Here is a 56,566-nt window from a genome sequence, read left to right on the forward strand (position 1 = left end):
ACTGGGTTGATAGGCCGGATGTGGAAGCGAGGACTAAAGACTCGTGAAGCTGACCGGTACTAATAGGCCGATAACTTACACCACACACCACCCCCACGGGGGTGGGTATGAAGAACAAGACTGCTTGCGTCCACTATGTGGTTCCCAACCAACAAACCCACCACCGGGTTGTGTTGCACGGAACCAACAATAATTGAATACAACACCACCACCTGCCCCAGGGCAGGAGTTGTAACCACAGACTTCCCACCCCAGGAAAGCAGCCCCACACAGGGCAGGTCACCAGGGGAGCGGGTAACAGGGTTACGGCGGTCATAGCGTGGGGGAAACGCCCGGTCCCATTCCGAACCCGGAAGCTAAGACCCACAGCGCCGATGGTACTGCACCCGGGAGGGTGTGGGAGAGTAGGTCACCGCCGGAACATCATTTAGGTCGAGAGCCTCCAACCACACGGTTGGAGGCTCTCCCACTTTAACCACCACCCCGGCTGCCTAACCTGCCAGCCAGGATCGGACGCCCACTCACCACCGGATCCCCTCTCGGGACTGCCTTCCACACATTCGGGTGCTCCCGGAACTCCCTCCCTCACATCCAGCGGGTATCCGCAGACCAACCACCCAGGCAGCGCACCAGTAGCGCCCTGAGCTGAGGGAGCGTCCGGTGGAAACCAGCAGCAGCTGAGGGACCGTCTGGGAAACCGGGGTCGGTCGGCGGGCCGATGACAGCACTGGTGCGCCCTTCCCGCACGCCGTCCCGCCGGTTCCTCAGTCCTCCAGGGGACCGACTCTTGGTGCGCCGGCTGGGGGTGATGATGCTGATGCGTCCGCTGAGGGCTGAAATGGGCCGTCCAAACCCCTCCGAAGTCGTGATTTTGACCAAAAAAGCGCGAAAACACGCGGAATTTTGTCTCCTCGCGGGCGCCTAGCTGGTAAGTTTTCGAAGAGTGGCTTGCTCGCGCACTGCGGGCAGGCTTCAGAAATTAGATCAGTCCAGGAGGACATACATGGCTAAGAACCGTAGTGAACTTGTTTCAGAGGTAGCTGGCAAGGCCGGCACCAGCCAGGCAGCCGTCAACTCCGTGCTCGATGCACTGTTCGAGGTTTTCGAGACCTCTGTCGCCGCGGGCGAAAAGATCACCATTCCGGGCTGGCTCGCCGTCGAGCGCACCGACCGCGCTGCCCGCACCGGCCGCAACCCGCAGACCGGCGAGACCATTCAGATCGCCGCCGGCCACAGCGTCAAGCTGACCGCAGGCTCCAAGCTGAAGGCCGCCGTCGCCAAGAAGAAGTAGTCTTCTTCCACGCTTGAAGGAGCGGCAACCCTCACGGGTTGCCGCTCCTTTGCGTTTAAGCCGCGCGCCAGCGGCCGCCGGCCCGTGACGCCGGATTCGGCCCGGCGGCGGCAGTAGCGGACAATGGAACTGTGCCTTTTGCTACGAGAACCCAGAGCCCGGCAGCGTCCTCCCGGCAGGGCGGACCGGCTGGCTCCGGCGCCGGCACCCCCGGCATCACGCAGCCGTGGCTATGGACCGGGCTGGCGGTACTCTTCGCCGCCCTGATCACCGGGCTACTGTTCTCGGGCGCGGCGGGTGCCCGCGCGGTCTCCGACCCCGGTGCCCTGGTCCGCTGGGGCCTGCCGGTCACCAAGGCGCTGCACAACATCTCCATCGCCACCGTCATCGGCGGCCTCATCTTCGCCGTTGGCATCCTGCCGTGGAACTCCACCCGCAAGGCCTCCCGGGACAAAAACGCCCCGGAACACCCGGCCTTCACCCGGGCGCTGTCCGTCACGGCGATCGCCGGCGTCGTCTGGACGCTGTCTGCCGTCGCGGTCCTGGTTCTCAGCTACGCCGACATCGCCGGCCAGACCCTCGCTGGCGACCCGCAGTTCACCAAGTCGCTGGTCTACTACATGACGGACATCGACACCGGCCGTGCCTGGCTCGCCGTCGTGATCATCGCCGCCGTCGTGACCACCGCACTCTTCGGCATCCGCTCCCGGGGCGCGCTGGCCATCACGCTGGTGATCGCCGCGGGCGGCCTGATCCCGCAGGCGCTGATCGGCCACTCGGCCAGTTCGAACGACCACGAGGGCGCGATCAACTCCCTGGCCCTGCACCTGGCCGGCGTGTCCGCCTGGGTGGGCGGCATCATCATGCTCGCCCTCCTCTCCCAAATTCTCACCAGCTCTGGCGGCAAGGCCGACATCACCGAGCCCACCCTGCGGCGGTTCTCCGCCCTGGCCGGGTTCGCCTTCGCCCTGGTCTTCGGCTCGGGCATCATCAACGCCAGCATCCGGGTCTCCAGCTGGGCCGACCTCTTCGGCTCCCCTTACGGGCAGCTCATCATGGCCAAGGCCGCGGCCACCCTGGTCCTCGGGGGCGTGGGCTTCATGCACCGGCAGTGGGTGATCCCGCAACTGGGCGCGACGGGCCACGGCAAGACGGCCCGCCGGGTGCTCTGGCAGCTGATCGCCGTCGAACTGTTGATCATGGGCGCCACCTCCGGCCTGGCGGTGGCCCTCGGCCGCTCGGCCCCGCCGCAGCCCACCACGTTCGCCCCCGACGCCTCCCCGGCGTTCATCCTCTCCGGCTACGAGCTGCCGCCCGAGCTGACCCCGCAGCGCTGGCTCACCGAATGGCGCTTCGACTGGCTCTGGGTGGCCGTGGCCGCCGCGGGCCTGGTCTCTTACCTGCTGGGCGTCCGGAAGGTCACCAAGCGGGGAGACTCATGGTCCTGGTTCCGGACGGCGAACTGGATCATCGGCCTGATCGTCCTGACCTACATCACCTCCGGGCCGCCGTCGGTCTACGGCCGCGTGCTGTTCTCCGCGCACATGGTGGACCACATGGCCCTGACCATGGTGGCGCCCATCTTCCTGGTCCTCGGCGCCCCGGTGACCCTCGCGCTGCGCGCCCTCACCCCGCGTCGGGACAGCTCGCGCGGCCCGCGGGAATGGCTGCTGATCTTTGTGCACTCGAAGTTCTCCCAGCTGGTCACGCACCCGCTCTTCGCCGCCGCGAACTTCGCCGGGTCCATCATCCTGTTCTACTTCTCGGATGCGTTCGGCTACGCCATGCGCGACCATGTGGGCCACGAGCTGATGAACCTGCACTTCCTCCTGACCGGCTACATCTTCGTGCTCACCATGATTGGCATTGATCCGCTGCCGCGGCGGGCCGCGTACCCGATGCGCTTGGTGCTGCTGCTGGCCACGATGGGCTTCCACGCCTTCTTCGGCGTCTCCATCATGGGCGGCACCGGGTTGCTGGCCGCGGACTACTTCGGCAACCTCGGCCGGGCCTGGGGACAGTCGGCGCTGCTGGACCAGCAGACCGGCGGTGCCGTGGCCTGGGGCATCGGCGAGGTACCCACCCTGCTGGTGGCGATCGGCGTCGCCGTCCAGTGGTCCCGCTCCGACGCACGCGAGTCCAAACGCACCGACCGCGCGGCGGACAGGAATAACGACGCCGATCTCACCGCTTACAACGATATGTTTGCCAAGCTCGCCGAACGCGACGCGAAGCTGGCCGATCGCAACTCCAAGCTGGAAGGACGCTGATGAGCGAAACAGTACGCACCCACCACCGGGTCCGGGCCTCCGAACTCGTGGGACGCGGCTGGTTGAACACCGGCGGCAAGTCCCTGGACCTTGAATCCCTGCGCGGCAAGATCGTGCTGCTGGATTTCTGGACCTTCTGCTGCATCAACTGCCTGCACGTCCTGGACGAGCTGCGCCCCCTCGAGCAGGAGTACTCGGACGTCCTGGTGACCGTGGGCGTGCACTCGCCCAAGTTCGAGCACGAGGCGGACCCGGTGGCCCTCGCCGCCGCCGTCGAACGCTACGAGATCCGCCACCCGGTCCTGGACGACCCGGAGCTGGAGACCTGGAAGGCGTACACCGCCCGTGCCTGGCCCACCCTGGTGGTGGTCGACCCCGAGGGCTACATCGTGGCGCACCTCTCCGGTGAGGGGCACGCCGACGGCCTGGCCGTGCTGATCCCGGAACTCATCGCCGAACACGAGGCCAAGGGCACCCTGCACCGCGGCGACGGCCCGTACGTGGCGCCGGAACCGACGTCGGGCACCCTCCGCTTCCCCGGCAAGGCCCTCTACCTGCCCGCGGGCCGCGGCTCCGAGGCAGCCGGTGACGCCGGGTCCTGGCTGGTCACCGACACCGGCCACCACCGCCTGGTGGAACTCTCCACCGACTTCGAGACGGTGCTGGGCACGTACGGCTCGGGCGAGAAGGGGTACGCCGACGGCGGCGCCGCCGACGCCCGCTTCAACGAACCCCAGGGCCTGGTGCTGCTGCCCCAGGACGTGGCCGACCAGGCCGGCTACGACGTCGTGATCGCCGACTCGGTCAACCACCGGCTCCGCGGGCTCTCGCTCCGCACCGGTGAGGCCACCACCCTGGCCGGCAACGGCATCCAGCGGCTCCTCGAGACCGGGCCCGCCCGCGTGGACGAGGAGGGTGCCGCCTACGGTGCCGCGCTGGAAGCCGATCCGCTGAAGGTGGCGCTCAGCTCGCCGTGGGATGTCGTCTGGTCCGCGAAGCTCAACGCCGTGGTCGTGGCCATGGCCGGTGTGCACCAGATCTTCGGCTTCGACCCAGTGACCGGGGCCGTCACCATCGTCGCCGGCAATGGCCTCGAAGGGCTCCTTGACGGACCGGCCGCCGAGGCCTGGTTCGCCCAGTCCTCCGGCCTCGCCGAGGACGCCGACGGCAACATCTGGGTGGCCGACTCCGAGACCTCCGCGCTCCGGAAGCTGGTGATCGGCGAGGACCGCAGCGTCACCGTCGAGTCCGCCGTGGGCAAGGGCCTGTTCGACTTCGGTTTCCGGGACGGTCCGGCCGCCGAGGCGCGGCTGCAGCACCCGCTGGGCGTCACCGTGCTGCCCGACGGCTCCGTGGCGATCGCGGACACCTACAACGGCGCGGTCCGCCGCTACGACCCGGCCACCGGTACCGTGTCCACCCTGGCCCGCGGCCTGTCCGAGCCTTCCGACGTGATTGTGGACCACACCCACGTGGCCGGCGAGGAACCGCTGCTGGTGGTGGTCGAGGCCAACAAGCACCAGCTGGTGTACGTGCCGATCCCCAAGGAAGCCCAGCAGGTGGACGAGGGAGCCGCCCAGACGCAGCGGCCCAAGAGCCCGGTGGCGCCCGGACTGCTGTCCCTGACGGTCCGCTTCACCGCCCCGACCGGGCAGAAACTGGACGACCGCTGGGGCGACCCGACGCAGCTGAAGATCTCCTCCACCCCGCCGGAGCTGCTGGTGGCCGGTGGCGGGACCTCCGTGGGACTGCTCCGCACCCTGGAGCTGGCCTCTGACGTCCCCGAGGGCGTCCTGCACATCACGGCCCGCGCGGCCGCCTGTGACGGCCCCGAGGACGCCGACGGCGAGATCCCGGACCACGCGGCCTGCCACCTGTACCAGCAGGACTGGGGCATCCCGGTGACCCTGCAGCCCGACGGTGACACCGAGCTGGTGCTGGATCTGCGCGGAATGGACTAAGGCGATTGGGCCGGTCCGGGTCTGACCCGGACCGGCCCTTTTATGCCTCCGCGCGCTGCCGGGCGGGCTGGCCTATAGGGAACTAACCGGTCAGCTGCGGGGTGAGCTTCACCGAGTCCCCGTCGACGTCCAGGCGGGCCGTGAAGCTGAAGTCGTGGACGGCGTTCAGTTCGGTGACGGCGCCCGTGAACAGGTCTACCTGGCGGGCCTTGATCCGGGCCTTGCCGTCCAGCGGAGCCACCACCCAGCGACCGCCGAAGGGTTCGATGCTGACCACCGGGTAGTCGGTGATGCTCCAGTCGATGGTGCCGTCCACCACCCGGTTGTTGGTGGCGTGGTAGAACGGGCAGTCCGGCTGGAGCTGCTGCTTCTTGTCCGCCTGATCCGCGCAGGTGTCCAGGAATTCCTTGACCTTGGCCGCGACGGCGCTCTTGAGCCCGTCGGTGGCGCGGGTCAGCAGGTTCAGCGGCGCGGCCGGGGCGTCCTTGCCGGTCAGCGTGGTCCGGGACGGGGGCGCCGCGAAGTACTGGCTGTTCAGGGACGCCTCGTACTGGCCGGGGTAGAACACGGCGAAGCTGTTGCGGCCGTTGGGCATGTTGACCGGAACCCCGTTGAGCGCGGCGTGGTTGGAGTTGACCACGGTGACGTCCAGGACCGGAAGCGTGGTGGGTACGAAGGACCAGTCCCGGAAGAACAGCCACTGCGGGTCCGAGCCCTGGAGCAGGAACTCCGTGCGCTGGCGGCTGCCGTCGATGCTGTAATCGATCGGCACCATCACCCGGTTACCGCCCCGGTCCTCCGCACGGCCCACCGAGACGTCGGAGAGGCGCGCCGCGGCCGCCTTCAACCCGGCGCCGTCCAGCATGGCGGCGTTGCTCTTGGGGACGGACGCGTGCAGCAGGCCCAAGGCTTTGGCGCCCTCACCCTGGCGCAACGCGTCCAGATATTCGCGCACCGGCTGCTGCGGGCTGGCCAGGGAATTATTCACGACGTTGATGGCGACGACGGCGCCTGCCACTGCCAGCATCAGGCCCAGCAGCCACAGGGCTGCGGTTTTGACGACGGCCTGACTCATCTGCACGATTCTTACGTTACCTGCCGCCCCGCCAAATCCCGGTGTCACGACGTCCGCGCATGACGGCCGGACGCCCCCAACTAGACCCCAGAGAAGCCGCAGTCAGGCCACGGCTAAGCCACCGCCAGACCCCTTGGGCGTCAGCGGCGCCGGCTCCGGGAGGACGTGCCGAAGACGCCGCGCAGCAGTTCGCGGCCCAGCTGGGTGCCCAGGGACCGGGCCATGCTCTTCAGCCCGCCGCCGAGCGCACCGCCCAGGGCGCCGGCCAGGTCGCCAGCCATGCCGCCGCCCTGCTGCGGGGCGGGCGGGGCCTGCGGGGCGCGGCGGGCTTCGGGGGCGGGGGCCGGGCGGCTGCTCGGGCGGCCGAGGATCTCCTCCTCGATCCGCCGCGCGTCGGCGTCGACGTCGGTGGGCGTGCCGGCCGGGGCAGCCCCGGTCTCCGGCGCCGAGGCGGGTCCGGCGGCCGGACCGGTGGGCGCGGCGGCCTTGCCGGAGAGCTTCTCGTAGGCCGAGACGTTGTCGACGGCGGTACCATACGCGGCCAGCAGCGACGAGGCCGCCACGGTGCTGGCCACCAGGGCGGGCTCGCTGGGACCCATCACGGATTCCGGGGCGCGCAGCCGGGTCAGCGCCACCGGGGTGGGTGCGCCCTTCTCGTTCATGACGGTGATGACGGCCTCGCCGATGCCCGCCGTCGTCAGGGTCTCCTCCAGGTCGTAGTCGCTGACCGGGAAGGTCGAGACGGTGGCCTTGAGGGCCTTCGCGTCCTCCGGGGTGAAGGCCCGCAGGGCGTGCTGGACCCGGTTGGCGAGCTGGCCCAGGACGTCGGCGGGGACATCCTTCGGGGTCTGGGTGACGAAGAAGATGCCGACGCCCTTGGAGCGGATCAGCCGCACGGTGGTGGTGATGGCGTCGAGGAAGGCCTTGGAGGCGCCGTTGAAGAGCAGGTGCGCCTCGTCGAGGAAGAAGACCAGCTTCGGCTTGTCCAGGTCCCCGGCCTCGGGCAGGTCCTCGAACAGGTCCGCCAGCAGCCACATCAGGAAGGTGGAGAACAGCATCGGCTTGGTCTGCAGGGTGGGGAGCTCCAGGCAGGAGACCACGCCGCGGCCGTCGGGGGCGGTGCGGAGCAGTTCGGCAGTGTTGAACTCGGGCTCGCCGAAGAATTTCTCCATGCCCTGGGCCTCGAGGGTGATCAGTTCGCGGAGGATGACGCCGGCCGTGGCCTTGGAGAGCCCGCCGAGGTCCTGGAGGGCTTCCTTGCCCTCGTCAGAGGTGAGGAACTGGATGACCGCGCGGAGGTCCTTGAGGTCGATGAGTTCGAGGTTGTTCTTGTCCGCGAAATGGAACACCAGCTGCAGGCTGGATTCCTGGGTCTCGTTCAAATCCATGATCCGGGAGAGCAGGATCGGGCCGAAGGAGGTGACCGTGGCGCGGACCGGGACGCCGGCGCCGTCGCCGCCGAGGGCGAGAAATTCCACCGGGAAGGTCTTACCGGACCAGGGCTGGCCGATGCTGTCGGTGCGGGCCTTGAGTTTCTCGGAGCCGGCGGCGGCGGTGGCGAGGCCGGAGAGGTCGCCCTTGATGTCCGCGAGGAACACCGGGACCCCGGCTGTGGAGAGCTGTTCGGCCATCATGTGCAACGTCACGGTCTTGCCGGTGCCGGTGGCGCCAGCCACCAGGCCGTGCCGGTTCATCATGGCCAGCGGCAAGCGGACCGGTGCTTCCTTGTGCAGCTCGCCGTCGACGATCGCTGCTCCCAGCTCAATCGTGGGACCCTCCAGGGTGTATCCCTTTTGGAGTGTGGCTACTTTATCTGCGGTGGATTTGATCGCCATGCGGCTAGCTTAGCCGGGTCCGGTTGCCCGGACCCGGCGTCGGCCGGAATTACTTTGCGTCGGTGAGAGCCTTGATGACTTCCTGGGCCACGTCCGCGCTGGACTGCGGGTTCTGGCCGCTGATCAGGTTGCCGTCCCGGATCACGTGGGAGGTCCAGGCTCCGCCGTTGTCCACGACGGCGCCCTTGTTCTTGAGCTCGTCCTCGACGAACCACGGGGTGTTCTCGCCGGTGCCGCCGCCGAGCTCCTCCTCATTGGTGAAGACCGTGACGCGGCGGCCGGCGAAGGCGAAGGTGCCGTCGCCGTCGACCGCGCTGAGCAGGCCGGCGGGGCCGTGGCAGAACGGGGCGATGATCTTGCCGTCGTTGTTGGCCTGGGTCAGGAGCTTGCCGAGGGCGGCGTCCTGGTACAGGTCGGCCATCGGGCCGTGGCCGCCGGGCATGACCACGGCGTCGTAGCCGGAGAGGTCGACGTCGGCGAGCACCAGCGGGGAGGAGAGCTCGCCGTCGATCTGGTCCAGGTAGGAGCGGAAGCCGTCCGCGCGCTCCTGGCCGCCGGCCTGGTCCGCCTGCAGGCTGACCTGGTCCACGGTGGGCTTGGCGCCGCCGGGGGTGGCGATGTGGACGGTGTGGCCGGCCTTGATCAGCTCCTGGTGGGAGACGACGAGCTCCTCGGCCCAGAAACCGGTGGGGTGCTGGCTGCCGTCACGCATGGTGAGGGAATCGGCGGCGGATACGACCATCAGGATGTTGGCCATGGTGTGCTCCTGTTCTGCCGGGCGGACCCGGCGGTGGGGTTATGAGGGGGGAGAGTGGTCTCTAGCGGGCGTCGTTGAGCTCGGCGAAGGTGGCGTCATCGAGGACGACTCCGGCGGCCGCGAGGTTTTCCTCGAGGTGCTTGACGGAACCGGTGCCGGGGATGGGCATCATCACGGGGGAGCGGCGCAGCAGCCAGGCCAGGGCCACCTGCGAGGTGGTGGCGCCGAGGCGCTTGGCGGCCTCGTCCAGCGGTCCGCCCGGTCGGGCGAGTTCGCCGGCGGAGATGGGGGCCCAGGGAATGAAGCCGATGCCCTTCTCCTCGGCGTAGTCGAGGACATCCTCGGAGCTGCGGTCGGTGAGGTTGTAACGGTTCTGCACGGTGGAGACGGTGAAGTGCTTGCCGGCCTGTTCCAGCTCGGCCACGCTGACCTGGGACAGGCCCAGGGCCTTCACCTTGCCCTCGTCCAGCAGCTCGCGGAGCACGCCGAACTGCTCCTCGGCGTCGACCTTGGGGTCGATCCGGTGCAGCTGCAGCAGGTCCAGGGCGTCGACCTTGAGCTTGCGCAGGCTCAGTTCGGTCTGCTGGCGCAGGTACTCCGGACGGCCGACGGGGATCCACTGATCCGGCCCGGTGCGCGTGAAGCCCACTTTCGTGGCGATCTTCAGGCCCGCCGGGTACGGGTGCAGCGCCTCGGCCAGGATTTCCTCGCTGATGTTGGGGCCGTAGGAGTCGGCGGTGTCGATGAAGTCGACGCCGAGCTCGACGGCGCGGCGGACGACGGCGACGGCGGCGGCACGGTCGGCCGGCTCGCCCCACACGCCGTCGCCGACGATCCGCATGGCACCGAAGCCGAGCCGGTGCACGGTTCCGACGCCCGGCAGGTCGATCGTGGCGGATACTTCCTGGTGCTCTGTTGTCTCGTGGCTCATGGCAAGACCAACACAGTAAGGGTGCTGAGTATTCCGCCGGTGTGGCGGCCGCAACGGAGATTGGCAGAAATAAGACGGGCACCGCCGTCGTTGCCACCTGTAGGCGCCGGGCCGCAGGACGGCCCGGCATTCCTCACACTGCACTTCCCACACTTTCCGCTACGAAAGGCCGGCTTTTCCGTGACTGTTCCGCTTTCCATCCTTGACCTGGCAATCATCGGCAAGGGCCAGAGCGCGGCAGAAAGCTTCGCCGGCAGCGTTGCCATGGCGCAGCGGGCCGAGGAGCTGGGCTACCGCCGCATCTGGTACGCCGAGCACCACAACATGTCCACGATCGCCTCCTCCGCGACCAGCGTCCTGATCGCCCATGTCGCGTCGCAGACCAAGAGCATCCGGCTTGGCGCGGGCGGCGTCATGCTGCCGAACCACTCCCCGCTGACCATCGCCGAGCAGTTCGGCACCCTGGAGACGCTGCACCCGGGCCGGATCGACCTGGGCCTGGGCCGTGCCCCCGGCAGCGACCAGAACACCATGCGGGCGCTGCGCCGCGACCCGATGAGCGCCGACAGCTTCCCGCAGGACGTGCTGGAGCTGCAGGGCTACCTCACCGGCAACAGCCGGATCCAGGGCGTGGAGGCCATCCCGGGCAAGGGCACCAACGTGCCGCTGTACATCCTGGGCTCGTCCCTCTTCGGCGCCCGCCTGGCCGCGCAGCTGGGCCTGCCCTACGCGTTCGCTTCGCACTTCGCGCCGAACGCGCTGCAGGACGCCGTCGCGATCTACCGCCGCGAGTTCCGGCCCTCCGAGCAGCTCGACGCACCGCACGTGATCGCCGCCGTGAACGTGATTGCCGCGGACTCCGCCTCCGACGCGCAGGAGATGTTCCAGGCCACCAAGCGCGCCCGGGTGTCCCTGTTCTTCGGCAACGGCCGGGTCTTCAGCGACGATGAGGCGGACATGATCCTGGACTCCCCGCAGGGCCAGCACATGGCGCAGATGATGAAGTACTCCGCCGTCGGTACCTCCGACGCCGTCATGGAGTACCTGGACGGCTTCACGAAGCACGCCGACGCCGACGAGCTGATCGTGGCGCACCAGAGCCCCCGGGTCGAGGACCGGCTGCGGTCCGTGGAACTGCTCGCCGAGGTCGCCGGGCTGGCCCGGGTCTAGCCCTAGGCCTCCTCGAACGCCGGCTCGCGCCGGGCGCCCTCGGCCGCGGTGACCGGGAAGATGTGCGGGGCGGTGAAGCCCGCCTTGTCGAAGGCCTCGAGCACGCCGCGGGCGACGGTCTCGGCGTCGGCATCCCGGACCAGGGCGATGGCCGCCCCGCCGAACCCGCCGCCGGTCATCCGCGCGCCGATCGCACCGAGGGACTGGGCGGTGGAGACCGCGAGGTCCAGTTCCGGGGTGGAGATCTCGAAGTCGTCCCGCATGGAGACGTGCGAGGCGTTCAGGAACGGGCCGATGGCGGCGGCGCCGAGGCTGCGCAGGGTGGCCACCGTGTCCAGGACCCGCTGGTTCTCGGTGATGATGTGCCGGACCCGGCGGAACGTCACCGGCTCCAGGGTGGCCTCGGCGCGGGGCAGGTCTTCCGGACCCAGGCCGCGCAGGCTGCGTACGCCCATCGCCTCCGCGCCCTCCTCGCAGGAGCGGCGGCGGCTGGCGTAGCCGCCGTCGGAGTGTGAGTGGCTGGTGCGGGTGTCGATGACTAGCAGGCCCACGCCGGCGGACTCGAACCCGAGCGGGACGATCTCGGTCACCAGGCTCTGGCAGTCCAGCAGGATGCCGTGGTCCGGCTCGCCCAGCAGCGAGGCGGACTGGTCCATGATGCCGGTGGGTGCCCCGACCACGCGGTTCTCCGCGAGCTGGCCGATCCGGGCGAGCTCCTGCCGGTCCAGGCCCGCGTCCCAGAGCTCGTTCAGGGCCAGTGCCACGGAACATTCGACCGCGGCGGAGGAGGAGAGGCCGGCGCCGGCGGGAACGTCCGAGGTCAGCGCAAGGTCCACCCCGGGCAGCTGCGAAACGTCGCGGCCGGCGCTCCGCAGCGCCTCCGCCATGGCCCAGGCGACGCCAAGGGGGTAGCCGGACCAGCCCTGCAGCGCGTCCGGGTCCAGGCCGTCGAGTCCGACGTCGACGACGCCGGGGAAGGAGTCGCTGGCCACCCGCAGCCGCCGGTCCTCACGGCGGGACGCGGCGACGGCCGCGCGCTTCTCGATCGCGATGGGGAAGGCGAAGCCGTCGTTGTAGTCGGTGTGCTCGCCGATGAGGTTCACGCGGCCCGGGGCGGACCAGACCCCCTCGGGTTGGTGGCCGAACTGGCCGGCGAAGTAGTCGCGTCCCTGCTGGGAGAGTTCAGTCATGGCGGGTGGTTCTTCCTGCTACGTGGTGGGGATGCCGGTGGCGGCGTCGGCGGTGGCGATGGCCTCGCGCAGCCGGGCCGCGGCGGTTTCCGGGGGGATGTCGGCGATGAACGCGCCCATGGCGGCCTCCGACCCGGCCAGGTACTTCAGCTTGTTCTTCTCCCGCCGGGGCGAGGTCAGCTGCAGCATCAGCCGGATGTCGTCCCGGTGGGCGTTGACCGGGGCCTGGTGCCACGCCGAAATGTACGGGGTTGGCGTGTCGTACAGGGCGTCGACGCCGCGCAGCAGCCGCCCGTAGAGGCCGGCGAATTCGTCGCGTTCGGCATCGGTGGTGGCGGCGAGGTCCGGGACGTGCCGGTGCGGGAGGATGTGGACCTCCAAGGGCCAGCGCGCCGCGAACGGCACGAACGCCGTCCAGTGCTCACCCTGCAGCACCACCCGCTCGGAGTTCCGTTCGAAGGCGAGGATGTCCTCGAAGAGGGAGCCCTCGTAGTCCGCCAGGGTGCGGATCAGCTGGGAGGTGCGGGGGGTGATGTACGGGTAGGCGTAGATCTGGCCGTGCGGGTGGTGCAGGGTCACGCCGATCGCCTCGCCGCGGTTTTCGAACGGGAAGACCTGTTCGACGCCGGGGAGCGCGGAGAGCGCGGCGGTGCGGTCCGCCCAAGCCTCCACCACGGTCCGCATCCGGGACCGGGACAGGCCGGCGAGGGACCCGGTGTGCTCGGGGGAGAAGCAGACCACCTCGCAGCGGCCCACCGCCTGCCGGCTGCGGCCCAGGCCGATCCGGGCCAGGTCCTCCAGCCCTTCGGGGGCGTCCGGACCGGTGAGGGCCGGGCCGAAGGAGGGGGACTTGTTCTCGAAGACGGCGACATCGTAGCGGCTGGGGATCTCGGAGGGGTTGTCCCGCGACGCCGGGGCCAGCGGGTCCCGGTGGGTGGGCGGCAGGACCACTCGGTTCTGCCGGGCCGCCGCGATGGAGATCCACTCGCCGGTCAGCACGTCCTGGCGCATGGTGGCGGTTTCCGGCCTATCCATGGGCTCGCGCAGGTCCGGGCCGCGGTCCGGTGGCAGCGTGGTGTCCGCGTCGTCGAAGTAGATCAGGTCCCGCCCGTCGGAGAGCTTGTAGGCGCGTTTGGTGATCTGTTCCATGCTAGGAGTTCCTTACCGGGGTGCCGCTGTGGGGTGCGCCGCCGCCGGCCCGGCGGACGGACAGGAGCACGCCGTGCTCCGGGTTCAGGACCGGCATCGGCAGGCCCGATCCGGCCAGGAAACGTCCGGTGGCCTCCACGCCGCCGGCCAGCCAGCCCGGCGGTGCGGTCTGGAGGTAGGCGCCGCGGTCAGTCGCGGCGGGGTAGACCGCCTCGACCCGGTACCGGGTGTCCGGGTCCAGGCCCGGCAGGCACACCCGGCCGGGGGTCTCGGCGAACGAGGTGGCCACGGACACCAAGGCGAACAGGGCCTCCCCGCCGTCGTGCGCCACCACCCCGTGCAGCCGCAGCGCCGGGTCCGGTTCGTCCGCCCGGACCATCCGGCCGCTGTGCAGCAGCCCCCGGTACTCCTTGAACAGGGCGATCGCCCCGGCCAGTTCGTCCCGCTCGGCGGGTTCGAGGTGCCGGATGTCCCATTCCAGGCCGAAGTGGCCGAACAGGGCGGTGACCGCCCGGAAGGACAGGTCGTGGGTGCGGGCCGTGGTGTGGCTGCGGGTGGGGCCGATGTGGGAGCCCACCAGCTCGGGCGGGACCACCATCCCGGTCCAGCGCTGGATGGTCTGGCGTTCCAGGGCGTCGTTGCAGTCCGAGCCCCAGACCCGGTCGGTGCGTTCCAGGATGCCCAGGTCCACGCGGGCTCCGCCGGAGGAGCAGCTTTCGATCTCCACGTCCGGGTGGGCCTCGCGCAGGGCGTCCAGGAGCCGGTAGACCGCGCGGGTCTGGGCGTGGACGGAGGGCCGGCCGTCGTGGCCCATCTCGGTCAGGTCCCGGTTCTGGTCCCACTTGAGGTAACTGATCCGGTTCCCGCTCAGCAGGGCGTCGAGCCGGTCGTAGATGTACTGCCAGGCCTCGGGGTTCACCAGGTCCAGGACCTGCTGGTGCCGCCAGCGCTCGGGCAGCCGGCCGGCCGGACCGTTTCCGGAACCGCCGGTGGCGGGTCCGGCGATCCAGTCCGGGTGCGCGCGGGCCAGGTCAGAGTCCTCGTTGACCATTTCCGGTTCCACCCAGAGACCAAATTCCATGCCGTGGCCGGTGACGGCGTCGATCAGCGGGGTCAGCCCGTCCGGCCAGAGGTCCTCGTCCACGTACCAGTCGCCCAGGCCCGCGGTGTCGTTCCGGCGGCCGCGGAACCAGCCGTCGTCGAGGACGTAGCGTTCCACGCCGAGCGCGGCGGCGGAGGCGGCGAGGTCCAGCAGGGCCGGCAGCCGGTGGTCGAAGTAGACGGCCTCCCAGACGTTGAGCACCACGGGCCGGGGCTTGCCGGCGGTGGGGTGGTGCGGGCGGGCGCGGAACCAGGCGTAGAACGCGGCGGTGATGCCGTCCAGGCCTTCGTCCGAGTAGGCGGCGAACAGCCACGGGGTCTCGTAGCTTTCGCCGGGGGCGAGGGTGACCTCGGAGGATCCGAGGAGCTCGGAGGCGCCGATCACGGTGCGGCCGTCGCCGGTGGTGTCCACGAAGCTCTCGTGGTTGCCGCTCCAGCCCAGGTGCACGGCCCAGACCTGCCCGTGCCGGTAGCCGAAGCCGGGGGTGCCGGCGGCCAGGAGCAGCGAGGCGTCGTGGCCGGTGCGGCCGTGCCGGCCGGAGCGGACCCAGGTGCCCTGGTGCAGGGGGAGCCGCTGCGGGTGGGATTCCCGGCACCAGCGGCCGGTGAGGTCCAGGACCTCCGCGGCCGCGCGGCCCATGGGCAGCACCGCGGCAAGTTCCTCCACGGTGTAGGGGGAGCCGCCGTCGTTGACCAGGGTGTGGCGCAGCTGCAGCAGCCCGCCGTCGTTGAGCCGGAGTTCGGTGCGCACGGTGATTCCTGCGTCCGGGTCGGCCTGGGTGAGGACCGCCGAGGCGTCGTCGCCGGGGCCGGCGTCCACGGAGACCAGCCGCAGCCGGGGCGAGAACGCGGTGCCCCCGCGGTGGCCGCGCAGGCCGGGCCGGCCGCGCCAGCCGGAGGAGGCCTGCGGGACCAGGCCCAGGGTCACCGGGACGTCCAGGGCCGAGTGCGGCACCGGGTCCGTCAGGAGCGTCAGGTCAGGCAGCTCAGGGCCGAGGTCCGCGCCGAAGTGCAGCAGGGCAGGCTCGCCGGTGCGGAAGTCCAGCAGCAGGGCGGTGCCGGAGCGGCGCAGGTACAGCGGCGCGGGCGCCGCCGGAGTGGCCGGGGTCCGGCTCTCCGGGGCAAGGTTCAGGTCCGGGTTGTTCACTGCAGCTCCAGGCGTCGTCAGGTTCGGGGATTTAGGGGGAGTGCGTCGGGTAGGGGATGGGGGGAGCGGCTCAGCCGGTGGCCGCGCCGGCGGTGTGCGTGGGGGCCAGCCGCAACCGGCCCACGCGCTCGCCGAGGATGCGCCGGGCCTCGATGCCCAGGAGGTCGTCGCTGATCAATTCGTCGGCGTCCTCAAGGGCGGCGATGGTGCTGATGCCCAGGGTGCCCCACTTGGTGTGGTCGGCCAGGACCACCACCCGCCGGGCCGCGGCCACGAAGGCCCGGTCCGTCTCGGCTTCCAGCACATTCGGCGTGGTGAACCCGGCATCCGGGTCCACCCCGTGGACGCCCAGGAAGAGCACGTCCAGGTGCAGCTGCCGGAGCGAGGAAGTGGCCAGCGGCCCCACCAGGGCGTCCGAGGGGGTGCGCTGGCCGCCGGTAAGGATCACCGTGGACGGGGAGGAACTCTGGTGGAACGTGTCCGCGATCCGCACCGAATTGGTCACCAGGGTGATCTGCGGCCCGGCCGTGAGCAGCTGCGCCAGCGCCCAGGTGGTGGTGCCGGCGCTGAGGCCCACCGCCATCCCCTCCCGGACCTGGGCCGCCGCCTCCTGGGCGATGGCCATCTTTTCGTCCTTGAGCTGGGTCATTTTCAGCTCGAAGCCCGGCTCGTGGGTGCTGGCCCCGCCGGGGAGCTTCGCGCCGCCGTGGATCTTCTCCACCGCGCCGGCCGCGTCGAGGGCCTCGATGTCCCGCCGCACCGTCATCAGCGAGACGCCCAGCATCTTGGCGAGGTCCGCGACGCGGACGATCCGCTCGCGCTGAACCTCGGCGAGGATGGCTGAGTGACGGGCTGCGGCGAGCATCGGGAGTCCTTCTATGCGTTGTCGGGTGAAGTGGCCGGCGGGTGCGGCTACTGCCGGGAGGTGGAACGGACGACGGCGACGCCCCCGGCCGGGAGCCCCAGGCCGCCGTCGAGCCCGGCGTCGGCCAGGACGTCGTAGCCTTCCAGCGGCAGGTGCACGTCCCGGTCCGAGTGGTTGATGCAGAACGTCCAGTGCGTGCCGTCCTTGGCCCGGCGGACCACCTCGACGTCGGCCGGGAGGTCCGGGACCAGGGGAGCGACGCCGGCGTCGGGGCAGACGACGGCGAGCAGTTCCCGCAGCCCCTCGGGGGAGAGGGTGGTGGCGGCGTAGTAGGCCCGTCCCTTGCCGGCGACGTTTCGGGTCACCGCGGGGGATCCGGCCGCCGGGCCGTGGGCGACGGCGGAGAGTACGTCGGCGGTGGTGGCGTGGCCCAGTTCGTTCCAGTACGTGCCGGCGCCGAAGCGGCTGAGCGGGACGCTCTCGCCGGCGCGGAGCGGGAAGAACTCCTCCATCTGCACGCCGAGCAGTTCGCGGAACGCGCCGGGGTAGCCGCCAAGCCTGATGTGGTCATTTTCGTCCACGATACCGGAGAAGTAGGACACCACCAGGTGGCCGCCGGTGCGGACGAAGCCGTCCAGGTTGGCGGCGCCCTCGTCGGTGATCAGGTACTGCATCGGGGCGATGACCAGCCGGTAGCCGGAGAGGTCGTCGGTGCTGCGGACGAAGTCGGTGGGGATCCCGGCCCGGTAGAAGGCGTCGTGCCAGCGGCGGGTCTCGGCGATGTTGGAGGCGTCCACGCTGGGGTGCGAGTCGAGTTCCGAGGCCCAGCGGGCGTCGGTGTCGTGCACGATCGCGACGTCCACCCGGCCCGAGGCTCCGGTGACGGTGGAGCCGGCGATCTCGGCCAGGCTGCGCAGGGCCTGGCCCAGCCGGACCACCTCGCGCCAGACCTTGGTCTCCGTCCCGGCGTGCGGCAGCAGGCCGGAGTGGAACTTTTCGGCCCCGGCGCGGGAGGCGCGCCACTGGAAGAACAGGGCGCCGTCGGAGCCGCGGGCCACGTGCTGCATCGAGTTGCGCAGCATTTCTCCGGGCGCCTTGGCGATGTTGCGTGGCTGCCAGTTGACCGCCGACGTCGAGTGTTCCATCAGCAGCCACGGCTTGCCCTGCGCCCAGCCGCGGGTGAGGTCCGCCGTCGCCGCGAGCTCCTGGTAATTCCGCAGGTCTTCGGCGATCAGGTAGTGGTCGTTGGAGACCACGTCCATCTGCTCGGACCAGCGCCAGTAGTCCACCGGCTGGTGCAGGCCCATGTTGAAGCCCATGAAGTTGGTGGTGACCGGGTGCTCCGAGTGGGAGCGGATGATCTCCGCCTCCGCCTTGTAGCACTCGAGCAGTTCGTCGGAGGAGTACCGGGCGAAGTCCAGCTGCTGGGTGGGGTTGACCCAGGTGCCGGAGGTGCGCGGCGGCAGGATCTCCTCCCAGTCGTAGTAGCGCTGGGACCAGAACGCGGTGCCCCAGGCGGCGTTGAGCCCGTCAAGAGTGCCGTAGCGGTTCTTCAGCCAGACCCGGAAGCCGGCGGCGGCGCCGTCTGAGTAGTCGGGCTGGTTGTGGCAGCCGTACTCGTTATGCACGTGCCACATGACGACGGCGGGGTGGTCCTTGTAGCGGGTGGCGATCTGCTCGGTCAGGGCGGCGGCGGCCCGGCGGTAGTCCGGGCTGGAGGCGGCGAACGCCTGCCGGGAACCGTAGCTGTGCCGCACGCCGTCGGCCGTCACGGGCAGGGACTCCGGGTATTTGTGGCTGAACCACGGCGGCGGGGAGGCAGTGGCGTTGGCCAGGTCCACCCGGATGCCGTTCTCGTGCAGCAGGTCCAGGACCCGGTCCAGCCAGCCGAACTCGTACTCGCCCTCGGAGGGCTCCAGCAGGGACCAGCTGAAGATGCCGACGCTGACCAGGTTCACGCCGGCCTCGCGCATCAGGGCGACGTCCTCGGCCCAGGTCTCCTCCGGCCACTGCTCCGGGTTGTAGTCGCCGCCGAAGGCCAGCTGCGGGGCGCCCTCGGAGCCGAGGCGGGCGGTGATGTAGTCCATCGAGGCCCTGGGGGGCTTGGTGCTGTTGTCCACAATTATCCTTTGCTGGAGCCGAGGGTCAGGCCGGCCACGAAGTGCCGCTGGAGCAGGAGGTAGATCACCAGGGCGGGTATGGCGGTGATCATGGCGCCGGCGGCGATGAGGTTGTAGTTGGAGAGGAACTGGCCCTGCAGGTTGTTCACAGCGGTGGTCAGGGGCAGCCGGTCACCGCTCTGCAGGAATAGCAGCGGCCAGAAGAAGTCGTTGTAGATGAAGATGACTTCCAGGGTGCCCATGGCGGCCAGGGCCGGCCGGCACAGCGGGAGGATGATTTCCCAGTACTGGCGCCAGATGCCGGCGCCGTCCACCAGGGCGGCCTCGGTCAGTTCCGGGGACAGGGCCTTCATGTAGTTCGAGAGCACGAAGGTCACGAAGCCGATCTGGAAGGCGGTGTCCACGGCGATCACGCTGATGTAGGTGTTGAGCAGGCTGCCGGAGTCGCTGACGCTGTAGGGCAGCGGGAGGAGCTTGAACATCTCGAACAGCGGGGCGGCGAGGACCTGCGGGGGGAGCAGGTTGCCGGCGGTGAACATGATCAGCAGGGTGACGTTGAACTTCCAGCTGACCCGGCTGACCGCGAACGCCATCATGGAGGCGAAGAAGAGCACCAGGATGACGGAGGGGATGGTGATCAGGGCCGAGTTCCAGGCGTACTGGGCGAAGCCGCCCTGGGTCCAGGCCTGGACGAAGTTGTCGAAGTTGAAGGATCCGCCGAAGCTGAAGTAGCCGTACTTGTCCGTGTCCGCCTTCGGCCGGAGTGCGGTGAAGACGGTCCAGGCCAGGGGGATCAGCCACATCACCGCGAGCACGCTCAGGAAGATGTGGAGGCCGAAGCGGGGCTTGTTGCGCTTGCCGGCGCTCTGGCTCCCGGTTCCGGCGGCGGCGCCGCGCCGTGACGGTGCCCGGCCCGCCGGGCGTGCGTCCGTAGGCTGTGCGATGCTCATGCCTCTTTGTCCTTTCCAAAGGCCCGGGACAGGTAGAACGTGATGGGTACCAGCGAGATGACCAGCAGGATGACGGCCAGGGCCGAGCCGACGCCGATCACCTGGCCCTCGCCGACGAGGTTCTGGATCACCAGGGCGCTGATCAGTTCCAGGCCGTTGGTACCGCGGTTGATGACGTAGACGATGTCGAAGGCCCGGAGGGATTCGATCACGGTGATGACGATGATGATGACGTTGACCGGACGCATCGCCGGGAAGATCACCCGGAAGAAGGTCTGCACGGCGTTGGCGCCGTCGATCTGGGCCGCCTCGCGGAGCGTGGGGTCCACGCCCTTGAGGCCGGCCAGGTAGAGGATCATGACGTAGCCGGCGTGGCGCCAGGTCGCGGCGATCAGGGCGGCCCAGATGTTCACGCCGGAGTCACCGAACCAGTCGACGGCCTGGGGCGTGCCGGCGGTGCCGAGCAGGAAGTTCAACAGGCCGTTGTCCCGGTTGTAGAACAGCTGCCAGATGACGCCGATCAGGGCCAGGGAGAGCATCACCGGGGTGAAGAAGATGCTCTGGTAGATCCTGGTGCCGCGGATGTTCTGGTCCAGCAGGATGGCCAGCAGAAGCCCCAGCGGGGTGGCGATCACGGCCAGGAACACCAGCCACAGCACGTTGTGCTGCACCGCCGGCCAGAACGGCGGGTAGTTCTGGGCGATGAAGTCGTAGTTGCTGACGCCCGCGGGCTTGATGTCGTCCAGGCTCAGGCCGTTCCACCGGGTGAAGGACAGGGCCGCCGAAAGCAGCGTGGGGATCCAGACCAGAACCAGCTGGATCAGGGTGGGAAGTCCCACCATGAAGGCCAGGATCCACTTGTCGCGGCCGGAAAGGCGGCGGACCCGCCCCGCCCGGGCAGCGGCTGGACGCCGTGCCCCGGCGGGGCTCGTTTTGGATGGTGTACTCACAAGAACATTTCCTTAGTGCCGATGAAAGGGCCCTGGCAGCGCTACTGCGCGGCGTAGAGGGACTTGGCCTGGGCTTCCAGGTTCTTGACGTCCACGTTGCCGTCCTTAATGAAGGACTGCAGCGCGGGGATCATGACGTTGTTCGCCATGGCCGGGAGCGCGTCACGGTCGAAGAACTGGCTGATGCTCTTGGCGTTGGTGATCACGTCCGCCATCTTCTTGGTCAGCGGCGTGAACTTCGAGGTGTCCGAGCCCTTGGCCGTGGCGATGTTGGAGCTGTCCACGGAGGCGTAGACGTCCTGGCCCTCGGGGGTGCCGAGGTAGGCGAGGAAGTCCTTGGCCGACTGGTTCTGGCCGCCCTTCTTGGAGAGCAGGAGGCCGTCGATGGGGGCTTCGACGGCGTCGCGGCCTTCCATCGCCAGTTCCGGGAAGGGGAAGAAGTCGATGTCCGCGGCCACGGTCTTGTCCGTGTACTGCTGGGTAAGGAAGGAGCCGAGCAGGTACATGCCGGACTTCTTGTCGCCCAGGTTCTTGGCGGAGTCCTGCCAGGTCATGCCAAGGGCGTTCGGGTTCTGGAACGGCAGCATGGCCTTCCAGGTGTCGAAGACGTCACTGACCTTCTTCTGGTCCCAGGATTCCTTGTGCGCGGTCAGGTCCATGTGGAACTGGTAGCCGTTCAGGCGCATGTTCAGGTAGTCGAAGGTGCCCATGGCCGGCCAGCCGTCCTTGTCGGCGAATTCGATCGGGATGAGCCCGTCCGCCTGCATCTTCTTGCACAGGGCCAGGAGGGCGTCGTACGTGGTGGGGACCTCGTAGCCCTTCTCGGCCCAGAGGCTCTTCCGGTAGAAGAAGCCCCAGGGGTAGTTGTAGTTCGGGACGAAGTACATCTTGCCGTCGGCGCCAGTGGAGGCCTTCTTCATGGCGTCCGAGTAGTTGCCGCCGATCTTCTCCCAGACGTCGTCGATCGGGGCGAGCAGGCCCTTGCCGGCGTAGTACTGCATGCGGTAGCCGGCGAACCAGGTGAAGGTGTCGTCCGGGCTGCCCTGCAGGTAGGTGTTGATCTTGTTCTGGAAGTCGTTGTGCGGAACCGTGTTTGTGGTGACGGCGATGCCGGACTTCTTGGTGAACGCGTCGGTGACGGCCTTGTACGCGGCCTTGGGCACCTCGTCGGACGAACCGGAACCGAAGGTGACCGTCTTGTTGCCGCTGGCGGCGGGTCCGCTGCCGCCGGTGCAGGCGCTGAGCAGGGGCGCCCCGGCGAAGGCGACGGCGCCGGCACCGAACGTCTTCAGCAGCGTCCGGCGGTCCCACCCGCCCTGGCTGGAGGCCCGGCGCAGAGCGTCTTCGTGCATGGTCATGATTTCTCCTTTGAAACAGTGCGGGTGGTGTGAAGCAGCTCACATGATTATTCATCATAATCGCACAATAAGGAACGTCAACAGGCAAAAAAGCACATTTTGTTACGCGCTGGGAACATGCTCACGGTCCGCCCGGAGTAAGCACGGAACGGTGAAGGGTGCGCTACCGGGTTAGCGGCCGAGGTGCCGGACCGACGCGACGGCGCCGAGCTTGTCCGGATTGCGCACCAAATACAGCCCGGTGACGTGCCCGCCGTCGGCCTCGATCACGACGGCGAGGTCCGCGCGGCCGCCGCTGGAGATGACGATCGCGGGCATCGCATTCAGGAAAGCGGGCTCCACCCGCATGTCCGGGAGCGGTTTGCCGGCGAGGCCGAGCAGGAAGCGGGCAATGTTTTCCGCGCCCACCACCGGGCGGCGGGCGGCCGAGACCTTGCCCCCGCCGTCGGAGAGCAGGACGGCGCCGGGGGCCAGGACATCCATCAGGGCCTGCACGTCACCGCCCATCGCGGCGGCGATGAAGCGGTCCGTGACGTCCTTCCGGTCCCGGGCATCGACGTCGTAGCGCGGGGTGCGCCGGGCCACGTGTTCCTTGGCGCGGTGGACCAATTGGCGGACCGCGGCCGGCGTCTTGCCCGTCGCCCCGGCGATCTCCTCGTAAGGAAAGTCGAAGACCTCCCGGAGGATGAAGGCGGCCCGCTGGTCCGGGGAGAGGCTTTCAAGCACCACGAGCATGGCGAAGGAGAGCGAGTCGGCGAGGACGGCGTCGTCCGCGACATCCGGGAGGGTGGCCACCGGCTCCGGCAGCCAGGGGCCGACGTAGTCCTCGCGCCGCCGCCGCGCGCTCCGCAGGGCGTTCAGCGACTGGCGGGTCACGATGGTGGCCAGGTACGCCCGGGGGTTGTCGATGCCGTCCGGATCCACCGCGGACCACTTCAGGTAGCTCTCCTGGAGTACGTCCTCGGCGTCCGCGGCCGTACCGGTGATCTCGTAGGCGATGGTGAACAACAGCGGGCGGTGTTCGGCGAAGGTCCGGTGGCTGTCCATGGCGTTACCGCACCCCGGCGGTGTGTTCGGGCAGCGCCGCCTTCGGCCCGCGGGGCCAGCTGAAGGAGCCGGGCCGGCGGGACTCGGCCCGGAGCCAGGACACCGTCATCCGGCACACCTGTTCCTTGGCCAGCGCGGCCAGCGGGCCGCGGAGCACCGGACCGCGGGGGTGGTCCCCGGCGGTGACGGGCTGGATGAGGCCGGCGCCGCGGCCCAGGCTGATGCAGCGGAGCAGGTAGCCGGCGGACGCCGGGGAGGGCCCGCCGCCGTCGAGGTGGGCGGCGATGCCGTCGGCGGCCTGGGCGCCCAGCGGCAGCGCCGACGCGCAGCTCATCCGTAGGTGCAGGCCCTCCGGACCGGCGACCTTGGCGGCGTCGCCGGCGCCGAAGATGCCCGGGTGGTCCGGGCAGGCGAGGGAGGAATCAACCAGGAGCCGGCCGTGCGGGTCGGTGGGCAGGCCGCTGTCCCTCGCCAGGGGCGGCACCGCGAAGCCGGCCGCCCGGACGGTGCAGGCCGAGGGCAGGACCGCGCCGGCGGAGGTGGTGAGGGTGGACTCGTCGCAGGACCGCAAGTCGGTATTCTCCACCACCTCGACGCCGAGCCGGGCCAGCCGGGCCCGGACCGCACGCGCGCCGGAGGGCGTCAGGTCCCCGCCCACCACCCCGCGGGTCACCAGGCGCAGGCGCAGGTGCCGGTGGCTTTCGGCGATTTCGGTCACCAGCTCGAGCCCGGTCAGCCCGGCACCCACCACGCTGACGGTGCTGCTGGGGGCCAGGCTGCGCAGCCGGGACCGGAGCCGTGCGGCCGAAGGGGCGTCCTGGACGCCGCAGCCGTAGACGGCGTCGTCCCCGGTGCCGGGTGCGGCCGGGGCGTGGCCGCTGCCGACGGCGTACAGCAGGGCGTCGTAGGCCAGGGGAGCCGGGCTGCCGGCCAGGAGCACCAGCCGCCGGGCCGGATCGATCCGCACGGCGCTGTCCCGGACCAGTTCGACCGCCGGGTTCAGGAGGGATCCGAGCGGAACGGCGGCCGAGGCCCTGGTCCCGGCGGCCACCTGGTGGAGCCGGATCCGCTCGATGAAGTCCGCCGCCGGGTTGACCACGGTGACCCGGACCGCCGGGGAGCGGCCGGCGAGCCGGTTGGCGGCCATGACGCCGGCGTAGCCGGCCCCGAGGATGAGAACGCGCTGTGCTGCCATGTCTAACTCCTGTCCGAAGAACCGTTGTTACACACCAGACACCGCCGGCGCCCCGGGTGTGACAGCCGGGCGGTTATTCGCAGGCGATGCCGTCGCCGTCGCGGTCCAGCTTGCTGCTGTACCCCGGCTGGCCGCGGCGGAGGGGAGCGGCGCCGGCGGCCCGCGCGGCCGCGCAGTTGGCGTAGTACGCGGCGGCGGGGGCCGCGGGGACGACGGCGGCGGGGGCCGGTGCGGGGGCGGGCTGGACGGGAGCGGCCTGGACCGGAGCGGGCTGCGCCGGAGCTGCCGGAGCTGCTGCCTGGGCGGGCGGTGCCGCGGCGGCGGCGGGCGCCTGTTCGTTCGTCGGGGCCAGGGCCCCGGGGCAGTCGCCCAGCACCCGGGCCATGGCGTCGTGCTCGGCCTGGGTGACCCAGAGCGAGTAGGTGGCCTTGACCGAGATCTGCCGGGCCACGTACTCGCAGCGGTAGGCCTTGTTCGGCGGCAGCCAGGTGGCGGCGTCGCCGTCGCTCTTCTTCGTGTTGGTGGGGCCGTCGACGGCGAGGAGGTTCAGCGGGTCGTTCGCGAGGGCGAGGCGCTGGGCGGCACTGAGCTGCTGGGCGCCCTTCTGCCAGGCGTCACTGAGCGCCACAACGTGGTCGATCTGCACCGCCGAGCTGGTGCTGCTGCCGCGCACGAAGGCGATGGCAGCCGCGGTGTAGGGGTCGTTCAGGGTGCCGGAGAGGACCACGCAGTCGTGGGTGCCCGGCTTGAGGGCGGTCCCGGTCAGGTCCCGGCGGAGGATGTCGTTGCGGGTGTCGCAGCCGTTGCGGTCGATGTCGGCCCAGGCCTGGCCGAACTGGTCGCGGGAGTACCCGGTCTTGGGTGCGCGGCCCTTGACGGGCAGGGTGGCGAGGACGTCCAGGGCCTTGCTGGCGAAGGCGGGCTGTCCGTGCGGTGCCGTGGCCCCTGAGGCGCCGACGGCCGGGACGGTGTCCGGGTCCAGTGGGTTTTCCGGGTCCGCCGACGGCGACGGCGTGGCGGTCGGGGAGGGGGCAGCGCTGGTGGCGGCTGTCGTGTGGACCGCTGCCGGGACGGCGTCGGCGGCCGCCGGGGCGGGCCCGCCGCACGCGGTGGTGGAGACCAGCACCAGGCCCGCGACACCGCAGGCGATCCAGTCGATGACGCCGCGGCGTCCCTTGGCTGCGGCGCGTGCGCCGTCGTCGTTCCTGCCCATGATCCTGCTTCCCCCGGTGTGCTGCCTGATGCGTGGCCGCAAACGGCCGTCACCAGCCTAGTGGCGGCGGGTCCGGCGTCCGGGGTGCCACGCCGCTCAGGCCAGCAGCAGGGCCACCCCGATCATGGCGGGGACGGCCACCACGGTGGTGATCAGCACGGTGTCCTTGGCCACGGTGAGGCCGGTCCGGTAGCGGGTGGCGACGACGAAGACGTTCTGCGCGGTGGGCAGCGCGGAGGTGACGACGACGGCGAACAGGGCCTGGCCGTCCAGCCCGAGGGCGAAGCGGGCGAACAGAAACGCCAGCGCCGGGTGCACCACGAGCTTGAAGCAGCTGGCCAGCACCGTGTCCACGCGGCGGCCCGCGGCGGCGTGCAGGGGCCGCGAGCCGTTAAGGCTCATCCCGAAGGCCAGCAGCATGGCGGGGATCGCGGCGCCGCCAATCAGATGGATGGGCTGCAGCACCAGCTCCGGGATCTGCACGCCGGTACCCGCCACCACCAACCCGAGCGCGGACCCGACGATCATCGGGTTGCGCAGGATCATCAGCAGAAAGCTCAGCGGCGTGGTCCGGTGGCCGCTGGTGGTGGCGTCCAGCAGGATCAGGAACAGCGGCGTGAAGAACGCGAGCTGGAAGATCAGCAGCGGGGCGACGTAGCCGGCGTTGCCGAGGACGAAGACGGCGATGGGGATGCCGAGGTTGGCCGAATTGGCCAGGGAAGCGCTCATCGAGGAGACCAGGGCCTCCGGCAGCGGCCGTTTGAGCACAAAGCGGACCAGCGCGAAATACAGTGCCGCGGTGGCGACGGCCCCGACGGCGGTGACCAGCAGCGGGGCGGCGAAGACCTCGTTGAGCCTGGCCTTGCTGAGGGTCTCGAACAGCAGGGCGGGGCTGGCGACGAAGAACGTCAGGGCGCTCAGGACCGAGCGGGCGTTCTCGCCGAGGATGCCGCGGCGGCCGACGACCATGCCGACCAGGATGATCGACCAGACGACGAAGAAGCCGGCCAGGACGCCTAGCATCCGGCCGGTTCCGGGGTCAGGAGGCGGGGCGGTTTCAGCTCAGGGCGGCGTTGTTCAGCGCATGCGGCGGCCGGAGCATCCCGGCGGTGTGGCCTTCTGCGGGGTCGTTGCCGATCTGCACCACACGGTTGTCCCGGTCCACGTGGACCACGGTGGGCGTGAAGGCCTTGGCCTCCTCGGTGGTCATCTGGGCGTAGGTGATGAGGATGACGATGTCGTTCTCGTGCATCAGGTGCGCGGCGGCCCCGTTGATGCCGATGACGCCCGAACCGCGCTCGCCGGCGATGGTGTAGGTCTCCAGCCGCGCGCCGTTGGTGACGTCGACGATGGACACCAGCTCGCCCGGGAGGATGTCCGCCGCTTCCAGCAGGTCCAGGTCCACGGTGACCGAGCCGACGTAGTGAAGGTCCGCGTGGGTGACCGTGGCGCGGTGGATTTTGGACTTGAACATTGTGCGATTCATAACAGCTTCAGTCTAGCGCCGGGGCGCTTGACCCGCTGTGAGCCAGGGAACACCCCCGCGGCCGCCCGGTTCGTATCCGCCGCCGCTCACTCCGCCGGCGAGATCGAGGCCGCCGTCTGCGCCAGCACCTCGCGGGCGGCCAGGATCGCCGGCCGCTTCGCGCTGGAGCGCCGGACCGAGGTGAAGACCGTCCGGTAGGGCCGGCCCGGCAGTTCGATCAGCCGGGCCGTGGTGCCCCGCCCGGTCCAGACCAGGTCCGGCATCAGTGCCACCGCGTTGCCCGACTCGATCAGCCGGATCTGTGCCTGCAGGTCGGCGGTCTCGAAGCGGACGTCGGGTTCGAAGCCGGCGCTGCGGCAGGCCTGCTCCGCCCAGTGCCGGGACGCCGCGCCGCGCGGCTCCATCACCCACGGCATGCCGGCGGTGTCCGCGAGCGAGGCCGCCGTGGGCCGCCCGGGCGCGGCCGGCGGAACGGCCAGCCGGATGGCGTCCCGGGTCAGGCTGACCCGGTCCAGTTCGGCGTAGTGGGGCGCGGCGTGGCCGGGGTACTGCTCGGCGATGACCAGGTCGAAGTCCCGCGCCCAGGTCTCGTGCAGCGCCGTCTCCGGTTCCCGCTGGGTCATCTCGATCCGCACCTCGGGATAGCTCTCGGTCATCCGGGTCAGGGCGTCCGGCATCAGCGCGAGGGCGGCGGACTGGAAAACGGCGATCCGCACGGTGCCGGTCACGGTGGTCAGCGAGGCGGCAAGGTCCGCCTCGGCCTGTTCCAGCGTCTCCAGCAGCTGCGCCGTGTGGGCCACGAGGACCTCCGCCTGCGGCGTCAGCTGGACCCGGCGGCCGGTTTTGCGGAGCAGTTCGACGCCGGCTTCCTTCTCCAGCTGGGCCAGCTGCTGGGAGACCGACGACGGGCTGTACTGAAGCGCTTCGGCCACCTCGGCCAGGGTGCCGCGGATCTGGAGTTCGCGCAGCAGCCGTAGCCGCCGGACATCGAGCATGATAATTCCTTGTGAATTCTAATGTTTATCGGTTAGGAGAAGTCACTTTATCTAATGGGATCCGGCTTGCATACTGAATCAATCATGTGACCCCCACCACGGGCGCCCGCCGCCGGCTGGGGCGGGGTCCACCCGACGCAGGAGACCGGAATGAGCACCAGCGACCTGACCAGATCGATCATGCGGCGTAAGCCGATCGACGACATCGAGGAAGAAAGCAAGCACAGCGGCCTGTTCAAGAGCCTGGGCCTCTGGCAACTGACGGCCATCGGCGTCGGCGGCATCATCGGCGTCGGCATCTTCTCCCTGGCCGGCCTCGTGGCGCACGGCAGCGAGAGCGAGCCCGGGGTGGGGCCGGCGGTGCTGTTCTCCTTCCTGATCGCGGGCCTTGCCTCCGCCGCGGCCGCCTTGTCCTACGCCGAATTCGCCGGAATGATCCCGCGCGCGGGCTCCGCCTACACCTACGGCTACGTGGCGCTCGGCGAGGTCATTGGCTGGTTCATCGGCTGGGACCTGCTGCTGGAATACATCGCGATCGTGGCCGTGGTGGCGATCGGCATCTCCGGCTACTTCGACGCCTTCCTCTCCGGCATCGGGATCCACATGCCGGTCTGGATGACCTCCACCGTGGACGAGGGCAAGGGCGGCGTGGTGAACATCCCCGCCATCCTGGTCTGCCTGCTGGTGACCTGGATCCTGTCCCGCGGCACCCGAGCCTTCGGACGCTTCGAGCTGATCGCCGTCGCCATCAAGGTGGTCCTGATCCTGTTCATCATCGGACTGGGCATCTTCTACATCAACACCAATAACTACAACCCGTTCATGCCCAGCGGCTTCAGCCCCGTGCTGGCCGGGTCCGCCACCGTGTTCTTCGCGGTGTTCGGCTACGACGCAATGAGCACCGCGGCGGAGGAAGCCACCGACGGCAAGAAGCACATGCCCAAGGCGATCGTGCTGTCCCTGATCGTGGCCATGCTGCTCTACGTCGCCGCCACCCTGGTCCTCACCGGCATGCAGAACTATAAGGACATCGATCCGAAGGCCGGCTTCGCCTCCGCGTTCAACGGTGTGGGCCTGCCGGTGATCGCCACCATCATCTCCGTTTTTGCCGTGCTCTCGATCCTGACCGTGATGCTCACGTTCCTCCTCGGCGTCACCCGCGTGTGGTTCTCCATGAGCCGCGACGGCCTGCTCCCGGGCTGGTTCGCCAAGACGGACCGGCACGGCACCCCGCAGCGGGTCACCTGGATCGCCGGCGTCGCCTCCGCCCTGCTGGCCGGGGTGTTCCCGATCAAGGCCGTGGCGGACCTGACCAACATCGGCATCCTGGCCGCATTCGTCGTCGTCTGCCTCTCGGTGATCATCTTCCGCTACAAGCGTCCGGACGCCCCGCGCACCTTCCGCCTGCCGTTCATGCCCGTGGTGCCGCTCTTCGGCATGCTGGCCTCGGCCTTCCTGATGGCCCAGCTGCACTGGGAGACCTGGCTGCGCTTCGGCGTCTGGCTGGTGGTGGGCCTGTGCATCTACTTCGGCTACGGCCGGAAGCACTCGCTGATGAACCCGGCGAGCCCGCGGCACCAGGAGGCGGTGGAACAGCACCGGCACGTCGGCTGACCCGCGGCGCCTTCACCTCGCCGCCACACCCGACCCTCCCTCAGATCCGGCGGGCTTCCGGCGAACCCTCCCGCAGTTTCTGCGCGTTGCTGGCTGACGCTTTCTCAGTTCTGGCGAACCCTCCCGCAGTTTCTGCGGGAGGGTTCCGTCGTTTTCCCGGGACGTGAGGGAGCGACGGAACGAGGAGTGCAGGAGGTGAGGGAAGGTCTTAGGAAGGTGTGGTTTTTCTAACCAGTAATGCTCAGAAAACGTCGCTTTATCTTACGTGATACGAATCGCATACTGATGGGAAGAAACGTCCACATCTTGAGAAAGCCCGAGTGCCACCATGACCAACACCTCTACGGAAACCGGCGCCGTCACTGCCGCCTCGGCCACGACCGTCGCCGAGGCGGCGGCCCTGGCCGATGACTGCATCGCGCTGGTGCGCCGCTGGCTCACCGCCGCCTCCGAGGTTCCCGTCGACGCATCCGCCCAGCAGCTCGCCGGCGTGCTGAAGGACCCGAACGGCCTCGGCTTCACGGTCGGGTTCGTCGACGGCGTCGTCCGCCCCGAGGACCTCCACGTCGCCGCCCGCAACCTCGCCGCCCTGGCCCCCAAGGTCCCCGCCTTCCTGCCCTGGTACATGCGCGCCGCCGTCCGCCTCGGCGGCACCATGGCGCCGGCCCTGCCGCAGGTAGTCATCCCGGTGGCCCGCCGCGTGCTCCGCGAGATGGTCGGCCACCTGATCGTGGACGCCACCGACGCCAAGCTGGGCCCCGCCATAGCCAAGATCCGCAAGGACGGCATCAAGCTCAACGTCAACCTCCTCGGCGAGGCCGTGCTCGGCGAGCACGAGGCCTCCCGCCGGCTCAAGGGCACGCACGCGCTGCTGGCCCGCCCCGACGTCGACTACGTCTCGATCAAGGTCTCCTCCACAGTCGCCCCGCACTCCGCCTGGGCCTTCGACGAGGCCGTCGAGCACGTCGTCGAGAAGCTCACCCCGCTCTTCACCCGCGCCGCGTCCTTCGCGGCCAACGGCGGCAAGGCCAAGTTCATCAACCTGGACATGGAAGAGTACAAGGACCTTGACATGACCATCGCGGTGTTCACCCGGATCCTGGACAAGCCCGAGTTTAAGAACCTCGATGCCGGCATCGTGCTCCAGGCCTACTTGCCTGACGCTCTCTCCGCCATGATCCGCCTCCAGGACTGGGCCGCCGGGCGCCGCGCCACCGGCGGCGCCCCGATCAAGGTCCGCGTGGTCAAGGGCGCCAACCTGCCGATGGAACAGGTCGAGGCCTCCCTGCACGACTGGCCGCTGGCCACCTGGAACACCAAGCAGGACTCGGACACCAACTACAAGCGGGTCATCAACTACTCCCTGCACCCGGACCGGATCCGCAACGTCCGGATCGGCGTCGCCGGACACAACCTCTTCGACATCGCCTTCGCGTGGCTGCTGGCCAAGAAGCGCGGCCTCGCGGACGCCGGGCACCAGGGCATCGAATTCGAGATGCTGCTCGGCATGGCGCAGGGCCAGGCCGAGGCGGTCAAGAAGGATGTCGGCTCGCTCCTGCTCTACACCCCGGTGGTCCACCCGGCCGAGTTCGACGTCGCAATCGCCTACCTGATCCGCCGGCTCGAGGAGGGCGCCAGCCAGGACAACTTCATGTCCGCCGTGTTCGAACTTTCCGAGAACGAGCAGCTCTTCGAGCGGGAGAAGCAGCGCTTCCTGGCCTCCCTGGCCGCGCTCGACGAGGAGGTCCCGGCCCCGAACCGCCGCCAGAACCGAGCCCGGCCGGCCGAGCCGATGCCGCGCGAGGGTTTCCGGAACACCCCGGACACGGACCCGTCGCTGCCGGCCAACCGCGACTGGGGCCGGGCCATCCTGGGCCGCGTGCCGGGCTCCACCCTGGGCAACGCCGCCGTCGAGGCCGCCACCATCACGGACGAGGCCACGCTCAACGCCGTCATCGACACCGCTGTCGCCAAGGGCAAGGCCTGGGGCGCCCTCTCCGGCGCCGAGCGGGCCGAGATCCTGCACCGCGCCGGCGACGCGCTGGAAGCCCGCCGGGCCGAACTGCTCGAGGTCATGGCCAGCGAGACCGGCAAGACCATCGACCAGGGCGACCCCGAGGTCAGCGAGGCCGTCGACTTCGCCCACTACTACGCCGAATCGGCGCGGAAGCTCGACGACGTCGACGGCGCCACGTTCGTTCCCGCGAAGCTCACCGTCGTGACGCCGCCGTGGAACTTCCCGGTCGCCATCCCCGCCGGCTCCACGCTCGCCGCCCTCGCCGCCGGTTCCGCCGTCGTGATCAAGCCCGCCAAGCAGGCCGCCCGCAGCGGCGCCGTCATGGTCGAGGCACTCTGGGAGGCCGGCGTCCCGCGCGACGTGCTGACCATGGTCCAGCTGGGCGAACGGGAACTCGGAACGCAGCTGATCTCCCACCCGGCCGTGGACCGCGTCATCCTCACCGGCGGCTACGAGACGGCCGAACTGTTCCGCTCGTTCCGCAAGGACCTGCCGCTGCTGGCCGAAACCAGCGGCAAGAACGCCATCATCGTCACCCCCAGCGCCGACCTGGATTTGGCCGCCAAGGACGTGGCCTACTCCGCGTTCGGCCACGCCGGCCAGAAGTGTTCGGCCGCGTCGCTGGTGATCCTGGTGGGCTCCGTCGCGACCTCCAAGCGCTTCCACAACCAGCTGATCGACGCCGTCACCTCCCTTAAGGTCGGCTACCCGGAGGACCCCGCCAGCCAGATGGGCCCGATCATCGAGCCCGCCGGCGGCAAGCTCTTGAAGGCCCTGACCACGCTCGGCGAGGGTGAGACCTGGGCCGTGGAACCGCGGCAGCTCGACGACTCCGGGAAGCTCTGGAGCCCCGGCGTCCGTTCCGGCGTGCGGCGCGGTTCCTACTTCCACCTCACCGAGTTCTTCGGGCCGGTACTGGGTGTGATGACCGCCGCCACCCTGGAGGAGGCCATCGCCATCCAAAACCAGATCGAGTACGGCCTGACCGCCGGGCTGCACTCGCTCAACTCGGATGAACTGGCCCTGTGGCTGGACACCATCGAGGCGGGCAACCTCTACGTCAACCGCGGCATCACCGGCGCGATCGTGCAGCGCCAGCCCTTCGGCGGCTGGAAGAAGTCGGCCGTCGGTGCAGGCACCAAGGCCGGCGGCCCCAACTACCTCGCCGGGCTGGGCGACTGGACCAGTACGGAGGCCACCGCGGCCCCGGGCCCGCTGAGCCCCGAGGTGGCGCGGATCGAGGACGCCGCCAAGGGCTTCCTCGCCGCCGCCGACGTCGCCCCGTTGCAGCGTGCCCTTGCCTCGGACGCGCAGGCCTGGGCCGACGAGTTCGGCACCGCCAAGGACGTCTCCGGGCTGAGCGCGGAGCGCAACGTCTTCCGCTACCGGCCGCTGCCGGTCCTGGTCCGGCTCTCCGCGGGCAGCCCGCTCGCCGAGCTGGTCCGTGTGGTGGCCGCCGGCGTCCGTGCCGGGTCCACCCTCACGGTGTCCAGCGCCGCGGCGCTGCCCGCCCAGCTGCAGGCCGTGCTCGCCGGGCTGGGAATCGCGGCGACGGTGGAGGACGACGCCGCGTGGCTGGCTTCGGCGGGGCGCCTCGCCGCGGCGCCGAAGCTCGCCGTGCCGCGGATCCGCCTGATCGGCGGCGACCCGGTGGCCCTCGCCGAGGCCACCGGTGGACGCCCGGACCTGGCCGTCTACACCCACCCGGTGACCGAGGCCGGCCGCGTTGAACTGCTGCCGTTCCTGCATGAGCAGGCGGTCAGCATCACCGCGCACCGCTTCGGCACCGCGAACCACCTTTCCGACGGGCTGATCTAGGACGATCCAGCGCCTCCCGGGCGGGCCGGGCGGCGCGCCCGGGAGCGCAACACTGGGGCGGCGCAGGGACCTTTCGGTTCCCGCGCCGCCCCTTTGTGGTTTAGCCCGGGCTTAGCCGAGGTACCAGCCGGGCGGTGCCCAGGACGCGGGAACGGCATGGGCGGAGAAGTCCTCGCAGCCGGAGCAGAAGTAGGTCACCTCGCCGAGCTGGCTGACGGAGCCGTCGCGGTGGTGCCGGGGCGGAACGAACGACTCCAGGTAGACGAACTCGTCGGTGCCGCAGCGTTCGCAGAACGGAATGCCCACATAGTCGCCGTCTGCACGTGCCGGTGCGGGGTGCGGATCGAGCCGCCCCAGGGCGGGGTGGGTGATTCCCTCCAGCCGTGCCGCTGCCGCAGCGGCGGGGCGGGCCGGGGTGCGGGGGCCGAGCCGGCGCGGGGCCGGCCGCATCGAGGCGTGGGGAGTATTCATGGCTGGCGTCATTGCTGGCCTATCCCGAACGCTGGGTGCCACGGAGGGCCGGGAATACCGGCAGCGACGGCAGGAAGCGTCCGTAGTCTGTGCTCTCTTGACTGAGCGGGGTGGCTGGCCTCTGCTTGACCTGCAAGTAGTGTCAGGATAGGGCAAGTATCCGGCGGGTTCAATGGTTGCGTATCCCCGCCCGGGCGTCCCCCGCGCCGGCAGGTAGTGCGCGCCGGAAGGGCAGGTAAGGCCGGGTATTCCCTACGCCGGACGGTGCAGCGCACGGCCCGTGATGGTCTGGGTCAACGCCTCGATGACCTCCGTGTTGGCCAGCGGATTCCGGATCAACGTGAAGTCGACGTCGCCCACCGGCGGCAGGTCGAAGCGCCGGGTGATGATCTTCAGATCGTCCGGAACCAGCGACGACGGCATCACGGCGACGCCGATACCCGCCCGCACCGCCGCCAGCACCCCGCTGATCTGCCGCGTGGTGCAGGTGATCCGCCAGGTGCGGCCGGAGGCCTCCAGGGCGTCGATCGCCAGCTTCCGGCTGAGGCTGGGGGCGGGGTAGGCGATCAGCGGTACCGGGTGTCCGGGCGCCAGGGCGGTCTGCTCCAGGCCCACCCAGGCGAAGGAATCCTGCTGCACCACCGTGCCGTCCTTGGCGCCGGCCACCCACTTCACGAACACCAGGTCCAGCTGCCCGGCGTTGAGCCGCTTGTACAGCTGGTCGCTCTGGCCGACCGTCAGTTCCAGGTTGATCTGCGGGTAGACCTGCCGGAACTCCCGCAGGATCCGGGGCAGTCCCGTGATGGCCAAGTCGTCGGCGGTGCCGAACCGCAGGCGGCCCCGCATCGCCGAGCCGGAAAAGTACCGGGCTGCCGAGTCATGGGCGGAGAGGATGCTGCGGGCGAACCCGGCCATGGCGTCGCCGTTGTCCGTCAGGCGCACGTCCCGGGTGTCCCGGGCGATCAGGGTCCGGCCGGCGGCGGCCTCCAGCTTCCGAACGTGCTGGCTGATGGTGGGCTGGGCGAGTCCCAGCCGTTCCGCCGCGCGGGTGAAGCTCAGCGTCTCGGCGACGGCCAGGAAGGACCGGAGCTGGGCGGGCTCAAACACGGGCGCGTGTCCCGGACTCACCGGCGGCCAAGGGGGTGCATTGCATTTCGTGATGGGAGTTATGCATCCAATAACCTTCCATAATCGATTGCGGCCAGCCTAGCGTTAAACCGACTCCCGCAGGCCCACTCTCACGAGGACTTTTCCGTGGCACCCCCACCGCCGTTCCAGGCCGCCGACCCAGACCAGACCCCTACCCGCCGGCCCGCGCCGGACCCGCTGCCGCCGTCGCCGCCCGCCGCCGACGCGCTGGCCCTGCCGCCGTCGGCGCCCGTGACCGAGCCGCTCGCCGTCGTCAGCGAACGGCTGCCCTGGCGGCACACCTTCGTCTCGCTCACGGTCCGGAACTACCGGATTTTCGCGGCCGGGCATTTCATCGCGGTGATCGCCCTGTGGATGCAGCGGATCGCCCAGGACTGGCTGGTGCTGCAGCTCTCGGGCTCGGTCACGGCCGTTGGGGTGACGGTGGCCCTGCAGTTCCTGCCCTCGCTCTTCCTCGGGCCGTGGGCCGGCATGATGGCTGACCGCTTCGCCAAGCGCCGGATCCTGATGCTGTGCCAGTCAGTGGCTGCCGTCCTCGCCGCGGCGCTCGCGGTCCTGGCGCTGACGGGCCGGATCGAGGTCTGGCATGTCTACGCGATTGCCCTGGCGCTGGGCCTGGTCACCGTCTTGGACCAGCCCGCACGCCAGGTTTTCGTCAACGAACTGGTGGGGCCGGTGTACCTCCGGAACGCCATCAGCCTGAACTCCACGATCTTCCAGCTGGGCGGCCTGATCGGGCCGGCCGTCGCCGGGATCCTGCTCGGCGCGGTGGGGGCGGGATGGGCCTTCGCGGGCAACGCCGTCGCATGCTGCTCCACCGTGACCATGCTGCTGGTGCTGCGCAAGGACGAACTGCACACCACGCCGCCCGCCGCCAAGCGCAAGGGCATGCTCAAGGAGGGTCTCCGCTACGCCCTCGCCAAGCCCACGATCTACTGGCCCTGGCTGATGGCCGGGTTCGTGTCCGTCTTCGCCATGAGCCTGCCGGTGCTGCTGGCCGCCTTCGCGGACCACGTATACGACGTCGGCGCCGGCGGGTACGGTCTGCTCAACGCCTTGGTGGCGCTCGGCGCACTGGCCGGGGCCATCACCTCGGCCCGGCGGCGCGAGTTGCGGCTGCGCTCGGTCATGCTTGGGGCCGGCATGTACGGGCTGATGCTCTGCCTCGGCGCGGCCGCACCCTCGATGGTCTGGTTCGGCGCGGCGATGGTGCTGGCCGGATTCTGGTGCCTGATGTTCCTCACCGCCGCCAACCAGCTGGTGCAGGTCAGCGCCAACATGGGGATCCGCGGACGGGTGATGAGCCTGTACATCATGGTGCTGATCGGCGGGCAGGCGATCGGCGGGCCGCTGATGGGGTGGCTGGCCGAGCACGTCGACCCGCGCACCGCGATCCTCATCTCCGGCGGGGTCCCGGCACTGGCTGCGGCGTCGGTGGCGGTGCTGCTGGCCCGGCGGGGGCAGCTGATGCTCCGGGTGGACCTCCGGCACCGGCGGCGGCTGCTGCGGATTGTCCGGGCGTAGGTTTCCGCGCCGGAAAAGGACAGCCGCTCCGCGGATCGGCGGAGCGGCTGTCCGAAAAGTGCGCGGTGATCGGGAACCGGCGCGCGACCGCTAGCCGGCCGTGGCCAGGTGGGGATAGTCCGGCTGTCGGTGCTGGAACACCAGGACATCCGGATTCAACACCACGCCGTCGCGGATTTCGATGGCGCGGCGGATGGTCTCATCACCGTCCCACGCCTCCGGACCGGACAGCACCGTGGCCAGGAACGGAAGCAAAGCCTCGCTGATTTCCCAGCTGGCGGAGTTCCAGAGGTACGACGGGCTGTGGTCCACGGCGTAGTAGTCGATGCTGGTGCCGACCGTGAACATCGGCTCGGCAAAAGTGGTGGTCCGCGCCCAGCTGAAGCCCATGCCCTCGTCGCAGGAAACGTCGATGATCAGGCTGCCGGGCCGGAACGCGGCCAGGTCCCCGGTGCGCAGGTACGTCAGCGGTGCTGTCGGATCCTGCAGGGTGCAGTTGACCACAATGTCGCTTTCCGCCAGGAACGGGGCCAGCGGCACGCGGCCCCGTTCGGTGATGACCTCACTGAGGAAGGGCGCCTCCGTGTCGTGGTCGAACTGGGCGATCCGCACGGAGTGGATGGGGGAACCCACCGCCGCGACTCCGCGGTTGGTCAGCACCTGCACGTCATGGATACCATGGGCGTTGAGGGCCGTCACGGCGCCGCGCGCGGTGGCCCCGAAACCGATGACGACGGCGCTCAGCCGCCGGCCGTAGTCCCCGGTGGATCCGGTCAGGGACAGCGCGTGCAGCACCGAGCAGTAGCCTGCCAGCTCGTTGTTCTTGTGGAAGACGTGGAGGCCGAAACCGCCGTCGCTGGCCCAATGGTTCATGGCCTCGAAGGCGATCAGCGTGAGCTTCTTGTCGATCGCCAGCTGGGTGATCGCCGGGTCCTGGACGCAGTGCGGCCAGCCCCAGAGGACCTGTCCATCCCGGAGCTCGGCCAGATCCTCGGGCTGGGGCTTCGGCAGCAGGACGACGTCGGCCGCGTCCAGTACCTCCGGGCGCGGGGCGACCCGGCCCACCAGCTCCGCCAACCTGTCATCCGTCATGCCGAACCGGCTGCCGTATCCGGCCTCGACGATCATGTGCTCGCGGAGTTCCGGAGCGATGCGCTCAAAATGGCCGGGATGGACGGGGAGTCGGCGTTCGTCCTGCTTGCGCGTGCTGGCAAGGACACCGAGGGTGAGTCGTTTCGATGACTCAATCACTTTTTCTTGGCGCCCGCGGCCTTGACGGGGGTGCCTTTGTCCAGGGAGCTGGGCGGCGCGGCGGCGGCCCTCTTATCGGCGCGCTTTTCCTTGATGGACTTGGTGGATTTCTTGGATGCTGCTTGACGGGGGGATTTGTCAGCCATGTTCGCTCCTGTAGCGGAACCGAATAGGTTCCAGACTTCGAACGATACAGGTAGCCGCCTAATGGGCCGCGTCGCTTCGTGACGGCGGGAGGGCGGAGGAGGGGGAAATGGAGCGGCTGACGGGAATCGAACCCGCGTATCAAGCTTGGGAAGCTAGCGCTCTACCATTGAGCTACAGCCGCGCAGGGACATGGCCAAAGCCTCGGCCGGGTCCTGCTGAACAACGAGCTTTACCTTACCCCAGGCGGGGGAGTTCCCCGAACATCAACGCCCGGTACCGGCTGCATAACTGTTCGGTAAAGACGGGCCGGTGACGGTGCGGCAGCCCCGGCCGCTGGATACCGTGGTGGGGTTAGCTGCGGTCTGAGGGGGAAGCGGGCTACGAGCACCATTAGTCCGACCTTAAGGGAACTTCCGTGGCGTATGCAGAGCACGACGTCGTCATCCAGTACGACGCCATGGGCATCTACGCCTTCCTCCTGGACCCCCGGAATCTGCCCTACTGGCGCGAGGGGATCGAGAGCGTCGCGCTGGTCTCCGGCGCGGTGGGTGCCCCCGGCTCGGTGTACCGGCCGGCGCTTACCGCCGGCAGTTTTCCCCCGGCGGCCGGGGACTTCGAGCTGACGGCCGCCCGCCCCGGCGCGGAGATCCAGTTCCAGGTCATTTCCGGGCGGTCCAGGGTCCACTGCGGGTACTACCTGAGCACCCACGGCGGCAGCACCCACGTCCGCTTCGCCCTGCGCTACCGGCCCGGCGTGGCCTCGTTCCTGCTCTCGGCCAAGATGCGGCGTGACATGAAGGCCCAGGTGGTGCAGCTCGAGCAGCTGAAGATGCTGCTGGAAGCGGAGCAGGCCGCGGCCTGAGCGCCGCCGCCGGATGCTCTGTGACGGAGCCGCCGGCACGGACGCGGGGGAGCCGGGAACCTGCGGTACTTTTGATCCTGTGCTGATCTCTGACCGCGACATTCGTACCGAAATCGACTCCCAGCGGATTGTGCTGGAACCGTTCGACCCCGCCATGGTCCAGCCCTCATCGGTGGACGTGCGGATCGACCGCTTCTTCCGCCTCTTCGACAACCACAAGTACGCGCACATCGACCCGGCCGTGGACCAGCCGGAGCTGACCCGTCTGGTGGAGGTCGACGCAGACGAGCCGTTCATCCTGCACCCCGGCGAGTTCGTCCTGGGCTCCACCTACGAGACGGTCACCCTGCCCGACGACATTGCGGCCCGGCTGGAGGGCAAGTCTTCCCTGGGTCGGCTGGGGCTGCTGACGCACTCGACGGCGGGCTTCATCGATCCCGGCTTCTCCGGCCACGTCACGCTGGAACTGTCCAACATGGCCACCCTGCCGATCAAGCTCTGGCCCGGCATGAAGATCGGCCAGCTGTGCTTCTTCCGGCTCAGCTCCGCCGCCGAGCACCCCTACGGCTCCGGCGAGTACGGCAACCGGTACCAGGGCCAGCGCGGCCCTACCGCCAGCCGCAGCCACCTGAACTTCCACCGCACCGAGATCACGTCCTAGCCGGCGGGCGGTGCCCTGGGGCGCTGGCGCCGGCTGTCAGTTGACCGGCCGCGCCCGCTGCACCGCGCGCCGGGCCGGCCGCCGGACCGCCCGGACCGCGGGCTCGATGAACTTGGCCGCGAGCGGACCCATCACTGCCATGATCAAGACATAGGCGGTGGCCAGCGCCGCGAGCTCCCGGGGCACCACGCCGGATGCCACCGCCAGGCCTGCGATCACGATGGAGAATTCGCCGCGGGCAATCAGGGCCGCCCCGGCACGGAACCTGCCCGGGATCGCGATGCCGGCGCGCTTCGCCGCCCAAATGCCCGTCAGCATCTTGGTGGCCGCGGTGAGGACCGCCAGGACCAGCGCCCAGCCCAGCACCGGCGGGATGGACCTGGGGTCCGTGTTCAAGCCAAAGACCACGAAGAAAATCGCGGCGAACAGGTCCCTCAGCGGCTCCAGGATCCGGGTGGCGCTATGGGCCGTGGCGCCGGAAATCGCGATGCCGAGCATGAACGCGCCCACCGCCGCTGAGACCTGCATGGCCGCGGCCAGGCCGGCCACCAACAGCGCCGCGCCAAGGAGGTTGAGCAGGAAAACCTCGGAGTTTTCGCTGTGCACGGCCCGGGAGACGTGGTGGCCGTGCCGCAGCGCCACCACCAGGACCAGGGTGACGACGGCGAGCGAGATCCCCACGGTCTGCAGCCCCACCAGGAGGCTCACCCCGGCCAGGGTGGCCGTCAGGACGGGGAGGTACACGGCCATGGCCAGGTCCTCGAAGACCAGAATGGACAGGATCACCGGCGTCTCGCGGTTGCCGATCCGGCCCAGGTCCGTGATCACCTTCGCGGCGATCCCGGAGGAGGAAATGTAGGTCACACCGCCCATCACCATGGCCCCCACCACGCCCCAGCCCAGCATCAGCGCCAGGCCCGCACCGGGGACGAAGTTCAGAACCAGGTCCAGCACGCCCGCCTGCCAGGAACGGCGCAATCCGGTGACCAGCTCGGCCGCCGTATATTCCAGGCCGAGCATGAGCAGGAGAAGGATGACGCCGATCTCGCTGGAAAGGTGCGCGAACTCGTGCATGCCCTCGAGCTTGACCAGCCCGCCCGCGCCGAAGAACAAGCCGCCGACCAGGTACAGCGGGATGGGGGACATGCCGATCCGCCCGGCCAGCCTCGCCAGCAGGCCGAGGCAGAACACGACGGCCCCCAGCTCGATCAGGGTCACGGCGAGGGCATCCACGGCTTATCCGTTGCGCAGGATGGAGGCCGCGGTGTCCAGGCCCTCCTGGGTGCCGACGGCCACCAGCAGGTCGCCGGGGTGGAGCACGACGTCGGGCCCGGGGGAGGGGAGCACCTCCCCCTCGCGCATGATCGCCACGATCGAGGCGCCGCTGCGGGTCCGGATGCAGGCCTTGCCCATCGGCTGGTTCTGGAACGGCGAATCGGCCGCGATGGAGAACTGCCGGGTGACAATGCCGGGAACCTCACGGTGGGCCTCGGAGAGCTGCATGGCCAGCCGCTGCCCGCCGAGCAGGTTGCCCAGGGCGGCTGCCTCGTCCGCGGTGAGGGGAATCGAGGCCTGGCAGGTGTCCGGGTCGTCCCAGGTGGAGACGATGAGCTCGGTCTGCCCCTCGCGGTATTCGACGACGCCGATCCGGCGCCCCGAGGCGGTCATGAAATCCTTGCGCCGGCCCAGTCCGGGAAGTTCGGTCTCATCCACGTTCATGCCACCAGCCTAGTGGCCGCGCCCGGTTTTGGGGCCGGGTTCAACGCCTCGGCCGGCGGGACCGCCTAGCGGAAAGGAACGACGGCGATGCCCGTCTTGCCCGGGGACTTTACCGGCAGCAGCACCAGCAGACCGGCGAGCAGCACCACCATGATCCCGACGATGCCCCAGCGCTGCGCCTGGCCCGGGGCCACAAGGGGCGTGGCGATGGTGATGCAGAGGGTGAACAGGGCCGGGGCGAGGAAGCTCACGGCTCTGCCGGTGGTGGCATAGAGCCCGAACAGCTCACCGGTCTCCCCGGTGGGGGCCAGCCGGGCCAGATAGGCGCGGGAGGAAGACTGGGCGGGCCCTACGAAGAGGCAGAGGAACAGGCCGAAGACCCAGAAGGTCATGCTGCCGGACCAGGATATGCCGAAGAAGGAATATGTCCCGTTGCCCAGGATCAGCAGCGCGGTGCCAGCCACCAGCAGGCCCGCCAGGGAGCCGATGATGACCGCTTTGGGGCCGGACCGGTCGTCGAGTAGTCCGCCCACGAGTGCGCCAACAGCGGCGACGACGTTGCCGAAGACGGCGAAAAAGATAACCTGCTTGAGGTCGAAGCCGAAGGTGCCGGCGGCGATCACCCCGCCGAAAGTAAACACGGCGGCGAGGCCGTCGCGGAAGATGGCGCTGGCCAGCAGGAAGTAGATGGTGTGCGGGCTGGTCCGGTAGATGTCCTTGATCCGGCGTGCCAGCAGTCCATAGGAGGCGAAGAAGCCCAGCCTGTCCTGCCGCGCGATGGGCACCTCGGGCACGGCGACCATGACCGGGACGGCGAAGACCAGCAGCCAAAGCGCCGAGAAGACGGCGACCAGCCGGATGTTCAGGCTGTCCTCGGTGGAGGCGCCGAACCACTCGATGCTCGGCTGGACGAACAGCTGCAGGACGATCAACAGCGCCACGATGCCGCCGAGATAGCCCGAGGCCCAACCGAAGCCGCTGATTTTCCCGATATTGGCCGGCGTCGAAATCTGGGCGAGCATGGCGTTGTAATTGACGCCGGCGAACTCGAAGAAAATGTTGCCGAGGGCGATCAGGGTGACCCCCAACAGCAGGAATTCCGGCCGCGGGAAGACAAAGAAGCACAGCCCCGTAAGCAGCGCCACGGCGGCGGTGTTCACGCCCAGCCAGAGCTTGCGGCGGCCGCCGGCGTCGGACCGCTGTCCGGTGACCGGGGCGAGCACCGCGATAGCGGCGCCGGCGATGGCCAGGGCGGTGCCGAGGACCGCGGAGGCCTCGTCCTCGCCGCCGAAGGCCTTGGACGTCAGGTACACGGTGAAGACGAAGGTCGTCATCACGGCGTTGAACGCGGCGGAGCCCCAGTCCCACGCGGCCCAGGCCAGGATGCGTCCCCTCCCGGCGGGCTGGCGTCCGGAATCAAGTTCGGACGCCGGTGCGGCCTCGGGAGCGGTGGCGGAATTCATAGCCCTGATGTTAGCCGTCCCCGCGGCCCCGACCGGGATGAAACGGACAGAAAAGAATTTGTACACGCTTGGTAAACTGTTCGGACTGAACCTAACCACATGCGCCGCCTGCTCCAACTTTTTGATAACCGAATTCCTGACGTTGCGGAGATACCAGTGATCACAGTCCTAGCCGTGCACTTCGCTGTGGCTCTCGTGGCGCCGTTTCTCTTCCGGCGGGCGGGCAGGAATGCGTTCTACGCACTGGCGGCGGTCCCCGCGGGCTCGTTCCTTTGGCTGATCCTGCAGCACGACGCAGTGTACGCGGGCCCGGACGCCCCCGCCGTGCTGGTCCCCTGGATTCCCGACCTCGGCCTGGAGCTGGCCTTCCGGATGGATGCCCTGGCCTGGGTGATGTCCCTCTTGATCCTGGGCGTCGGCGCGCTGGTCCTGGTCTACTGCGCCCGGTACTTCAAGAACAAGGACAGCAACCTGGGCGGCTTCGGGGCGCAGCTGCTGGCCTTCGCCGGGGCGATGTTCGGGCTGGTCACCGCGGACGACCTGCTCCTCATGTTCATCTTCTGGGAGCTCACCACCGTCCTGTCCTACCTGCTGATCGGCTACGCCCGGACCCGTCTGGCCGCCCGCCGCTCCGCGCTGCAGGCCCTGATCGTCACCACCGCCGGCGGCCTGGCCATGCTGGTGGGCCTGATCATGCTCGGATCCTTCGCCGGCACCTACCGGATCTCGGCCCTGCTGCAGCAGGCACCGGAGCTGGTGGCCGGCCCGGCCGCGCCGGCGGTGTCCACCGCCGTCGTGCTGGTGCTGGTGGGGGCCATCACCAAGTCGGCGCTGGTGCCCTTCCACTTCTGGCTGCCGGGCGCCATGGCGGCCCCCACCCCGGTCAGCGCGTACCTGCACGCCGCGGCGATGGTGAAGGCCGGCATCTACCTCGTGGCACGGCTGGCGCCCGGGTTCGCCGGGACGGACACCTGGCTGCCGGTGGTGCTGGGCCTGGGCCTGGCCACCATGCTGGTGGGCGGCTACCGGGCGCTGCGCCAGACGGACATCAAACTCATCCTCGCCTACGGCACCGTCAGCCAGCTCGGCTTCCTGAGCATGGTGGTGGGCCTCGGCCAGCCGGACGCCGCCCTGGCCGGGATCGCCCTGCTGCTGGCCCACGGGCTCTTCAAGGCCACCCTGTTCCTGGTGGTCGGCATCATCGACCACCAGGCCGGCACCCGCGACATCCGCAAGCTCTCCGGCGTGTTCCAGTCCTCCCGGGCGCTCGGCGTCGTGGCCGTGATCGGCGCCGCCTCGATGGCCGGCGTGCCCCCGCTGGCCGGGTTCGTGGCCAAGGAATCCGTCTTCGAGGCCTTCGTGCACCACGCCGGGACCGGCCCCTGGGGACTGGTGGTCCTGGCCGGCGTCGTCATCGGGTCGATCCTGACCTTCGCCTACAGCGCGCGCTTCCTCTGGGGCGCGTTCGCGGTCAAGGACGGCGTCCCGGTCACCCGGTTCAAGGCCATCAAGCCCGCCTTCCTGGCCGCCCCCGCGGTCCTGGCCTTCCTCACCGTCGCCTACGGGCTGTGGCCCGCGCCGGTGGACGGCTGGATCCAGCCCTACGCCGCACTGTTCGCCGGCGAGGACGCCCCCGACGCCGGGCACCTCGCCCTCTGGCACGGCATCACGCCCGCTCTGGGCCTGACCGCCGTGACCTTCGCCCTCGGACTGGCGATGTACTACGGCCGCGGCGCCGTCGCCCGGGCCCAGGAGCTGGTCCCGGGCTGGATCAACGGCGACCGCGCCTACCAGCAGACCATCGGAGCGCTCGACGACGCCGCCGTGTGGGTCACCGGCCGCACCCAGCGCGGTTCGCTCTACTTCTACCTGGCCGTCATCCTCAGCGTGGCCTTCCTGCTCCCGCTGACCGCCATCCTGCTCGCGGGCAAGCCCCTCCCGGCGGACCTCTACGTCATCGACCCGGGGTCCCCGCTGCAACTGGTGGCCGGAGCCGGCATCGTGGTCGGCGCCCTCGCCGCGGTCCGCGCCAACAAGCGGTTCCTGGCCGTCCTGATGGTCTCCGTCACCGGCTACGGCATCGCCCTGATGTTCGCACTGCAGGGCGCCCCGGACCTCGCACTGACCCAGATGCTGGTGGAAACCATCATCCTGGTGGCGTTCGTGCTGGCCATGCGCAGCCTCCCGGCCGAACTCCGGGACCGCACCGGCGGCCGGTACCGGGTGGTCCGGATCATCATCGGCGCCGGCTTCGGCCTGACCATGATCTTCGTGGCGATCTACGCCCTCGGCGCCCGGGTCGCCACGCCGGTCTCGCTCGACTTCCCGCGGCTGGCCTACGACGGCGGCGGCGGGCTCAACGTCGTCAACGTCACCCTGGTGGACATCCGGGCCTGGGACACCTTCGGCGAGATCTCCGTGCTGGCCCTTGCCGCCACCGGCGTCGCCAGCCTCATCTTCGTCCGCGGCCGCGGCGACCGGATCCGGTCCTCCGGGTCGGTCGACGAGGGCACGGTGGGCCGCCTGGCCGCCCCCGCGCACAGCCGCGACGGCGCCGCGCTGGCCCTGAGCCGCCGGTTCGCGGCGTCCACCAAGGACGCCTGGCTGGTGGCCGGCCGGACCCTCGCCCCCGAGCGGCGTTCCATCATCTTCGAGGTGGTGACCCGCCTGGTGTTCCACTCGATGATCGTCTTCTCCATCTACCTGCTGCTGGCCGGGCACAACCTGCCCGGCGGCGGCTTCGCCGGCGGCCTGATGGCCGGGCTGGCGCTGACCATCCGCTACCTGGCCGGCGGCCGGTTCGAGCTGCGCGAGGCCGCGCCGCTGAGCGCCGGCGCGCTGCTGGGTATCGGCCTGGCGACGGCGGCCGTGTCCGGGGTGGCGCCGCTGCTCCTGGGCGGCGAGGTCTTCCAAAGCGCCATCGTCCAGCTCTGGCTCCCGGTCTTCGGTGACATCAAGTTCGTCACCTCCACCATCTTCGACATCGGCGTCTACATCGTCGTCGTCGGCCTGGCCCTGGACGTGCTCCGCAGCCTCGGCGCCGAAATCGACGAACACTTCGAAGAGCAGTCGGACGCGGCCGCCGGAACCACCCCCGGGGGGAATGCATGAGCGTCAACCTGACCCTGCTGACCGTGATGGGGGTGCTGTACGCCTGCGGCATCTACCTGCTCCTGGAGCGCAGCCTCACCCGGGTGCTGCTGGGCCTGATGCTGCTGGCGAACGCCACCAACCTGCTCATCCTCACCACGGGCGGATACGCCGGCCTGGCCCCGCTGTTCGCCAAGGACACCGATCCCGGCGCCTACAGCGACCCGCTGCCGCAGGCGTTGATCCTCACCTCGATCGTGATTTCCTTCGCCGTGACCGCGTTCATGCTCGGCATCATCTACCGCACCTGGGTGCTGGCCCGGCAGGATGAGATCCAGGACGACGCCGAGGACCTCCGGGTTGCCGAGACGCCCAGCTTCGACGCCGAGGACGACGCCGTCATCCCCGAGGAAACCTCCGAATTCCCGCTGCCCGCCGTCGAGCCCGACGCCGGCGGGACCATCCTGGCCGGCGCCCGGCAGATGCCGGCCAGCGAAGCCGCGGCCGAGGAACGGCCCGGCTCCCGCACCACCGCCCCGAACCAGGAAGGAGGGTCCGAGTGAACATCGCCAGCTTTGCCCCGCTCGCCGTCGTCCTCCCCATCCTGGGCGCCGCCCTGACCTTCCTGCTGATCCGGCACTCCCGGGCGCAGCGGACGGTCAGCATCGCGCTGCTCTCCTTGACCCTGCTGCTTGAGTGCTGGCTGCTGGCCTCCGTCTGGGAGGGCGGCACGGCGGCGGTGAGCATCGGCGGCTGGCTGCCGCCGTGGGGGATCGTGCTGGTGGTGGACCAGTTCTCCTCGCTGATGCTGGTGGTCTCCTCCGCCGTCAGCCTGGCCGTGCTGGTCTATGCGACCGGGCAGGGCATGGCCGACGGCGACAGTGACGCCCCGGTCTCGATCTTCCACCCCACCTACCTGATCCTGGTGGCCGGGGTGTCCAACGCTTTCCTCTCCGGAGACCTGTTCAACCTCTACGTGGGCTTCGAGATCCTGCTGACGGCCAGCTACGTGCTGATGACCCTCGGCGGCACCGGCCCCCGGATCCGCGCCGGCGTGACCTATGTGGTGGTCTCCGTGGTCTCCTCGGTGCTGTTCCTAATCGCCATCGCGATGATCTACGGCGCCACCGGCACCATCAACATGGCGGACCTGGCCATGAAGCTGGGGGACCTGGACCAGGGCACCCGGAACCTGCTGCACGTGCTGCTGCTCGTGGCGTTCGGGATCAAGGCCGCCGTCTTCCCGCTCTCCTTCTGGCTGCCCGACTCCTACCCGACCGCCCCCGCCCCGGTTACGGCGGTGTTCGCCGGCCTGCTCACCAAGGTGGGCGTCTACGCGATCGTCCGCACCGAGACGCTGCTCTTCCCCGGCGACACCTTCAACCAGCCGCTGATGGTGGTGGCGCTGCTGACTATGGTGGTGGGGATTCTGGGTGCGCTCGCGCAAAGCGACATCAAACGTCTGCTCTCCTTCACCCTGGTCAGCCACATCGGCTATATGGTGTTCGGGCTGGCGATGTCCTCGGTGGCCGGCCTGGGCGCCGCGGTGTTCTACGTGGCGCACCACATCACCATCCAGACCAGCCTCTTCCTGGTCACCGGGCTGATTGAACGCCGCGCCGGCAGCTCCTCCGTGGACCGGGTGGCCGGCCTGGCCAAGCTCTCCCCGCTGCTGGCCGTGCTGTTCTTCATCCCGGCCATGAACCTCGCCGGGATCCCTCCGCTCTCCGGCTTCCTGGGCAAACTGGGCCTGCTGCAGGCCGGCGTCCTGCTCGGCACCCCGCTGGCGTACGCGCTGGTGGCCGGCGGCGTCCTGACCAGCCTGCTGACCCTGCTGGCCATCGCCCGCGTCTGGAACCGCGCCTTCTGGCGCAAGCCCGAGGACGCCGAGCACCCGGACCCGGTGCTGCTCGCCGCCCCGGGCGGGGAGTCCCACGGGACCGGCTCATCCTCCGCTCGCCACTCGGTGAGCCTGCTGCCGCGCACCATGGTCGGTTCCACGCTGGCGCTGGTCATCCTCGGCGTGGCCCTGACGGTGTTCGCCGGGCCGCTGTTCCGCCTCTCCGGCCAGTCCGCGGCCGAGATGCTGGACCGGTCCTCCTACATCCACGCGGTGCTCGGTGACGAGGTCACGGTCCCGGCCCCACCGCAGCCCGTGGCCCAGGGAGGCGGCAAATGACCCGCAAACGGATCTCGCTGCGCCAGGAACTGCCGCTGCTGGTCTGGCTGGTGATCGTCTGGGGCGCCCTCTGGCAGGACTTCAGCGCCGGCAACCTGCTCTTCGGGGCGCTGATCGCTGTGTTCGTGGCCCGGTTGTTCTACCTGCCGCCGGTGGAATTGGGGGGACGGTTCAACGTGCTGCGCGCCGTCCCCTTTGGCCTGGTGTTCCTCGGCAAGGTGGTCGCGGCGAGCTTCCAGCTGCTCTACCTCGCCGTGGTGCGCGGGCCCCGGGTGGTCAGCGCCATCGTCGCGGTCCCGCTCCGCAGCCACTCGGATCTCCTGGTCACCGCCACCGGCCACGTCATATCGCTGATTCCGGGCTCCCTGGTCGTGGAGGTGGACAGGGGTACGTCCACGCTCTATATCCACGGCATCAACGTCCGCGACGCCGAGGACGCCGCCAGGCTCCGCAAGGAAGTCCGGGACACCGAGGCCGGCCTGATCCGGATCATGGGCTCCCCGGAGGAAGTTTCCGCTCTCAAACAGGAGGCAGCCGCATGATGCCGATCGTCCTGGCCGTGACCGCCGTGATTCTGTCCCTCGCGGCGGGCGGCGCCATCATCCGGATCGCCCGAGGGCCTTCGCTGCTGGACCGCGTGCTCGCCACCGACGTGCTGCTGGCCATCCTGGGCGCCGCGCTGTGCATCGACATGGCCGTCAACCGGCACCTGAACAACCTGATGCTGCTGGTGGCGATCTCGATCATCGGCTTCGTCGGGTCCGTGACAGTGGCCCGCTTCGTAGCCGACCGCAGGAGGCACCCCCATGAATCCTGAGACCGTCTCCGGGGATACTGTGATCGACGCCGTGTCCGCCGTGTTCATGGTGGTGGGTGCGCTGATGTCCCTCGGCGCCGCGATCGGCCTGCTCCGCTTCCCGGACCTGATGAGCCGGATGCACGCCGCCACCAAGCCGCAGGTCCTGGGCCTGTTCGTGCTGCTGTGCGCCGTGGGCCTGCAGATGCGCACCTGGTGGGTGTGGCCGGTGCTGGTGGTTGCGTGGATCTTCCAGCTGCTGACCGTCCCGGTCTCCGCGCACATGGTGGGCCGCGCCGGCTACCGCACCAAGCATCTCCACCCGGAGCTGCTGAGCGCGGATGAGCTCGAAGCGGTGGTGCAGCAGGCCGCCGGGGAACGCGGCTTCAACGAGGACGGGGAGCCCCGCCGGGACTGATGCCCGGGGGACTCCCCGTCGGAGTCCGGTGGTGCGGTGCGCCTAGACGATGTCCTGGGTCTTGGCGAAGCGCGTGATGGCCCGCTGCGTGCCGCGGTTGGCGAGGACCTGGATGACGGCGCTCACCGAGGCCGAGATCAGCGCGAAGGTCAGGGCCTGGCGCAGCGTGGTGGGGACGTCGTCGTCGTGGCCCTTCGGCGGCTTGTTGCCGGTGGTCTTCTCCCAGACGGTGTCCACGAGCTTGGTGCCGACGAGACCGGCGACCAGGCTGATGCCGGTGCCGAGCAGTTTGATGACAATGTTCATTTCGTGCTCCTTGCGGGTGGAAACAGGACTGCCCCTAGCCTACTGGCACACCGGTCCGGGGCGGACGCCCCTGTCCGCCGCGCGCCGCCCGGCCTACCGTCGGGCATGGACAGAGACCGGAGCGCACCCTGGGCGCCGTTCCAGCTGGCGGCCGGCTGCTGCTCGATCGCGTTCGTGGTGCTGCTGGTGCTGGCCCTTGTGCTGGACTTCATCGCGCCGCCGCCGGTCGACGGGGCCGTGCCGACGCTGGAGTTCATCGCCCGCAACAAGCCCGTCTACGTCGCCGAGCAGCTGCTTTGGACGGTCCCGAACATCCTGGCGGTGCCCGTCTTCGCTGCGCTGTTCCTGGCGTGCGCTCCGGCGGCAGAGGGACTGGCACGGGGCCTGGCGCTGGGCGGCGCCCTGGTGGGCGGGCTGTCCTGGGCGCTGATCCTCGCCATCCCGGTTACCAGCCGCGGCTCTCTGGTGCTGGTCTACCTCAGCGACCGGTACGCCGGGGCGGCCGACGACGCCGCGCGGCAGCGGATCAGCGCCGCCGCCGAGGCGGTGATCGCCGAGAACAACACACCCGCCGTCGCCGGGGTGCTTTCCGCGGCGGGCATCCTCCTCATGTCCGTGGCCATGGTGCGGGCAGGGCTCTCCCGGGCGGTGGGCTGGCTGGGCATCGGCGCCGGTGCCCTGGGGCTGCTCGCGGAGGCGCTGCGGTACCTCGTCCCGGCGCTCTACGGCGGCTACGGCCTCCTGATGTGGGCGTGGTTCCTGGCGGCCGGGATCGTGCTGATCCGGCTCGGCAGGGAGGGGAGGCGGGCCCCGGCGGCGCGGGTGTAAACTGGGCCAGCCCACACGGGCGACATTCATAACGACAGGGGAGCGCCGCCGTCGGACCCTTCCGGAGGAATCCGGAAACCGTAGGTGGGCGCTGAGAGTGCGGACAGCCGCAGACCCTCGAACCTGATCCGGTTAGTACCGGCGCAAGGGAGTCGAGTTCTCAGGGTGTCCGGAACACGCGGCAGCGGCCGCCGTGGCCGGAATACCCTCCCCTCCTGTACCTCAGGAGGACGACATGACCGATATTTCCACCCCCCGCACCACAGCGGCCGGCAAAAAGAGCTGGCGCGTGGTCGACATTGTCCTGGCGGCGCTGATCGCGATCGCCGGCGGCGTCATCTTCTGGGCCTGGGACCAGGGCTCCAACGTGGTGTCCGTCCCGCTCACCGCCGTCTACCCGCCCCTGACCGGCCTCTACGCCGGCGGCTGGATGATCCCCGCGGTGCTCGGCATGCTGGTGGTCCGCAAGCCCGGCGCCGCACTGTTCTGCGAGGCCGTCGCCGCCACCGGCGAGCTGATCATGGGCTCCCAGTACGGCACCACCGTGTTGATCTCGGGCATCCTGCAGGGCCTCGGCGCGGAGCTGGTCTTCGCCGCCTTCCGCTACAGCAAGTTCAACCTCCCCGTCTCCCTGCTCGCCGGCGCCGGCGCGGGCCTCTTCTGCGGCCTGAACGACTGCTTCCTGCCCTGGGGCTGGAACATCGCCTTCGAGGCCGCGGACAAGGCCGCCTACATCGTCTTCTGCGCCATCTCCGGTGCCGTGATCGCCGGCGGCCTGGCCTGGATCGCCACCCGCGGTTTGGCCCGGACCGGGGTGCTGGCCTCCTTCGCCTCCCGCAAGGCGGCCACCGAACCCGTCTTCTCCTGACACCGCGCGCATGAACGCCGACGACGTCCGCCCCGCCGCGGTCACCGCCCGCGGCTGGGGCTGGCGGCACGCCGGGCGGTCCCGGCCCGCCATCAGCGGACTGGACCTGGACATCAGCCCGGGCGAACGGGTCCTGCTGCTGGGGCCCTCCGGCGCCGGCAAATCCACTCTGCTGCACGCCCTCGCCGGGGTGCTCGGCGAGGGCGGCGGCGCGGACGCGGATGCCGACGACGCCGACGAGAGCGGCAGCCTGCTGATCGACGGGGCCCCGCCCCGGGACCGGCGGGGTCGCGCCGGGCTGGTGCAGCAGGACCCGGAGACCCAGGTGGTGCTCTCCCGCGTGGGCGACGATGTCGCGTTCGGGGCGGAGAATCTCGCCGTCCCGCCCGCGGAGATCTGGGCCCGGGTGGGGGAGGCGCTCGACGACGTCGGGCTCGGTTCCCTGCCCCTGGGGCACCCGACGTCGGCGCTCTCCGGCGGGCAGAAGCAGCGGCTGGCCCTGGCCGGCATCCTCGCGATGCGGCCCGGGCTGCTGCTTCTGGACGAACCCACCGCGAACCTCGACCCCGCCGGTGTGCTGGAGGTCCGCGACGCCGTGGGCCGCTGCCTGGACCGGACCGGCGCCACCCTGGTGGTGGTGGAACACCGGGTTTCCGTGTGGAAGGACCTGGTGGACCGGATCGTGGTGCTGCAGCCCGGCAGCGCGGGCGACGCCGCCGTACTGCTGGACGGGCCGCCGGACCGGGTGCTGGCCGAGGCGCGGGAGATGCTGATCGCCGCCGGGGTCTGGGTCCCGGGCCACGTGCCGGCCACCCGCGCCCGGAGCACCGGCGGCGCCGGACAGGGTCCGGGGCACGGCTTCGAGGCGGGCCGCCTGCTGCTGACCGCAGAATCCCTGGCCGTGTCCCGCGACCGTCCCCGCCGGGGCGGCCTGCGGACCCGCTTCCGCGCCGTGCCGCCCGTGCCGGTGCAGGAGGGTATCGCCGCGCAGGTCCGTGCGGGGCGCGCGCTCACCATCACCGGGCCCAACGGCGCCGGGAAATCGACCTTCGCCCTGACCCTCGCCGGGCTGCTGGCCCCGGTGGCCGGGACCGTGTCCGCCACCACCGACCTCAGCGCCGGCGCGGGCATCGACCCCTATGCCTGGAAGGCGCAGCAGCTGATCCCGCGGATCGGCACGGTCTTCCAGGAACCCGAACACCAGTTCGTGACCGGCCGGGTGCTGGACGAACTGACCTTCGGGCCGCGGCAGCTGGGCCGCGGCGCGGACCGGGTGGACGAACTGCTGGAGCGGCTGCGGCTGCGGGACCTGGTGGACGCCAACCCCTACACCCTCTCCGGCGGCGAGAAGCGGCGCCTGTCCGTGGCCACCGTGCTGGCCGCCCACCCGCAGGTCCTGGTCCTGGACGAACCCACGTTTGGCCAGGACGCCAACACCTGGGCCGAGCTTGCCTCCTTCCTCTCCGAACTCCTGGACGCCGGCACCGCCGTCGTCTCCGTCACCCACGACGCCGAATTCAGCGACGTCCTCGGCGGCGACGAGCTCAAGCTGCAGGGGTCGGCGGCATGAGGGAAGCCCTGACCCTGGAGGGAAACCGCGCCCTGCTGGCCCGCGCCAACCCTCTGGCAAAGTTCTCCGGCGTCGTGCTGGTCACCGTGGCGCTGGCCCTGTCCATCGACTGGGTCTCCGCGTCCGTGGCGCTGGTCTTCGAGGTGCTGCTCTTCCCGCTGGCCGGGCTCACCCCCGCCCTGCTCTGGCGCCGCGGCTGGCCGTTGATCCTGGCCGCTGCCCTGGGCGGCTGGAGCACCGCCATCCTCGCCCCGGACCGGGGCCGGATCCTGCTGGACGTGGGGATCTGGTCCATCAGCGAGGGATCACTCCAGCTGGGCCTCGGCTTCCTGCTCCGCGGCCTGGCGATCGCGCTGCCGGCCGTGCTGCTCATGAGCTGCACCGACCCCACAGACCTGGCCGACGCCCTCGCGCAGCAGGCGAAGCTGCCGCACCGGTTTGTGCTGGGCACGCTCGCCGCGATGCGGCTGGTGGGACTCATGGCGGAGGAATGGCAGACCATCGGGATGGCCCGGCGGGCCCGCGGCGTGGGCTCGCACGGCAGCCCGGCGCAGCGGGCCCGGGCCATGCTGGGGCAAAGCTTCGGGTTGCTGGTCCAGGCCGTCCGGCGGGCCTCGCGGCTGGCGGTGACCATGGAGGCGCGCGGCTTCGGCGGTGCCCGGCGGACCTGGGCCCGGCAGGCGCGCTTCACCGGACTCGACGTGTGGGTGGTCCTGGGCGGCGTTGTGATCGCGGCGTCAGCGGTAGCCGCCGCCGTCGCCGCGGGAACCTGGAACATGGTGTTCCTCGGCCAGCAGTGATGCTTAGGGTTATCGCACCATCCGACTAGGGGTGTGACGTTACGCGCTTTGAAGCGCATCCGGAGGTGGTCGGTAACTCATGTGTGATATTTCTTGGGTATGACGCTTCCCACTGCAGAACACCTCGGCACGGTCCTCAAGGACGCACGCGGCGAAAAGGGCTGGACCCAGGGCAAGCTTGCCGCAGAGCTTGGCACCAGCCAGAGCGCCGTCGCCCGGATGGAACAGGGCAAGCAGAACCTGAGCCTGAAGATGATCCAGCGCCTGGAGTCCATCTTCGGCCGCACCATCGTCAAGGTGGGCCGGCCCCAGATGACCCACCTGCGCGTGGAGGGCGGCCACACCCTCTCCGGCGCCGTGGACGTCAACAGCAGCAAGAACGCCGGCGTCGCCCTGCTCTGCGCCAGCCTGATCAACCGCGGCACCACGGTACTGCGCCGGCTGGCCCGGATCGAGGAGGTCAACCGGATCGTCGAGGTGCTGACCAGCATCGGCGTCGAGTGCACCTGGCTGAACGCCACCGACCTGCAGATCCGCCGCCCCGCCGTCCTGGACCTCGACGGCATGGACGTCGACGCCGCCCGCCGCACCCGCAGCGTCATCATGCTGCTGGGCCCGCTCCTGGACGAGTCCGCCGAGTACCGGCTCCCCTACGCCGGCGGCTGCGACCTGGGCACCCGGACCGTGGAGCCGCACATGCAGGCGCTGCGCCAGTTCGGCCTCCGCGTGGAGGCGACTTCCGGCTTCTACACCGTCCAGGCGCCGCCCGCCGACGGCGAGAACCGCTCCTTCGTTCTCAGCGAGCGGGGCGACACGGTCACCGAGAACGCCATCATGGCCGCCGCCCACCGCCGCGGCACCACGGTCATCCGCAATGCCAGCCCCAACTACATGGTCCAGGACCTCTGCTTCTACCTGCAGCGCCTGGGCGTGGAGATCGACGGCGTCGGGACCACCACGCTGAAGATCGTCGGCCGGCCCGCGGTGGACGTGGACATCGAGTACTTCCCCTCCGAGGACCCGATCGAGGCGATGAGCCTGATCACGGCCGGCATCGTGACCAACTCCGAGGTCACCATCCGCCGCGTGCCGATCGAGTTCATGGAGATCGAACTGGCCACCCTGGAGCAGATGGGCCAGCGGCTGGAGGTCTCCGCCGAATACGTGGCGCGCAACGGCCGGACCCGGCTGGTGGATGTCACCACCCGGCCCTCCGAGCTGAAGGCACCCGAGGACAAGATCCACCCCATGCCGTTCCCGGGCCTGAACATCGACAACCTGCCGTTCTTCGCCGTGATCGCCGCCAACGCGCAGGGCCAGACCATGATCCACGACTGGGTCTACGAGAACCGCGCCATCTACCTGACCGAGCTGAACCGGCTCGGCGCGCAGGTGCAGTTGCTGGACCCGCACCGGATCTACGTCAACGGCCCCACCAAGTGGCGCGCCGCCGAGGTGGGGTGCCCGCCGGCCCTCCGCCCTGCCGCCTGCCTGCTGCTGGCCATGCTGGCCGCCCGGGGCGTGTCCGAGCTGCGCAACATCTACGTGATCGAGCGCGGGTACGAGGATCTGGCCGAGCGGCTGAACACCATCGGCGCGAAGATCGAGTACTTCCAGGACTAAAGACCCCCGGCGCACAATGGGGTATGCGCACCTTCGGCGTCGAAGAGGAACTGCTGATCGTGGACCCCGTCAGCGGGGTGCCGCTGGCGCTCGCGGACGCCATGCTGCGCGGGCTCGTCCGGGACCCGGAGACCGGCGACGGCCATTCCGGCTTCAGTTTCGAGCTCAAGCTCGAACAGATCGAAACCCAGACGCTGCCGTGCCGGGAGCATGACGCCCTGCTGCGGCAGATTCGTCGGGCCCGCCGGACCGCCGACGACGCCGCCCGGGTGCACGGCGCCCGGGTCGCGGCACTGGCCACCTCGCCGCTGGCCGCACCCACCCACACCACCCCCAAACTGCGCTACGCCACGATGCAGCGGCGGTTCGGCCTCACCGTCCAGGAGCAGCTCACCTGCGGGCTGCACGTACACGCCGCCATCGACTCGCCCGAGGAGGGGGTGGCGGTGCTGGACCGGATCCGGGACAAGCTGGCTGTGCTGATCGCCCTCAGCGCCAACTCCCCGTACTGGAACGGGATGGAAACGGGGTTCGAGAGCTACCGCACCCAAGCCTGGAACCGCTGGCCGGCTGCCGGTCCGACGATGGTCTTCGGCAGCCATGCGGCCTACCGCAGGGTGGTGTCGCGGCTGCTGGACAGCGGCGTGCTCTTCGATGAGGGCATGGTGTACTTCGACGCGCGGCTGGCCCGGAACCATCCCACCGTGGAGATCCGGGTGGCGGACGTGTGCCTGCGCGCGGAGGACGCGGCGCTGCTGGCCGTGCTGGTGCGGGCGCTGGTGGAGACCGCCTCGCGCGAGTGGTACGACGGCGTGGACCCGGCGCCGGTGCCGACGGTGCTCCTGCGGATGGCGGCCTGGCAGGCGAGCAACTGCGGGCTGTCCTCCGAGCTGCTGGACTTCGGGACTTTCCGGCCCCGCCCCGCGGCCGAGGTGGTGAACGCCCTGGTGGACTACCTCGCCCCGGTCCTGGCGGACCAGGGCGAGCTCGGCCTGGTGCGCGCCGGGGTGGCCAGGATTCTGGCGGAGGGCACCGGGGCGGAGCTGCAACGCCGTGCCGGCCTCGGCGCCGTCGTCGGCGAGGCGGTGCGGACCACGGTCGGCGGGGACGTGCCCGACGCCGGCACCGCTACCGGTCCGCTGCCGGCACTGGCACCCGTCCGCCGCTACTAGGCCGTACGTTCCACGCCGCCGCCGGGGATTACTGGATCCGCGCCAGCGCCTGGCCAAGGTCCCGGATCAGGTCCTCCGCGTCCTCCAGTCCGACGGAGAGCCGCACCACGCCGTCGCTCAACCCGATAGCGGCCCGCCCCTCCGGACCCATGGCCCGGTGCGTG

Annotated in this window: 48 protein-coding genes, 1 tRNA gene, 1 rRNA gene and 1 riboswitch (1 of these 51 cut by a window edge); of the genes, 22 read left to right on the forward strand and 28 right to left on the reverse strand. The window is 69.9% G+C overall.

All coding sequences use genetic code 11. The annotated features are described in order from the left end of the window. The first annotated feature begins 304 nt into the window (after positions 1-304). From rrf to ACFUCU_RS05905, 4 genes are all read left to right on the forward strand, one after another. Positions 305-421 (forward strand): 5S ribosomal RNA (gene rrf, locus ACFUCU_RS05890). Positions 422-1,003: 582 nt separating this feature from the next. Then, positions 1,004-1,291, forward strand: coding sequence for an HU family DNA-binding protein (locus ACFUCU_RS05895; protein WP_056341443.1), 288 nt, complete (start codon positions 1,004-1,006; stop codon positions 1,289-1,291). Positions 1,292-1,422: 131 nt separating this feature from the next. Continuing rightward, positions 1,423-3,561: a cytochrome c oxidase assembly protein gene (locus ACFUCU_RS05900; RefSeq protein WP_377971355.1), complete on the forward strand. Its 2,139-nt coding sequence runs from the start codon at positions 1,423-1,425 to the stop codon at positions 3,559-3,561. Next, on the forward strand, positions 3,561-5,522 hold the full coding sequence (locus ACFUCU_RS05905; protein WP_377971356.1) for an NHL domain-containing thioredoxin family protein: 1,962 nt from the start codon (positions 3,561-3,563) through the stop codon (positions 5,520-5,522). The genes ACFUCU_RS05900 and ACFUCU_RS05905 overlap by 1 nt, the downstream gene beginning before the upstream one ends. Before the next feature lie 82 nt (positions 5,523-5,604). Here the strand turns inward: ACFUCU_RS05905 and ACFUCU_RS05910 are convergent, their stop codons facing one another. The 4 genes from ACFUCU_RS05910 to ACFUCU_RS05925 form a co-directional block, all read right to left on the reverse strand. Further along, complete coding sequence (locus tag ACFUCU_RS05910; RefSeq protein ID WP_290256495.1) at positions 5,605-6,597, reverse strand: hypothetical protein; 993 nt, start codon at positions 6,595-6,597, stop codon at positions 5,605-5,607. Positions 6,598-6,737: 140 nt separating this feature from the next. Then, positions 6,738-8,432, reverse strand: a complete 1,695-nt coding sequence (locus ACFUCU_RS05915) for a helicase HerA-like domain-containing protein (RefSeq protein WP_377971358.1) — start codon at positions 8,430-8,432, stop codon at positions 6,738-6,740. 49 nt (positions 8,433-8,481) lie between these two features. Beyond that, a complete protein-coding gene (locus tag ACFUCU_RS05920; protein ID WP_377971360.1) occupies positions 8,482-9,189 on the reverse strand; it encodes a type 1 glutamine amidotransferase domain-containing protein in 708 nt (235 codons plus the stop codon). A gap of 61 nt (positions 9,190-9,250) precedes the next feature. Next, entirely contained in the window at positions 9,251-10,120 is an 870-nt protein-coding gene (locus ACFUCU_RS05925) for an aldo/keto reductase (protein ID WP_377971362.1), read from the reverse strand. A gap of 180 nt (positions 10,121-10,300) precedes the next feature. Here ACFUCU_RS05925 and ACFUCU_RS05930 point away from each other — a divergent pair, with 180 nt between their 5' ends. Further along, the gene (locus tag ACFUCU_RS05930) at positions 10,301-11,290 is read left to right on the forward strand and encodes an LLM class flavin-dependent oxidoreductase (RefSeq protein WP_377971364.1); all 990 of its coding nucleotides are present in this window, start codon (positions 10,301-10,303) and stop codon (positions 11,288-11,290) included. A 2-nt stretch (positions 11,291-11,292) separates the two neighbouring features. Here ACFUCU_RS05930 and galK read toward each other — a convergent pair whose 3' ends face one another. The 14 genes from galK to ACFUCU_RS06000 form a co-directional block, all read right to left on the reverse strand. Further along, a complete protein-coding gene (gene galK / locus ACFUCU_RS05935) occupies positions 11,293-12,480 on the reverse strand; it encodes a galactokinase (RefSeq protein ID WP_377971366.1) in 1,188 nt (395 codons plus the stop codon). An 18-nt stretch (positions 12,481-12,498) separates the two neighbouring features. Then, positions 12,499-13,629 carry a galactose-1-phosphate uridylyltransferase gene (gene galT / locus ACFUCU_RS05940; protein WP_377971368.1) on the reverse strand — a complete coding sequence of 377 codons (1,131 nt, stop codon included), beginning with the start codon at positions 13,627-13,629 and terminating at the stop codon, positions 12,499-12,501. Between the two features lies 1 nt (position 13,630). Then, positions 13,631-15,877, reverse strand: a complete 2,247-nt coding sequence (locus tag ACFUCU_RS05945) for an alpha-galactosidase (RefSeq protein ID WP_377971369.1) — start codon at positions 15,875-15,877, stop codon at positions 13,631-13,633. Positions 15,878-15,947: 70 nt separating this feature from the next. Continuing rightward, the gene (locus ACFUCU_RS05950; protein ID WP_290256447.1) at positions 15,948-16,742 is read right to left on the reverse strand and encodes a DeoR/GlpR family DNA-binding transcription regulator; all 795 of its coding nucleotides are present in this window, start codon (positions 16,740-16,742) and stop codon (positions 15,948-15,950) included. Positions 16,743-16,789: 47 nt separating this feature from the next. Next, on the reverse strand, positions 16,790-18,862 hold the full coding sequence (locus tag ACFUCU_RS05955) for a beta-galactosidase (protein ID WP_377971371.1): 2,073 nt from the start codon (positions 18,860-18,862) through the stop codon (positions 16,790-16,792). A 2-nt stretch (positions 18,863-18,864) separates the two neighbouring features. Continuing rightward, positions 18,865-19,812 carry a carbohydrate ABC transporter permease gene (locus ACFUCU_RS05960; RefSeq protein ID WP_364134578.1) on the reverse strand — a complete coding sequence of 316 codons (948 nt, stop codon included), beginning with the start codon at positions 19,810-19,812 and terminating at the stop codon, positions 18,865-18,867. After that, positions 19,809-20,762: a carbohydrate ABC transporter permease gene (locus ACFUCU_RS05965; protein ID WP_290256444.1), complete on the reverse strand. Its 954-nt coding sequence runs from the start codon at positions 20,760-20,762 to the stop codon at positions 19,809-19,811. Before ACFUCU_RS05965 ends, ACFUCU_RS05960 begins: the two co-directional genes overlap by 4 nt. A 41-nt stretch (positions 20,763-20,803) precedes the next feature. After that, a complete protein-coding gene (locus tag ACFUCU_RS05970; RefSeq protein ID WP_290256443.1) occupies positions 20,804-22,120 on the reverse strand; it encodes an ABC transporter substrate-binding protein in 1,317 nt (438 codons plus the stop codon). A 171-nt stretch (positions 22,121-22,291) separates the two neighbouring features. Further along, positions 22,292-23,167, reverse strand: a complete 876-nt coding sequence (locus tag ACFUCU_RS05975; RefSeq protein ID WP_377971373.1) for an RNA polymerase sigma-70 factor — start codon at positions 23,165-23,167, stop codon at positions 22,292-22,294. Between the two features lie 4 nt (positions 23,168-23,171). Next, entirely contained in the window at positions 23,172-24,362 is a 1,191-nt protein-coding gene (locus ACFUCU_RS05980; RefSeq protein WP_377971374.1) for an NAD(P)/FAD-dependent oxidoreductase, read from the reverse strand. Between the two features lie 73 nt (positions 24,363-24,435). Next, a complete protein-coding gene (locus ACFUCU_RS05985; RefSeq protein ID WP_377971375.1) occupies positions 24,436-25,575 on the reverse strand; it encodes a DUF1524 domain-containing protein in 1,140 nt (379 codons plus the stop codon). Positions 25,576-25,671: 96 nt separating this feature from the next. Next, on the reverse strand, positions 25,672-26,598 hold the full coding sequence (locus ACFUCU_RS05990; RefSeq protein WP_364134562.1) for an AEC family transporter: 927 nt from the start codon (positions 26,596-26,598) through the stop codon (positions 25,672-25,674). A gap of 34 nt (positions 26,599-26,632) precedes the next feature. Next, positions 26,633-27,061, reverse strand: coding sequence for an aspartate 1-decarboxylase (panD, locus tag ACFUCU_RS05995; RefSeq protein ID WP_290256438.1), 429 nt, complete (start codon positions 27,059-27,061; stop codon positions 26,633-26,635). Positions 27,062-27,147: 86 nt separating this feature from the next. Beyond that, positions 27,148-28,056, reverse strand: a complete 909-nt coding sequence (locus ACFUCU_RS06000) for a LysR family transcriptional regulator (protein ID WP_290256437.1) — start codon at positions 28,054-28,056, stop codon at positions 27,148-27,150. A gap of 150 nt (positions 28,057-28,206) precedes the next feature. On the opposite strand from ACFUCU_RS06000, the gene ACFUCU_RS06005 reads away from it, so the two are divergent. Both ACFUCU_RS06005 and ACFUCU_RS06010 read left to right on the forward strand, forming a co-directional pair. Beyond that, positions 28,207-29,670 carry an amino acid permease gene (locus ACFUCU_RS06005; RefSeq protein ID WP_377971378.1) on the forward strand — a complete coding sequence of 488 codons (1,464 nt, stop codon included), beginning with the start codon at positions 28,207-28,209 and terminating at the stop codon, positions 29,668-29,670. A gap of 328 nt (positions 29,671-29,998) precedes the next feature. Continuing rightward, positions 29,999-33,505: a bifunctional proline dehydrogenase/L-glutamate gamma-semialdehyde dehydrogenase gene (locus tag ACFUCU_RS06010; protein ID WP_377971379.1), complete on the forward strand. Its 3,507-nt coding sequence runs from the start codon at positions 29,999-30,001 to the stop codon at positions 33,503-33,505. 111 nt (positions 33,506-33,616) lie between these two features. Here ACFUCU_RS06010 and ACFUCU_RS06015 read toward each other — a convergent pair whose 3' ends face one another. Together ACFUCU_RS06015 and ACFUCU_RS06020 are read right to left on the reverse strand one after the other, a co-directional pair. Further along, a complete protein-coding gene (locus tag ACFUCU_RS06015) occupies positions 33,617-33,976 on the reverse strand; it encodes a hypothetical protein (RefSeq protein WP_377971381.1) in 360 nt (119 codons plus the stop codon). Positions 33,977-34,228: 252 nt separating this feature from the next. Next, positions 34,229-35,083: a LysR substrate-binding domain-containing protein gene (locus ACFUCU_RS06020; protein ID WP_364134548.1), complete on the reverse strand. Its 855-nt coding sequence runs from the start codon at positions 35,081-35,083 to the stop codon at positions 34,229-34,231. 147 nt (positions 35,084-35,230) lie between these two features. On the opposite strand from ACFUCU_RS06020, the gene ACFUCU_RS06025 reads away from it, so the two are divergent. Beyond that, on the forward strand, positions 35,231-36,649 hold the full coding sequence (locus ACFUCU_RS06025) for an MFS transporter (protein WP_377971382.1): 1,419 nt from the start codon (positions 35,231-35,233) through the stop codon (positions 36,647-36,649). Between the two features lie 90 nt (positions 36,650-36,739). Here ACFUCU_RS06025 and ACFUCU_RS06030 read toward each other — a convergent pair whose 3' ends face one another. The 3 genes from ACFUCU_RS06030 to ACFUCU_RS06040 form a co-directional block, all read right to left on the reverse strand. Next, on the reverse strand, positions 36,740-37,900 hold the full coding sequence (locus ACFUCU_RS06030; protein ID WP_377971384.1) for a N(5)-(carboxyethyl)ornithine synthase: 1,161 nt from the start codon (positions 37,898-37,900) through the stop codon (positions 36,740-36,742). Continuing rightward, complete coding sequence (locus ACFUCU_RS06035) at positions 37,897-38,046, reverse strand: hypothetical protein (RefSeq protein ID WP_290256431.1); 150 nt, start codon at positions 38,044-38,046, stop codon at positions 37,897-37,899. Before ACFUCU_RS06035 ends, ACFUCU_RS06030 begins: the two co-directional genes overlap by 4 nt. A gap of 108 nt (positions 38,047-38,154) precedes the next feature. After that, positions 38,155-38,228 (reverse strand) — tRNA-Gly (locus ACFUCU_RS06040). Positions 38,229-38,462: 234 nt separating this feature from the next. On the opposite strand from ACFUCU_RS06040, the gene ACFUCU_RS06045 reads away from it, so the two are divergent. Together ACFUCU_RS06045 and dcd are read left to right on the forward strand one after the other, a co-directional pair. Continuing rightward, positions 38,463-38,909, forward strand: coding sequence for a hypothetical protein (locus tag ACFUCU_RS06045; protein WP_290256430.1), 447 nt, complete (start codon positions 38,463-38,465; stop codon positions 38,907-38,909). Between the two features lie 79 nt (positions 38,910-38,988). Further along, positions 38,989-39,570 carry a dCTP deaminase gene (gene dcd, locus ACFUCU_RS06050; RefSeq protein ID WP_364134539.1) on the forward strand — a complete coding sequence of 194 codons (582 nt, stop codon included), beginning with the start codon at positions 38,989-38,991 and terminating at the stop codon, positions 39,568-39,570. Between the two features lie 36 nt (positions 39,571-39,606). Here the strand turns inward: dcd and ACFUCU_RS06055 are convergent, their stop codons facing one another. From ACFUCU_RS06055 to ACFUCU_RS06065, 3 genes are all read right to left on the reverse strand, one after another. Next, positions 39,607-40,803 carry a cation:proton antiporter gene (locus ACFUCU_RS06055; RefSeq protein WP_377971386.1) on the reverse strand — a complete coding sequence of 399 codons (1,197 nt, stop codon included), beginning with the start codon at positions 40,801-40,803 and terminating at the stop codon, positions 39,607-39,609. Between the two features lie 3 nt (positions 40,804-40,806). Next, complete coding sequence (locus ACFUCU_RS06060; protein WP_290256427.1) at positions 40,807-41,289, reverse strand: cation:proton antiporter regulatory subunit; 483 nt, start codon at positions 41,287-41,289, stop codon at positions 40,807-40,809. A 65-nt stretch (positions 41,290-41,354) separates the two neighbouring features. After that, positions 41,355-42,752, reverse strand: coding sequence for an MFS transporter (locus ACFUCU_RS06065; RefSeq protein ID WP_377971388.1), 1,398 nt, complete (start codon positions 42,750-42,752; stop codon positions 41,355-41,357). A gap of 156 nt (positions 42,753-42,908) precedes the next feature. Here ACFUCU_RS06065 and ACFUCU_RS06070 point away from each other — a divergent pair, with 156 nt between their 5' ends. The 6 genes from ACFUCU_RS06070 to mnhG are packed head-to-tail and all read left to right on the forward strand — an operon-like array spanning position 42,909 to position 49,235. Beyond that, positions 42,909-45,863 carry a Na+/H+ antiporter subunit A gene (locus ACFUCU_RS06070; protein WP_377971390.1) on the forward strand — a complete coding sequence of 985 codons (2,955 nt, stop codon included), beginning with the start codon at positions 42,909-42,911 and terminating at the stop codon, positions 45,861-45,863. After that, a complete protein-coding gene (locus ACFUCU_RS06075) occupies positions 45,860-46,405 on the forward strand; it encodes a Na(+)/H(+) antiporter subunit C (RefSeq protein ID WP_364134526.1) in 546 nt (181 codons plus the stop codon). The genes ACFUCU_RS06070 and ACFUCU_RS06075 overlap by 4 nt, the downstream gene beginning before the upstream one ends. Continuing rightward, positions 46,402-48,021, forward strand: a complete 1,620-nt coding sequence (locus ACFUCU_RS06080; RefSeq protein ID WP_377971392.1) for a Na+/H+ antiporter subunit D — start codon at positions 46,402-46,404, stop codon at positions 48,019-48,021. Before ACFUCU_RS06075 ends, ACFUCU_RS06080 begins: the two co-directional genes overlap by 4 nt. Then, on the forward strand, positions 48,018-48,563 hold the full coding sequence (locus ACFUCU_RS06085) for a Na+/H+ antiporter subunit E (RefSeq protein WP_377971394.1): 546 nt from the start codon (positions 48,018-48,020) through the stop codon (positions 48,561-48,563). Before ACFUCU_RS06080 ends, ACFUCU_RS06085 begins: the two co-directional genes overlap by 4 nt. Next, positions 48,560-48,838, forward strand: a complete 279-nt coding sequence (locus tag ACFUCU_RS06090) for a monovalent cation/H+ antiporter complex subunit F (protein ID WP_290256421.1) — start codon at positions 48,560-48,562, stop codon at positions 48,836-48,838. The genes ACFUCU_RS06085 and ACFUCU_RS06090 overlap by 4 nt, the downstream gene beginning before the upstream one ends. Further along, complete coding sequence (gene mnhG, locus ACFUCU_RS06095) at positions 48,828-49,235, forward strand: monovalent cation/H(+) antiporter subunit G (RefSeq protein WP_377971396.1); 408 nt, start codon at positions 48,828-48,830, stop codon at positions 49,233-49,235. The genes ACFUCU_RS06090 and mnhG overlap by 11 nt, the downstream gene beginning before the upstream one ends. A 42-nt stretch (positions 49,236-49,277) precedes the next feature. Here mnhG and ACFUCU_RS06100 read toward each other — a convergent pair whose 3' ends face one another. Beyond that, complete coding sequence (locus ACFUCU_RS06100) at positions 49,278-49,541, reverse strand: DUF4235 domain-containing protein (RefSeq protein ID WP_290256419.1); 264 nt, start codon at positions 49,539-49,541, stop codon at positions 49,278-49,280. 105 nt (positions 49,542-49,646) lie between these two features. Here ACFUCU_RS06100 and ACFUCU_RS06105 point away from each other — a divergent pair, with 105 nt between their 5' ends. The 6 genes from ACFUCU_RS06105 to ACFUCU_RS06130 all read left to right on the forward strand — a co-directional run bounded on the left by ACFUCU_RS06105 (position 49,647) and on the right by ACFUCU_RS06130 (position 56,402). Next, positions 49,647-50,369, forward strand: a complete 723-nt coding sequence (locus tag ACFUCU_RS06105) for a hypothetical protein (RefSeq protein WP_377971398.1) — start codon at positions 49,647-49,649, stop codon at positions 50,367-50,369. A gap of 26 nt (positions 50,370-50,395) precedes the next feature. Then, a riboswitch (TPP riboswitch) is annotated at positions 50,396-50,537 on the forward strand. A gap of 67 nt (positions 50,538-50,604) precedes the next feature. Next, positions 50,605-51,237: an ECF transporter S component gene (locus tag ACFUCU_RS06110; protein WP_377971400.1), complete on the forward strand. Its 633-nt coding sequence runs from the start codon at positions 50,605-50,607 to the stop codon at positions 51,235-51,237. 10 nt (positions 51,238-51,247) lie between these two features. Next, positions 51,248-52,807: an ABC transporter ATP-binding protein gene (locus ACFUCU_RS06115; RefSeq protein WP_377971402.1), complete on the forward strand. Its 1,560-nt coding sequence runs from the start codon at positions 51,248-51,250 to the stop codon at positions 52,805-52,807. Further along, a complete protein-coding gene (locus ACFUCU_RS06120; protein ID WP_377971404.1) occupies positions 52,804-53,607 on the forward strand; it encodes an energy-coupling factor transporter transmembrane component T family protein in 804 nt (267 codons plus the stop codon). Before ACFUCU_RS06115 ends, ACFUCU_RS06120 begins: the two co-directional genes overlap by 4 nt. A 99-nt stretch (positions 53,608-53,706) precedes the next feature. Continuing rightward, positions 53,707-55,230: a UDP-N-acetylglucosamine 1-carboxyvinyltransferase gene (locus tag ACFUCU_RS06125; RefSeq protein ID WP_364134506.1), complete on the forward strand. Its 1,524-nt coding sequence runs from the start codon at positions 53,707-53,709 to the stop codon at positions 55,228-55,230. Between the two features lie 23 nt (positions 55,231-55,253). Further along, on the forward strand, positions 55,254-56,402 hold the full coding sequence (locus ACFUCU_RS06130; RefSeq protein WP_377971406.1) for a glutamate--cysteine ligase: 1,149 nt from the start codon (positions 55,254-55,256) through the stop codon (positions 56,400-56,402). A gap of 28 nt (positions 56,403-56,430) precedes the next feature. Here ACFUCU_RS06130 and ACFUCU_RS06135 read toward each other — a convergent pair whose 3' ends face one another. Beyond that, positions 56,431-56,566 carry the end of an O-succinylhomoserine sulfhydrylase gene (locus tag ACFUCU_RS06135; protein ID WP_377971407.1) on the reverse strand. The gene runs 1,076 nt beyond the window's last position, so the window shows 136 of its 1,212 coding nt (coding positions 1,077-1,212); the start codon falls outside the window, past its right edge — the gene reads right to left on this strand; its stop codon occupies positions 56,431-56,433.

The sequence above is a fragment of the Arthrobacter sp. NPDC057259 genome (assembly GCF_042668995.1).
Classification (GTDB): Bacteria; Actinomycetota; Actinomycetes; order Actinomycetales; family Micrococcaceae; genus Arthrobacter.

Excerpts from the sequence above, each read along its gene's own strand:
- ACFUCU_RS05895 (WP_056341443.1), top strand. The coding sequence starts at position 1,004 with ATGGCTAAGAACCGTAGTGAACTTGTTTCAGAGGTAGCTGGCAAGGCC.
- ACFUCU_RS05905 (WP_377971356.1), top strand. The coding sequence starts at position 3,561 with ATGAGCGAAACAGTACGCACCCACCACCGGGTCCGGGCCTCCGAACTC.
- ACFUCU_RS05910 (WP_290256495.1), bottom strand. The coding sequence starts at position 6,597 with ATGAGTCAGGCCGTCGTCAAAACCGCAGCCCTGTGGCTGCTGGGCCTG.
- ACFUCU_RS05915 (WP_377971358.1), bottom strand. The coding sequence starts at position 8,432 with ATGGCGATCAAATCCACCGCAGATAAAGTAGCCACACTCCAAAAGGGA.
- ACFUCU_RS05920 (WP_377971360.1), bottom strand. The coding sequence starts at position 9,189 with ATGGCCAACATCCTGATGGTCGTATCCGCCGCCGATTCCCTCACCATG.
- ACFUCU_RS05925 (WP_377971362.1), bottom strand. The coding sequence starts at position 10,120 with ATGAGCCACGAGACAACAGAGCACCAGGAAGTATCCGCCACGATCGAC.
- galK (WP_377971366.1), bottom strand. The coding sequence starts at position 12,480 with ATGACTGAACTCTCCCAGCAGGGACGCGACTACTTCGCCGGCCAGTTC.
- galT (WP_377971368.1), bottom strand. The coding sequence starts at position 13,629 with ATGGAACAGATCACCAAACGCGCCTACAAGCTCTCCGACGGGCGGGAC.
- ACFUCU_RS05950 (WP_290256447.1), bottom strand. The coding sequence starts at position 16,742 with ATGCTCGCCGCAGCCCGTCACTCAGCCATCCTCGCCGAGGTTCAGCGC.
- ACFUCU_RS05960 (WP_364134578.1), bottom strand. The coding sequence starts at position 19,812 with ATGAGCATCGCACAGCCTACGGACGCACGCCCGGCGGGCCGGGCACCG.
- ACFUCU_RS05970 (WP_290256443.1), bottom strand. The coding sequence starts at position 22,120 with ATGACCATGCACGAAGACGCTCTGCGCCGGGCCTCCAGCCAGGGCGGG.
- ACFUCU_RS05975 (WP_377971373.1), bottom strand. The coding sequence starts at position 23,167 with ATGGACAGCCACCGGACCTTCGCCGAACACCGCCCGCTGTTGTTCACC.
- ACFUCU_RS05980 (WP_377971374.1), bottom strand. The coding sequence starts at position 24,362 with ATGGCAGCACAGCGCGTTCTCATCCTCGGGGCCGGCTACGCCGGCGTC.
- ACFUCU_RS05985 (WP_377971375.1), bottom strand. The coding sequence starts at position 25,575 with ATGGGCAGGAACGACGACGGCGCACGCGCCGCAGCCAAGGGACGCCGC.
- ACFUCU_RS05990 (WP_364134562.1), bottom strand. The coding sequence starts at position 26,598 with ATGCTAGGCGTCCTGGCCGGCTTCTTCGTCGTCTGGTCGATCATCCTG.
- panD (WP_290256438.1), bottom strand. The coding sequence starts at position 27,061 with ATGAATCGCACAATGTTCAAGTCCAAAATCCACCGCGCCACGGTCACC.
- ACFUCU_RS06000 (WP_290256437.1), bottom strand. The coding sequence starts at position 28,056 with ATGCTCGATGTCCGGCGGCTACGGCTGCTGCGCGAACTCCAGATCCGC.
- ACFUCU_RS06005 (WP_377971378.1), top strand. The coding sequence starts at position 28,207 with ATGAGCACCAGCGACCTGACCAGATCGATCATGCGGCGTAAGCCGATC.
- ACFUCU_RS06010 (WP_377971379.1), top strand. The coding sequence starts at position 29,999 with ATGACCAACACCTCTACGGAAACCGGCGCCGTCACTGCCGCCTCGGCC.
- ACFUCU_RS06015 (WP_377971381.1), bottom strand. The coding sequence starts at position 33,976 with ATGAATACTCCCCACGCCTCGATGCGGCCGGCCCCGCGCCGGCTCGGC.
- ACFUCU_RS06035 (WP_290256431.1), bottom strand. The coding sequence starts at position 38,046 with ATGGCTGACAAATCCCCCCGTCAAGCAGCATCCAAGAAATCCACCAAG.
- ACFUCU_RS06060 (WP_290256427.1), bottom strand. The coding sequence starts at position 41,289 with ATGAACGTGGATGAGACCGAACTTCCCGGACTGGGCCGGCGCAAGGAT.
- ACFUCU_RS06065 (WP_377971388.1), bottom strand. The coding sequence starts at position 42,752 with ATGAATTCCGCCACCGCTCCCGAGGCCGCACCGGCGTCCGAACTTGAT.
- ACFUCU_RS06075 (WP_364134526.1), top strand. The coding sequence starts at position 45,860 with ATGAGCGTCAACCTGACCCTGCTGACCGTGATGGGGGTGCTGTACGCC.
- ACFUCU_RS06085 (WP_377971394.1), top strand. The coding sequence starts at position 48,018 with ATGACCCGCAAACGGATCTCGCTGCGCCAGGAACTGCCGCTGCTGGTC.
- ACFUCU_RS06090 (WP_290256421.1), top strand. The coding sequence starts at position 48,560 with ATGATGCCGATCGTCCTGGCCGTGACCGCCGTGATTCTGTCCCTCGCG.
- mnhG (WP_377971396.1), top strand. The coding sequence starts at position 48,828 with ATGAATCCTGAGACCGTCTCCGGGGATACTGTGATCGACGCCGTGTCC.
- ACFUCU_RS06100 (WP_290256419.1), bottom strand. The coding sequence starts at position 49,541 with ATGAACATTGTCATCAAACTGCTCGGCACCGGCATCAGCCTGGTCGCC.
- ACFUCU_RS06105 (WP_377971398.1), top strand. The coding sequence starts at position 49,647 with ATGGACAGAGACCGGAGCGCACCCTGGGCGCCGTTCCAGCTGGCGGCC.
- ACFUCU_RS06110 (WP_377971400.1), top strand. The coding sequence starts at position 50,605 with ATGACCGATATTTCCACCCCCCGCACCACAGCGGCCGGCAAAAAGAGC.
- ACFUCU_RS06115 (WP_377971402.1), top strand. The coding sequence starts at position 51,248 with ATGAACGCCGACGACGTCCGCCCCGCCGCGGTCACCGCCCGCGGCTGG.
- ACFUCU_RS06120 (WP_377971404.1), top strand. The coding sequence starts at position 52,804 with ATGAGGGAAGCCCTGACCCTGGAGGGAAACCGCGCCCTGCTGGCCCGC.
- ACFUCU_RS06125 (WP_364134506.1), top strand. The coding sequence starts at position 53,707 with ATGACGCTTCCCACTGCAGAACACCTCGGCACGGTCCTCAAGGACGCA.
- ACFUCU_RS06130 (WP_377971406.1), top strand. The coding sequence starts at position 55,254 with ATGCGCACCTTCGGCGTCGAAGAGGAACTGCTGATCGTGGACCCCGTC.